This window comes from Kribbella sp. NPDC049174 (assembly GCF_043197365.1).
In the GTDB taxonomy this organism is placed as follows: Bacteria; Actinomycetota; Actinomycetes; order Propionibacteriales; family Kribbellaceae; genus Kribbella.
The window spans coordinates 448,341-503,874 of record NZ_JBICSZ010000005.1; the positions used below are offsets into that span (position 1 = coordinate 448,341).

The following is a 55,534-nucleotide window of genomic DNA, read 5'->3' on the forward strand; positions in this document are numbered from 1 at the left end:
ATCGTCGCAAGTTGCCGTGCGCAACGATGAATGGACACCTCCATCGAGCGCCGCGCGCGTGGCGTCGCGACGACCGGAACCAGCGCGAGCGCTGACAGAAGCACGAACAACAGCTCGACGACAGCCGTGAGCGCGCCGGACATCAGACCCGCCAGGGTCGCGATGCTCCGTCGCAGGAGGCTGTGTCGTGGCTGCATGCCCGCAAGAGTAGTGGGCACAGGACGAGAAGAAACTGGGGCTTTCCGCAGTTATGTACTGTGGAAAATCCTCTCGCAAGACGGCGGTTGGCCTCAATGTGCGGACACCTTCGCGGGCCTAGCGTCGTCGACATGTTCACGACGAATCAGGTGATGATGACCGCGCTGCAGGCGACGCAGGAACCGACCGGAGGTGTGGCCGGATGGGCGATCGGCCTGATGGAGAAGCTCGGTGCGCCGGGTGCCGGGCTCGCGGTGGCGCTGGAGAACCTGTTTCCACCGTTGCCCAGCGAGGTGATCCTGCCGCTGGCCGGGTTCGCCGCCAGCCGCGGTGATCTTGGGCTGGTCAGTGCGATCCTGTTCACCACGATCGGCTCGATCGTCGGTGCGCTCGCACTGTATGGCGTGGGTGCGGGGCTGGGCCGTGATCGGACCAGGGCGCTGGCCGGGAAGCTGCCGCTGGTCAAGGTCGAGGACGTCGACAAGGCCGAGGACTGGTTCAACCGGCATGGGCTGAAGGCGGTGCTCATCGGGCGCCTGGTGCCGGTGGTGCGAAGTCTGATCTCAGTGCCGGCAGGTGTGGAGCGGATGTCGGTGCCGCTGTTCATGACGCTGACCGCGATGGGCAGCCTGCTCTGGAACTCGTTGCTGATCGTCGCCGGGTATCAGCTCGGTGAGCGGTGGCACGTGGTGGAGTCGTCGGTGGGCGTCTTCCAATGGGTCGTGCTCGCGGGTGCGGTGGCGGCTGTCACGTGGTTCGTGGTGGTCAAGGTTCGGGCCGGGCGTTCAGAATCTGAGAAAGTCAAGTAGCAAGCTCGACTTTGGCTAGTCTCGATCCATCACTTGCCGAGCTCAGGAGATGGGTCAGATGCCCTCAGTCGCGTTCGAACCGCAGGTTGTGCCGGATCCGCCGGTGTGGCCGCAGTCTGTCGTCACCGTGGTCGGCAACCCCAGGGCTGGTTCGCGGACGGCGGTGGCTGCCGCATCCGTTGCCGAACTGCTTGCGTCCGAGCTCGGTACGCCGTACCGGATCGATGAACTGGTCGACTTGGTGACGTTCGCGCCGGCGATCTTCCAGGGGGAGAACGCGGGGCAGGAGGAGCGGGCGGCGCTGGAGCACGCGATCGATCTGGTGTCGTCGGCGTCTGTGATCGTGGTCGCGACTCCCGTGTACAAGGGAAGCTATACCGGGTTGCTGAAGAGCTTCCTGGATGTGTTGCGGCCGCAGGCGTTGGCGGGGGCGGTAGTGGTGCCGGTCACAGTGTCCGCGGCGCCCAGCCATAAGTTGCTGGCGGATCAGCACCTGCGTCCGGTGCTGGCGGAGTTGGGGGCGAGTGTGCCGGTGCCTGGGGTGATCCTGGAGGAGCGGGATCTCGAGGATCTGCAGGTGGTGCTGTCCGGCTGGATCCGCGACAACGCAGGCATCGTCCAGGCCACCACGATCGCGTTGCAGCCGGTGGCGGAGCCGACGCCGGCGAAGTAGGTCAGTTCGCACACGCCGGGTGGGTGAATGGTGCCTGATCGGGCCGGGTGGGCCCGGGTGGTGCGGGCTCGGGTGCGGGTGCGGGTGCGGGTGCGACCGCCGCCGGGGGGCTCGCAGCAGGACCCCGAGAACGCGCGTGCTGCGGTCGGCTGGCGTGGGAGTTGGGGGCCGGAGGGCTGGGAGGCAGTGCCTGTTCTTCGTGGCCGAGTTCCATTCGCTGCAGGGGCGGGGCGAGGGGGTGCGGATCAGTACGTCGTAGTTCCGGGCCGGGGTGCTGATCGGGGAGTGAGTCGGAGCTACGTGGGGCAGGAGTTGCCGACTTATGTGCAGAGCACATGCCAAGTGCGCTGCAGCCTGCCGTGGACGGTCGATGGATGGTGACCGTGCTGGCCGGTGCGGGAATGCGGATCGAGCGGCTGGAGGAGTTGCCGGTCGTCCTGCGGCGGCGAAGCATGGCGATGGTGTAAGGCCTCCTCATGCGCGGCCCGGCGATCGTCGGCAGGCGATCATCGGCAGGCGGCAGGCGGCAGGCGGCAGGCGGCAGGCGGCAGGCGGCAGGCGGCAGGCGGCAGGCGGCAGGCGGCAGGCGGCAGGCGGCAGGCGGGAGGCGGCAGGCGGCGGGTTGTGGCGCGTGCCCGGGGGGCCGGTCCGTTCCTCGTCACGTGTTGGCGGGGGAGAGGTGAAGGGGGTCGGTGGCTAGAATCGTCGGGATGTCGGGGTTGATCGCTGGAAGGGCTGGTGCCTGTGGGTAGGGCGCGGACGCTCGCGCAGGTGTACCGGCAGTTTGGTGAGGTCGACGCCGTCGGCACATCGCCGCTGTATGAGCGTGTTGCTGTCGCCCTGAGTGAGTCCGACGAGGCGCTGCGCGCTATCGAGGCGGCGCCGGCGCGCAAGCGGCAGCCCACGGTGATCCTCGCCGCGCTGCATGATCTCGCCCTTGCCGGACGGGCCCCGGAGCTCGCCGCGGCCTATGGCGCTGGGGATGGCGATGCTGCCGCGGGCGCGGCGATCGACACGCTGCTGCGAATGACTGACTTGGTCGTGGCTACCGCCGTGCGCCGGCCGACGCGGACGATCGAGACTGGGCGCTGCGCTGTGCTGTATCCGGCTATTGCCGAGGCGGCTCGCCGGGTGGGCGCGGATTCGGTGGGGCTGGTTGACGTGGGGTGTTCGGCTGGGCTCAATCTCCAGGTTGATCGCGTTGGCATCGCGTATAGCAACGGACAATCGTTGGGCGACCCGTCGTCTCCTGTGCAGGTGTCGACTTCGATCGTGGGAGACCGGGCCATTCCGACGCGGGCGATGCCCGAGGTTGTCGCCCGGGTTGGCATCGACCTCGATCCGGTCGACGTGACGGACGCGGATGAGGCCCGGTGGTTGCACGCCTGCGTGTGGCCGGATCAGCCGGAGCGGGTCGCGAGGCTCGAGGCGGAGTTGGCGTTGGCGGCGATGGCCCCTCCGGTGCTGCTGCGGGGTGACGCCGTCGATGTGTTGCCTGACGCCGTCGCTCGGGTGCCTGCGGACGCGTTGCCTGTCGTCACTACGACGTGGGCGCTGTCGCGGTTCTCGCTCGAGAGTCGGCTGCGCTTCCTGCACCGTCTTGACGAAGTGGCGGCCGGGCGGGCGGTGGCGTGGGTGTCAGCGGAGGGGGTCGGAGTTGCGCCGACGATCCCGACATTTGGCGATCGCCGCGCGTCTGGGCACAGCATCATCGGGCTGGCGGTGTTTGACGGGTCGGTGATGCATGCCGAGGCCGTTGGCCGCTGCTGGTCGCGCGGGCGCCTGATGGCGTGGTTGGCAGACTCCTAGCGGCCGGCTGGCGGCTGTCTGGCGATCCGGATCCGTTCCTGCTCGCGTGTTTGGCGGGCAGGGCTAGGTGGGTGCCCTCGGAGGAGGACACCCACCTGGCTGCGGGAGTTAGTCGGCGTGGGTGGGTTGGGTGGGGGAGTGGCGGAGGGTTGTGGTGGCGGGGAGGAGGGTTGAGGTGAAGGTGAGGGCGCCTGCGGCTCCTACGATCACCAGGTAGATCCACAGCGGGCCGGTCGGGATGGCCGAGTCCGAGACCTTGGCGGAGTACGGGAGTAGGCAGGCCAGGGCTACCAGGGTGCCTAGGGTGATGCCGCTCAGCCAGATCAAGGTGCTTTCGGTGGTCAGCATGCGGAGGACCTGGGCGCGGGTGGAGCCGGTCAGGCGTTGGAGGGCGAACTCACGGCGCCGGCGCAGGGTGGTCGAGACCAGGGTGTTGATGACCGAGACCGCGGTGTACGCGATCAGCATGCCGACGAGCATGTAGTTGATCCAGGCCTGCGTCTGCAGGTCTTCGGCGTTCGAGGCGACCAGATTGTCGCGGTCCGCGACCTGTACACCGGGGTGCTTGGCGGCGAGCGCAACCAAGGCCGGACGTACGTCGCTCCCAGGCTCGGAGCGGATCAGGATCTGCTTGGTCAGACCGTCCGTCGTGTGAGCGGCGACAAGGGAAGCCGGCAGCACGATGGATTCGTAGCCGCGCTCGGCCGCGAACAACGCGACCACCCGCAGCGTCACTGATGCTCCGTCGCCCATGGTCATAGTGATCTCCGAGCCGACCCCGCGATCGAGCTTGGCTGCCACGTACTCCGGCAGTGCCACGGTCGACCCGACAAGGCCCGACAGCGATCCGGCCGTCAATCGGACCGGCGCCGTACCGTCCTGACCTTGGGCGTCCACCCCGAGCAGGGGAGCGCCCTCCTCGTCGAAGGGAGCGTTGCGCGGTTCGTCGATGACGCCCGTACTGCGGACGAAAGCCGATGCGCTCGCCACACCGGCCACCTCGCGCACCTGGTTCAGCAGCGCTGGTGAGAGGCCCGCTTCGGAGACCAGTACGGCGTCCGCGCGCAGATCCCGGGTGAAGGATTCGGAGGCAGCCTGGACCTGTGTGGTCTGCATGTACAGGTTGGCGGTCGAGATGCCGACGGCAAGCATCACCGGCATCACCGCGGCTGACATCGCCACCGAGCGGGCCGAGACGTTGAGGATCGCGAGCCGTCCGTTGACCCGGGTCAGCGCCTGCACCGGCCAGCGCCACAGCAGGAGAACCGCCTTGGTCCAGAACGGGCCGAGCAGTGCGACACCGATCGCCCAGCAGAGGATCGACGGCCCGGCGGTCGCACCCGCGAGCGGACCGGTCATCACTGTCGCGGTGACGATCAGCAGAGCCAGACCGCCACCGAGGAACAGCAGACCGAAGAGCAGACGCACCCAGCTGAACCACTTCCGCTGCAGCGACGCCTCCATCAGCGCTTCGACCGGGCGGATCTTGGCCGACTTGCGGGCCGCGATCAGAGCGGCGCCGATGGTCGCGAGTACGGCGGCTCCCGCGCCGGCGGCGAACGGGATCAAGCCCTGGGAGAACTCGACGACCGGAGAGGCGACACCGTGCGAGCCGAGTTGCTCGAAGAGGAAGCGGCCGAGGAAGACACCGGGTACGGCGCCGAGCAGCACGGCCGGGATCGACACGAGCAGGGCCTCGCCGAGGATCATCCGTCGTACCTGGCCTGGCGTCGTACCGATGCCGCGGAGCAGGGCGAACTCGCGTTCGCGGTGCTGGGCGGAGAGAGCCAGCGCGGACGCGACCACGAACATCATCGTCATCGTGGCGATACCGCCGAACGAGCCGGCGATCGAGATCAGCGCGACCCGCTGCGACTCCCCGCCGATGTGCTCGGCCAGGCCGCGGTCGATCCCGGTGCGGACGGTGATCCCGGCGTCGAGCGCCTCGATCCGGTCCCTCACCGCGTCGACATCGGTGCCGGGGGCAACCAGTACGCCGACGTCAGCGAAGCTGGTCGGATTGTCGACAAAGCGCGCGGCCTCGCGGTCGGAGAAGAAGCTGTGACCCGTCGGACCCGCGGCCAGACCGCTGACGGTGAAGGTCGCAGGCTCGCCTTTGATCAGGAAGGTGACGCGATCGCCAACCTTCACATCGGACCCCGTGGCAACGACCTGACCGGCCCGAGGAGCGCGGCCCGAGGTCAGTCGGTACGGCGCCAACGCCGCACTCGACCAGTTGTGACCCTCGGTAGCACCCGCCCCGACGGCAGCGAACGTGTAGTCGCCGATCGCGGCCGAAACGCCTTCTACAGAAGAAATCTTGGCCACCACCGAAGCCGGGACACCGACGCGTTCGGGCAACACCGTCGCGTCCTCGGCGCCGGGCCGAAGGTGAGACTGCTTGCCGGTGACAACGATCGGGGCGGCAGCGAGGCGTTCCGGTTCGACGTTGGAGCGGATGCCGGTCTCCATCAGACCACCGCAGGCCATCACGATCGCCGTACCGAAGACGACCGCGACGAACGTGGCGACGAAGCCGCCCTTGCGGAATCGCAGAGTGCGGACAGCCAGCCGCATCATCGGGCCACCGCCATGGACAGCCTGGAACGGGCGCCGAGGTGGGTCATCCGGTCGGCGACCTGCTCGGCGGTCGGGGCGGTCAGGCTGCCGGCCAGTACGCCGTCGGCCAGGAAGACGACCTGGTCGGCGTACGAGGCGGCGACCGGATCGTGGGTGACCATCACAACGGTCTGCCCTTGGGTGCGCACCGGCTCGCGGAGCAACTCGAGGACATCGGCCGCGGTCTGGGTGTCGAGGGCGCCGGTCGGTTCGTCGGCGAAGATCACGGCGGGGCGCGCGACCAGGGCACGGGCGATCGCGACGCGCTGCTGCTGACCGCCGGAGAGTTCGCCCGGACGGTTCTTGTGGCGATCGCCGAGTCCGACGCGGTCGAGCACCTCGCGGACCGCGGTGCGGTTGGCGCGGCGGCCGTCGAGTTCCTGCGGCAGGCAGACGTTCTGCCAGACCGTCAGCGCGGGCAGCAGGTTGAACGACTGGAAGACGAAGCCGATGCGCTCGCGGCGGAGCTCGGTGAGCCTGCGTTCGTTGAGGCTGGCAAGGGGTTGGTCGTCGATGTGGACGGTGCCCGAGGTCGGATGGTCGAGGCCGGCGGCACAGTGCAGGAACGTGCTCTTGCCGGATCCGGACGGACCCATCACCGCGGTGAACGTGCCGCGGGCGAAGCTGATGGAGATGCCGTCGAGGGCGGTGACGGCGTTGCCCCCGCGGCCGTAGACCCGTCGTACGTCGTGCAGGACGACCGAGTGCTCGCTCCTGCTCACAACTTGCTGCTTGCGCCTCATGCGCCGGCTCCTTGCGTCTTCAGGTGGACGCCACTGACGCTACGGAGCGCGAGCCGCGGTCCCCAGGGTGCTGGACCGCCGTCGATGGTGGGTGAAACTCCCCCTACGGCTGGAGCAAAGCGCGCAGTCCGGCGGTGTAGGTGTCGGGGGAGACGTCGCCGATGAGGAGGCGTTGCAGGATGAAGCCGGGGAGGAAGCCGAAGAGCACCTGGGCGATGTAGCGGGGGTCGACGGAGGCGTCCACGGTGCCGTCGGCCTGGGCACGACGGGCCACGGCCTCGAAGTGACCGCGGAGCTGGGTGTACTTGCCCTGGGCGGTCGCCATGATCACCGGATTGCGCAGCGCCTCCGCCCAGGCCTGGATCGCGACCCGGGTCACGTCGCCCCCGGGGCGCTCGGCGACCGCGACGATGTGGTTGAGCGCGGCCTCCAGGGCGGCCAGCGGGCTCAGCGGCTCCTCGGTCGCGAGGATCTTCTCGAAGAGCTCGTCGACCGTGCTGAGTGCTTCCTCGGCGATGGCCGCGACGATCTCCTCCTTGCTCTTGAAGTACCCGTACACCGCCCCCGCGGACAGCCCGGACGCCCGGATCACGTCGGCCATCGTCGTCTTGTGGAAACCCTGCTCGACCACGCACAGGCGGGCCGCCGCCACGATCTGCTGACGGCGGGCCAGGCGATGTTCCTCGGTGACCTTCGGCATGTCCGGAACATAAAACGAATGTCCGTTCTTGACAAGTCGCCACCTCGCGGTCCACTCTCGAACTAATAAAGAACGGTCATTCGGTTTTATGGAACAAGGAGTCCCCCATGTCCGCTCAGCTGACCGGGCACCACCCCGACCAGGCGCCCGAACACGCCCCGGAACACGCCGCCGACAACCGGCAGCGGCCACCGCTGTTCGCTGTCATCACGCTGCTGACCGCGCTGCTCACCGTGCTGCTGATCGCCTTCGCCTGGCCGGCCGCGCACTCCGAACCGCGCGACGTCCCGCTCGCGGTCGTCGGTCCTGAGCCGGCGGTCGCCCAGGTCGCGAAGGGGCTCGAGCAGGCGATGCCCGGTGGTTTCGAGCTCAGCGCAGTACCGGATCGGGCTGCTGCGGTGCAGAAGATCGAGGACCGGGATGTGTACGGCGCCATCGTGCTCGACCCGCAGTCGCCGGAGGTGCTGACCGCGTCGGCCGGTAGTCCCGCGGTCGCGCAGATCCTCACCCAGTTGTCGTCGCGGATGTCTCCCGAGACGCCGGCCAAGGTGACGGATGTCGTACCGCTGCCGGCGGACGACCCGCGTGGTGCGGGGCTCGCCGCGGGCGCGCTGCCGCTGGTGCTCGGCGGGATCATCGCCGCGGGAGCTCTGACCCAACTGGTGAAGTCCGGCTCCCGGCGGATGGCGGGTGCGATCGGGTTCGCGATCACCGGTGGACTCGCGCTGGCCGCCGTACTGCAGTACTGGCTGGGCTCGTTCGAGGGCAGCTACTGGGGGAACGCAGGCGTGATCGCGATGTCGATCGCCGCGATCAGTCTCACTTTGCTCGGGCTGGAATGGTTGCTCGGTACGGCGGGCCTCGCGCTCGGCGCGGCCGTGATGATGCTGCTCGGCAATCCGCTATCCGGACTGACGAGTGCGCCCGAGATGTTGCCGAGCGGCTGGGGTGCGCTGGGGCAACTGCTGCCGCCGGGAGCCGCGAGTACGGCGCTACGTTCGGTGAGCTTCTTCGACGGCGCCGGAGCGGCCGGGCCCCTCGTCGTACTGGGCTGCTGGCTGCTCGCCGGCCTCACGCTCTGTGGCCTCGGCGCTCTGCGGTCCCAGCGCGTCGTACAACCCCGTCACGAGGCGAAGCCCGTTACTGTCTGAGCCGATGACATTGCGGTGACCGGATCGTTACGTGCCGGTCACCGCGTCAGCGCCTGCAGACCGGGACAACGTTGTCTGTCAAGCATTGACTTCGGCGCCTCGGGCCTCCTACGGTCGCGAGAAAGCCCAGCGCGTTTGGGTCGTGGTAGCGGGATGACAACGATTGCCCGAAGGTGGACCTGAGGGTGACAAGGAAACGTTTCAAAGCAGCCGCCGCGGTGAGTGCGTTGCTGCTGGCGGTCTCGGCCTGTAGCCAGGGGTCGACGACCAAGGAGCCGGAGGCGGGCGGCTCGCAGAGCGCCGGTCCGGCGAACATCAAGATCGCGTACCAGCAGTGGGGTCCGGGCACGGTGATGAAGAACTTCCTCACCGGTGTCAAGACCGAGTACGAGGCGGCCAACCCCGGGTCGAAGGTCGAGATCCTGCCCATCGTGGCCAGTGAGAACGACTACTACACCAAGCTGCAGCTGATGATGCGGTCGCCGAACACCGCGCCGGACGTGGTCTACGAGGACACCTTCCTGATCAACTCCGACATCACCGCCGGCTACCTGCGGCCGCTCGACGACTACATCAAGGGCTGGGACCAGTGGGGCCAGTTCGAGGACACGGCCAAGGGCGCGGCGAAGGCGCTCGACGGCAAGACGTACGGCGTCCCGGACGGCACCGACACGCGGGCGCTCTGGTACAACAAGCAGCTGTTCGCGAAGGCCGGCCTACCCGCCGACTGGCAGCCGAAGACCTGGGACGACGTGCTCTCCGCCGCGCGCACCATCAAGGAGAAGGTCCCCGGCGTCATCCCGCTGAACGTGTACTCGGGCAAGCCGATGGGTGAGGCCTCGGCCATGCAGGGCTTCGAGATGCTGCTCTACGGCACCAAGGACACCCTCTACAACAACGACCAGCAGAAGTGGGTCGTCGGCAGCCAGGGCTTCAAGGACTCGCTGAACTTCGTCAAGACCATCTACAGCGAGGGCCTCGCGCCGACACCGAAGCAGGCGCTCGACCCGAACATGGGCAGCAAGGTCGGTACCGAACTGCTTCCCGGCGGCAAGCTGGCGATCGCGCTGGACGGCTCCTGGATCTACGGGAACTGGCAGAAGACCGGTGCGAAGCCGTGGCCGCAGTGGAGTGAGGTGCTCGGCCAGACCGCGATGCCGACGCAGGACGGTGGCGGCAAGGGCAAGGTCAGCCTCTCCGGCGGCTGGACCTGGGCGATCCCGGCCAAGTCGAAGAACCCGGATGCGGCCTGGAACCTGATCAAGACGCTGCAGACGCAGAAGAACGCGGCCAAGTACGCCACCGAGGGCGCGCAGATCGCGGTCCGCAAGGACGTCGCCTCCGACGAGGCGTACAAGTCGTCCGCGAAGAGCACCCAGTTCTTCACCGACCTGGTCTCGGTCACCGTGTACCGGCCGGCGTACGCCGAGTACCCGAAGGTCTCCAACGAGATCATCACCGCGATGGAGGCGGTGATGACCGGGCAGTCGTCGCCGGACGAGGCCGCGAAGAACTACGACGAGGCGGTGGAAGGCATTGTCAGCAAGGACAAGACGACCACCGACAGCGGCGGCCAGTAGCGCCGGCCTGACGAAGGAATTGCCCCTGTGACGACGACAGTCGCCCCGGCCTCGGCCAAGCCCGCTCCGTCCGGCAGGAAGTCCGGACGGAACGGGCGGCCACGAGGCGCCAAGCTGGTCAAGATGTTGCCGCTGACACCGGCGATCGGGCTGATGCTGGTCTTCCTGGCCGGCCCGATCATCTACTGCCTGTACGCCGCGTTCACCAACATGGCGCTCACCGGCACCGGTGCCGCGAACGTGAGTTTCGTCGGGCTGGACAACTTCCGGAAGGCGTTCGGCAGCGGCGCGTTCACCAACGCGATCTGGCTGACCCTGGTGTTCACGCTGATCTCCGCGATCATCGGCCAGAACACCCTCGGGCTCGGCCTGGCCTTGCTGATGCGCCGGTCCACCAAGGTGATCCGCAACTTCGTCGGTACGGCGGTCATCGGTGCTTGGGTGCTGCCCGAGGTGGTGGCGGCGTACCTGCTCAGCGCGTTCTTCAACGACGAGGGCACGCTCAACGTGATGCTGCACGCGGTCGGCCTGCCCGGCCAGGACTGGTTGTACGCGGCACCGATCATCGCGGTCTCGCTGGCCAACATCTGGCGCGGTACGGCGTTCTCGATGCTGGTGTACTCCGCGGCCTTGAGCGAAGTACCGAAGGAGATCGAGGAGTCGGCCGAGATGGACGGCGCGTCCGGCGCACGGCGGCTGATCTTCGTCACGCTGCCGATGATCAGCCGGGCGATCATGACCAACCTGATGCTGATCACGCTGCAGACGCTGAGCGTGTTCGGTCTCATCTACGCGATGACCCGCGGCGGCCCCGGCACGAAGAGCCAGACGCTGCCGCTGTACATGTACGAGCAGGCGTTCAGCTTCTCCCAGATCGGCTACGGTACGGCGATCGCCCTGGTGATGCTGCTGATCGGCGCGGTGTTCTCGCTGATCTACCTGCGTGGACTCAACTCGGAGGCCGCATGATTGCCCGCGACCGGATCAGCAAGCTGTCCGCCAACCTTGTTCTGCTGGCGATCGGCGTGCTGTTCGTGCTGCCGCTGCTCTGGGTACTGTTCGCGTCGATCAACCGGACCGCCGGCCTGCGGGTCGAGTTCCCGACCAGCCCGACGCTGGGGAACTTCAAGGCGGTGCTGAACACCGACACGACGTACCGGCCCGTTCTCAACGGCGTGATCCTGTGTGGTGGTGCCGCACTGCTCACGATGATCTGTGCGGTGCTGGCGGCGTACCCGCTGTCCCGCTTCAAGTCGAAGTTCAACCGGCCGTTCCTGCTGACCGTGCTGTTCTGCACCGGGCTGCCGATCACCGCGGTCATGGTGCCGGTGTACGGCCTGTTCGTGCAGCTCAACCTGGTCGACACACTCGGCGGCACGATCATGTTCATGGCGACCAGTTCACTGCCGTTCGCGATCTGGCTGACCAAGACGTTCATGGACGGCGTACCGATCTCACTCGAGGAAGCCGCCTGGGTGGACGGCGCCGGCAGCATGCAGGCGCTGCGGTCGATCGTGCTGCCGTTGATGTGGCCGGGGATCGCGGTGGTGCTGATCTTCACCTTCATCGGCATGTGGGGCAACTTCTTCGTCCCCTTCATGCTGCTGCTCTCCCCTGAGCGACTGCCGGCGTCGGTCAGCATCTTCACGTTCTTCGGCCAGTACGGCGAACCGAACTACGGCCAGTTGGCGGCGTACTCGCTCATCTACACCACGCCGGTCCTGCTGCTGTACCTGCTGCTCAGCAGGAAGCTCGGCGGTGCTTTCGCGCTGGGTGGCGCGATCAAGGGGTAGTAGGGGCCGGAAGCAAAGGACACCGCTTCGCGGCGGCTGTTTCATTGGCCGCCGCCGGCGGCGTCCGCGCAGTGTGGTGACGCCGGTGCGTCGATCAGCTGTTGGGCCGTACCGCCAGTGTCTTGTGGGTTTCCTGCCAGAACTCGAGTTTCTGTTGGAAGGTCCAGTCCCACTGGGCGTCCGGCATGGCGTTGGCGTAGCGGTCCAGGGCGATCGGGGCCAAGGCGCCGGTTGCTTCCGGGACGCGGTCGATGACCAGGGCCAGTCGGACGACGAAGGTGACCATTCGGGTGAGCCGGGAGTGGTCGTGTGAGGTCTCGAGTTCCTTCAGTTGGGCGCGGAGTTGCTTGATCGTGCGCAGCGCCGTACGACGTTCGGCCCGGCCTGGTGCGGGCGTAAGTTCGCCGGACGGGATGCCGAGGAGCTCTGCCACATCGTCCAGCGGGACCTCGCTGGCGGCAGCGGTGGGCTTGCGCAGCAGGCGCGGTTTGTCGGCCTGGAGTCCTTCGGCGACCTGGTCGAGCAGCTCGTCCAGGCCGCGGGCGACCGCGGGCAGAGCATGATCGGCGGTCCTCCGCCGGTTGCTCACCAATGCGGCGACGCGGTCGTGGTCAGCCTCGACCACGGCCCGCACGGTCGGCGGCCAGTCGTCGAGTCCGACCAGCTGTTCCTGCTGCGGCGCGGACGGATTGAGGTCACCCGCGTTGAGCGGCTTGGCGCCGGAGCGCGCCGCGGTGATCTCCTCTTCGATCTTCTTCTGAGGACCCGGAACGATTGAGCTCACCCACCCACCCTACGCAGGTCCCAGCCCAACGGGCGCCCGAGCGCGATCCCGGTGAAAGGACGCCGCTACGCGGCGGCTGTCCAGTCGGCCGCCTTCGGCGGCGTGCGCGAAGTGTGGTGACAGGCCGGCGCGGTTGGCGCGGGTGCTGTGGACCGGGAGGTAACGGGTACCACTGCGCGACTGTCGTCTGGGTGCCGCGGCCCTCGGGGCCGTGTGGCTAGCCGCGTCCCCGTCGCCGTCGACGGTGATGAAACAGTCCTTCAGAAGAGGGTTTCGGCCTCGGACACCCTTTCCGGCTTCGTGTCCAGCAACTCGTCAAGAGTTAGCGGCTCGGCACCGTTCGGCGTCGCCAATCGTTTCAGCAGCCGCGCGCAGACGATCGCGTCGTACGTCGCGCGGTGCGGAGCGAGGCCGGCTGGCAGATCCTGAGCCAGGTGCAGCGACTCGACGAGTGCGCCCAGTCGGTACGACGCCAGCCCCGGGAGAAGGCGCCGGGCCAGTCTCAGGGTGTCGAGGGTTAGCTCGGGTTGGTAACCAGGCACTGATCGACTGACGACGCCGAGGTCGACTCCTGCGTTGTGCGCCACGAACACCCGACCGTCAAGGAACCTACGCAGCTCGTCGGCAACATCGGCGACTGTGGGCGCATCGGCGACCTGGGCGTCAGTGATTCGGTGGATTCGTCGGGCGATCGATGTGATCGGCCGTGGCGGCCGCACCAGCCAGGTCTTCGGATCGCCGATCGTCCCGCGCCGGATGGGGACGATCGAGATCTCCACCAGGTCGGGTGGTTGCTGACCGTTGCCCTCGACATCGACCACGGCGAACTCGAACGCGGTCCAGGGCGTTCGTGGGTCGGCCATGCGATGTCTCCCATCCGATGTTGGCTCGGCCTTGCCGATCGTCATCACCCGAGGGGCGCTGTCGATCACGAGAGACCTTTTGGGACGGTACTCGCGATCAGGTGCACGCGACGATCCAGGTCCCCGCCTGGCTTCTGCTAAGCAGGCGACGATAGGAGCCCGCGCCTCAGGGTGGGTGGGAGCGGTGGCGGCGAGCGATAGCGAGCGTAGCGGCGCGTGGGAAGGATCCAGGCGTGTGACGGTCGTGATCGGTCACTGAGTGTTACGTAGATACGCAGGGACTCATCACAAGCTGTGATCGGCGAGGGCTGCCGCTTCGGGGCGGATTTCGCTACCTTTGGGTATTGGTCCCTCGATCTGCAGGAGGCTCCGTGAAGATCAACGACGTACTGCGCGGCAAGGGCAACCAGGTCGTCACCATCTCCCCAGAAGCCACCGTCACCGAGCTGCTCAGCCTGCTGGCCGATCACAACATCGGCGCCGTCGTGGTGAGCCCGGACGGGTCCTCCGTGGCCGGCATCGTCTCCGAGCGTGACGTCGTCCGGCTCTGGAACGCCACCCCGGACGCGGGAGACGTCCGGGTCAGCTCGATCATGACTGCCGAGGTCGCGACCTGCGGCCCGGACGAGCACATCGACAACCTGATGCGGCTGATGACGGATCGCCGGATCCGGCACGTCCCGGTCGTCGTCGACGGTGCGCTGACCGGTCTGGTCAGCATCGGCGACGTGGTCAAGTCCAGGATCGGAGAGCTCGAGTTCGAGCGCGAGCAACTCTCGAACTACATCAGTCGCTAATTCACGGCGGAGACGCCGTCCCGGGGTCTACAGTCCGTCCATGGAATCGACGCCTCCCTCGGACGGAGACCCCGGTACGCCCTCCTCCGGACAACCTCCGTACGCCGGCCCACCCCAGCACCCCGGGCAGCAGTACGCCGGACAGCAGCAGTACCCCGGACAACAGCAGCACCCAGGGCAGTACGCCGGACCCCCGCAATACCCCGGACAGCAGCCGTACTCCGGGATGCCGCCGGTGCAGGGGATGCCGCACGGGCCGCAGTACCCAGGTCAGCCGCAGAAGACCAGCACCCCAGCGATCCTGTCGTTGGTCTTCGGGATCGTCGGCGCGATTCTGATCAGCGTCATCCTCGGGATCGTCGCGCTGAGCAAGATCAGCCACAACGGCCAGAAGGGAAAGGGGCTGGCCATTGCCGGGCTGGTGATCTCCGGTGTGTGGGCGGTCGGCCTCGTCGGGCTCGCTGTGGTCTTCGGCGACGGTGAGCCGGATCGGGACGCCTCGGGGCAGGTCACCACCACGCAGAACGCCCGGGCGGACAAGCTCCGCGTCGGCGATTGCGTCAGCACGATCGCCGAGGCCGCGGAGGTCCGCGACCTCGAGCTGGTGCCCTGCGATCAGCCGAACGGTGGGAAGGTGTTCGCCGTGTTCGACCTGCCCGCGGGCAAGTGGCCAGGGCTGACGGCCGTCCAGACGGCCGCGGAGAAGGGCTGCGTGGACCGGTGGGCGGCGACGGGTGAGCAGCTCGATGACGCGTCCGACATCATCTACCTGCACCCGATCGAGACCGGCTGGAGCCTCGGCGACCGCGGCACGACCTGCCTGGTCACGCCGAAGTAGCGAACAGCAGCACCATCATCCCGACCAGGAACAACAGGCCGAGGCCGAGCAGGGCGGTGCCGATCAGACCGCAGATCTGCCCGGCCTGAGCCATCCCCCGGTTGTTGTAGACGCCGGGCGACGCGTCGATCTCGGCGAGGGCCTGGCTGCCGAGCCACCAGGCCACCGGCGAGACGATCAGCAGGCCGGTGCACAGCGCGAGCGCGCCGAGCACGAGGGAGACGGTGGCCTGCGAATGGTCGCGCAGGATGCCGTACGCCGGCTGGTTCGGGAAGCCGGGCTGGAGCGGGTACGCCGGCGACCAGAAGGTGTGGGTGCGGTCGGTCGCGTCGGTCGGTCGCTCGGTGAACGACATCAGGCTGCTCCTCTGCTCAGGCTGAGCAGAGGAGCAGTTCCTCAGCTCAGTTCGATCAGGTCGCCCAACGCCAGCTCGGTGAGCTGCGGCCGGACGTCCTTCGCTTCCCCTACGACGACGACCAGCAGGCCGTCGGTTCCGACGTACCGGCGGTAGGCCTCGGTGGCCTGGTCGGCGGTGGTGGCGGCGATCTGGGTCAGGTAGGTGTCGGCGAAGCCGATCGGTACGCCGTTCGCGATGTTGCTGCCGACCTGCTGGGCGACCGAGTCGGCCTGCTCGTACCGCAGCGGGGCGGTCCGGATCAGGCTGTCCTTCGCCTCCTGGACCTCCTGCTCGGTCAGCCCGTCACGCGCCTCCCGCAGGATCCGGAGCGCGTCGCTGATCGCGGCGCCGGTCACCTCGGTGCGGACCGCGCCGCCCAGGCTGAACGTCCCGCCCTTGCGCGGCGCGGCGAAGCTGGTCCGCGTGCCGTAGGTGTAGCCCTTCTCCTCGCGCAGCACGGTGTCGACGCGCGATGTGATCGTGCCGCCGACCACGTGGTTCGCGACCGCGGCCGCACCCCAGGCGGGATCACGGCGGTCCGGACCGGCGCAGCCGATCAGGAGCTGGCTCTGCACCGACCCCGGCCGGTCGACCAGCACGACGCGGTCGCCCGGGATGAAGAGCGGCTCGGGCGTCTCCACCGCGGGCCCGGCCACCGAGGTCCAGCCGCCGAACGCCTCGTCGATGATCCCGGCCACGTCCACGCCGGTCGCGTCGCCCGCGAACAGGATCTGCGCCCGGCCCGGGCCGATGTTGTCCCGGTAGAACTCGGCCACCTGCACATTGGTCAGCGGCCGGATCGTGTCCGGCGTACCTGCGGTCGGACGGGAGCGCCGGGTCGACTGGTCGAACAGGTGCGCCGCGAACGCCTCGCGGGCGCGGTAACCGGCGTTGGCCCGCTCCTGGTTGATCTCACCGAGCCGGATCGTCACGTGCCGGCCGACGTCGGCCTGGTTGAACGCGGGCCGGGTGACCGCCTCGGCGAGCAGCTTCACCGCCGGGGCCAGGTGGGACACCGGCACCGAGATCTCCACGTGCAGGGCGTCCGAGCTGACATCGACGCCGTACGCCGCGCCGTGCCGCTCGAGGGCAGCCGCGAAGTCGTTGGCCGACCGCAGTTCGGTGCCCTCGTCGAGCGTCCGGGACATGATCGTCGCGACGCCCTCGAGCTCACGCGGCTCGGCGATCAGCGGCATCGCGATCGTCACCCGGACGGTGGCGACGTACTGGCCGGGGCGATCGAAGACGTGCACCGGGGTCCCGGCGGCGGTCGTCGTGGTGACCGACTCCGGGAACTTCCACGGGCGCGGAGCGCCGACGGCAGGTGGGGTGGTCAGAACCTGGTTCATGCCTGCTCTCCTGCCGTTCCTTCGGCTGTCTCGGTACGGCGGTAGGTCACCTGGGCGCGGCCGGACGCGCGGAGCCACTTGGCAGCGGCGGCCTGCACCTGCTCGACGGTGACCGCGCGGACCTGGTCGATCCGGGTGTTGATTCGGTTCGCGTCGCCGAACAGCAGTGCGTGGTGGGAGATCTCGTCGGCCCGGCCGGCGCAGGTGGCCAGCTGCTCCAGCCAGTCCCGCTCGGCCTGCGCCTGAACCGTCGCCAGCTCGTCCTCGGTGACGCCGCCCTCGGCCAGCTTCTCGAGCTCCTCGAGCAGCGCGTCCTCGACCTTCTGCAGGTCGACGCCGTCGGAGGCGATCCCGGTCAGCGTGCCGAACGAGACCCCGCCGATCAGCGGCAGCGCGCCACCGGACACCGACTGCGCGATCTGCTCGTCGCGGACCAGTCGGCGGTTCAGCCGGCCGCTCTGGCCGGCGGCGAGGATGTCGAGGGCGAGACCGGCCGCGTCCAGCTCCGGCGTCCCGTCGACCGGCAGCCGGAACATCATCGTGACCAGGTCGGACGGTACGTCGGAGACGACGTCGTCACGCAGCACCTCGGTCAGCGGGCCGATCGTGCCGTCCGGGGCGGCCGGCGGCTTCGGGATGGCCGGCAGGTGGCCGAAGTACCGCTTGGCCGCGTCGAAGGCGTCCTCTTCGGAGACGTCGCCGACGATCGTCAGGACGGCGTTGTTCGGGCCGTAGTACTTGCGGAAGAACGCGTGCACGTCCTCCACCGAGGCGGCGTCGAGGTCAGCCATCGAGCCGATCGTCATGTGCGCGTACGGGTGGTCGGACGGGAAGGTGAGCTTGACCAGCCGCTCGTAGGAGTCACCGTACGGGCGGTTGTCGTAGCTCTGCCGCTTCTCCTCCTTGACCACGTCGCGCTGGTTGTCCAGGTTCTCCTGGTTCACCGCGTCGAGCAGGTAGCCCATCCGGTCGGCCTCGAGCCACAGGGCCAGGTCGAGTCCGCCACTGGGCAGCGACTCGAAGTAGTTGGTCCGGTCGAAGAAGGTGCTCGCGTTCAGGCTGGCACCGGCCGTCTCCAGCAGGCTGAAGTGCTGGCCGGACGCGACGTTGCGCGATCCCTGGAACATCAGGTGCTCGAACAGGTGCGCAAAACCGGTCAGTCCCGGCGGCTCGTGGCGTGATCCGACGTCGTACCACAGGTTCACGGCGACGATCGGTACGGCGCGGTCCGAGCTGACGACGACACGTAAGCCGTTGTCCAGCGTCTGCTCCGCGATGGGGTAGGTCAAGGACATGCCAGCCACCCTACGTGGTCCCCGAATTCTCCGCGTGGGATGTCGATCTGGCGCAGGCTCACGCATCGGAGTGGTAGATGCTGGATCCGGGAAGCGGGTCCGGTCCTTCCAAGGAGAGGTGATACCAGTGGGCAAGTACCTGGTGATGATCTACGACGACGAGTCGGCGTGGGCCGGGGCGGACCCCTCGGTGGCCGAGCTCAACCACAAGCGCCACCAGGCCTTCGCGGAGGCCAACGGGCCGGCGCTGCGGGGCGGTGCGCAGCTGGGGGAGAGCAACACGGCGACGTCGATCCGCTCGGACGGCAACGGTGGGTTCGTGGTCACCGACGGGACGTTCACCGAGACCAAGGAGGTGATCGGCGGCTACTACGTGATCGAGGCGGCGGACCTGGACGAGGCGCTGGCGATCGCCAAGCAGGTGCCGTCCCCGATGGGCGGGGTCGAAGTGCGGCCCATCATCGGCATGTGATGAACAGCCTCGGCATGTGAACACCATCAGTACGGGCGCGGTCGCCAGGGCGGTCCAGGAGGCTCACGAGAGCGAGTGGGCCTTCGTCCTGGCGGCCACCGCCCGGGTGGCGGCCGACCTGGACCTGGCCGAGGACTGCGTCCAGGACGCGTACGCACAGGCGTTGGTGCACTGGCAGAACCAGGGCATCCCACGTCGGCCGGGTGCCTGGCTGACGACCGTGGCCACCCGCCGGGCGCTCGAGCATCGGCGGCGGGCCGCGGTGTCGGAGCGCAAGCTTCCGCTGCTGATGCCGGATCCGGTCGACGACGCCGACGTCGCGGCCGGTGTGTTCCCGGACGACCGGCTGCGGCTCGTGTTCACCTGCTGCCATCCGGCGCTGGCGCAGGAGGCCCAGATCGCCCTGACGCTGCGGCTCGTCTGCGGGTTGTCGTCGACCGAGATCGCCAAGGCGTTCCTGGTGAAGGAGACCGCGATGCAGGCCCGGATCACCCGGGCGAAGCACAAGATCTCCCAGTCGGGGATCGCCTACCGGATCCCGCGGCTGACCGATCTGCCGGAGCGCATCGACGTCGTGCTGGACGTCGTACACCTGGTGTACACCGCGGGGCACACGGCGGCGGATGGCGATGGGCTGACGCGGCCGGATCTGGCGCGGCGTGGGCTTGATCTCGCCCGGATGGTGCGACTGCTGCTGCCGGACAGCGGTGAGGCGGCGGCGCTGCTCGCGTTGCTGTTGCTGACCCAGGCGCGGCAGGCGGCCCGGGTCGACGATGCCGGGCGGTTGGTGTTGATGGAGGACCAGGATCGGGCGTTGTGGGATCGGTCGCTGATCGCCGAGGGGCTCGAACTTGTGCACGAGGCGCTGGCGCGGCCGGCTGGGCGATTCGGGTTGATGGCCGCGATCGCCGCCGTACACGCCGAGGCGGAGCGGTGGGAGGACACCGATTGGACCGAGATCCTCGGGTTGTACGACCTGCTGCTGGCCCGGTGGCCATCACCGGTGGTCGCGCTCAATCGCGTGGTGGCGTTGAGTTATGTCGACGGTCCGGAGGCGGGGTTGGTCGCATTGCAGCCGTTGGCTGACAATCCCGCGCTGTCCACGTATCCGTACCTCGCGTCCACGCGGGCTGAGCTGCTTCGCCGTACCGGCCGGGATGCTGAGGCGCGCGCGGCGTACGAGGAGGCCTTGGCGTTCACGAGCAACGCCGTGGAGGCTGAGTTCCTGGCCCGGCGGATCAGTCGAGACGCTTGAGAACCTCGTCGTGCAGGCGGCCGTTGGTGGCGACCGCGTTCGGGCCGTTCGGGCCGGGGACGCCGTCGACCGAGGTGAACTTGCCGCCGGCCTCGTCGACGATGATGGCCAGCGCGGCCATGTCGTACAGGTTCAGCTCGGGCTCGGCGGCGATGTCGACAGCGCCCTCCGCGACCAGCATGTACGACCAGAAGTCGCCGTACGCGCGGGTCCGCCAGCAGGAGTCCATCAGGTCGGCCCACTGGTTCTTCTTGCCGAGCTTCTCCCAGCCCTTGAGTGAGGCGTAGGACAGCGACGCGTCCTCGATCTTGCTCACATCGCTGACCCGGCACGGCTGGGAGGAGTGCAGTGCGCGACCGGTCCAGGCGCCGTCGCCGTACGACGCCCACCAGCGCTTCCCGAGGGCCGGGGCGGAGACCACGCCGACGACCACCTGGTCCTCGATCATCAGGCTGATCAGCGTCGCCCAGACCGGGACGCCCCGGATGTAGTTCTTGGTGCCGTCGATCGGGTCGACCACCCAGCGGCGCACCCCCCAGCCCGACGTGCCGTCCTCCTCGCCCACGAACGCGTCCCGCGGGCGGGCCCGGGCGAGCGTCTTGCGCATCACGTCCTCGACCTTCTTGTCCGACTCGCTCACCGGGGTCAGGTCCGGCTTGGTGGCCACGTGCAGGTCGAGCGCCTTGTAGCGGTCCATCGTGGTCGAGTCCGCGTCGTCGGCCAGGATGTGGGCGAGCCGCAGGTCATCCGTGTGCGAAGGCATGCCGGAAGGCTAGCCTGACCGGCCGCTCAGCGGGGTAGTGCCTCCTCAAGAAACGTTCGGCACGCCTGGCGGCGCCCCAGTCGCCCGCTGGCGGCGTTGTCGTCGTCGCGCAATGCTCCGCATTGCTCTCCTCCTCCGCCTTGCCAGCGAACGACTGGACCACCGCCAGTCGCACCAACGTCTCTTGAGGAGGCACAGGTGTCGGCAAAGGTTGCGGAACGGTTGCGGCGCGGATTGAACCGAACGTGGTCGTTGAACGTGCAGTTAGTGTCTGATCACGTCGACGACTGCCCTGGAGGCGTCAATGTTCGAGCGCTTCGGTGACCTGCCACTGCACGTGCTGGTAATCCATGCCGCGGTGGTCGTGCTGCCGGTGGCCGCCCTCACCGCGATCGCCTTCGCGGTGCTGCCGCGCTGGCGCTGGCTGCTCCGCTGGCCGGCTCTGCTGCTCGCGCTCGGTTCGCTGGTCCTCGCGTACGTCGCGAAGGAGAGCGGGCAGGCGTTCGTCGCCGCGGTCCCGACCCTGGAGCAGGCGGTGCGGGTGCATGAGGAGCGGGGCGACCTGCTGTTCTGGTTCTGCCTGATCTTCGCGGTGGTTGCGGTCGCCGCGTTCCTGTTGCTCGGCGGGACGTCCGCGCTGGCCAGCGGAAAGGGTGCGAAGGCAACGAAGAGCAAGCCCCTGGAGCTCGTCACCAGCGCTGCCGTCGTGGTGATCGGCGTACTGGTCATCTGGCAGACCATCCGCACGGGTGACGCGGGCGCCAAGGCCGTGTGGGACGGGCAGTTGCCGCCTAAGTAGCTTCCGGCTGGGTGGAGGGACTGTCGCGGCCCTCGCGGCTTGCCAGGAGGCGGCGGAAGGACGCGACGCGTTCGCGGTCGACGCCTTCGGCTTCGTCCAGGGCGCAGTCGGGTGCGGTCTCGGTGTGGGTGCAGCCGCGGGGGCAGTCCTCGGCGACCTCGGCCAGGTCGGGGAAGGCGTGGATCAGCTTGTCCGGGTCGATGTGCGCCAGGCCGAACGAGCGGATGCCCGGGGTGTCGATGATCCAGCCGCCTTCGGGCAACCGCAGGACCAGCGCACTGACCGACGTATGACGCCCACGACCGGTCACCTCGTTGACCACGCCGATCGCCCGGTCGGTACCGGGGATGAGGCCGTTGACCAGCGTGGACTTGCCGACGCCGGAGTGACCGACCAGGACGCTGGTGCGGTTGTCCAGTTGCTCGTGGAGTCCGCTGAGGTCGCCGCCTTCGTGAGTTGCCACTGACTCCACACCGAGTGGGCGGTAGATCGAGAGCAGCGGATCCGGGTCGGCGAGGTCGGTCTTGGTCAAGCAGAGCAGTGGGCGCATCCCGGCGTCGTACGCGGCGACGAGGAAGCGGTCGATCAGGCCGGTCCGCGGTTCGGGGTTGGCGACGGCGACGACGATGACGAGTTGGTCCGCGTTCGCCACCAGGGGGCGCTCGACCGGGTCGTCGTCATCGGCCGAGCGGCGCAGCAGCGTCGTCCGGGGGAGTACTTCGACGATCCGGGCCAGGCTGCCTTCGGTGCCGCTCGCGTCGCCGTCGAGTTTGACCCGGTCGCCGACGATGACGCCCTTGCGGCCGAGCTGCCGGGCCTTCATCGCGGTGACGACCCGGTCGCCGGGCTCGACCCAGCAGGTGTAGCGGCCGCGGTCGCGGGTGATGACGAAGCCGGTGGCGGCGTCGTCGTACGAGGGGCGGTCCTTCGTCCGCGGCCGGGTCCGGCGCTTCGGCCGGTCGTACCGGGCCTCCTCGTCGTACCGCGACATCAGCCGGCGAGCCCCGACCAGAGCTCGGGGAACTCGGGCAGCGTCTTCGCCGTGGTCCCGATGTTCTCGATCCGCAGGTCGTCGACGAGCAGCCCGAGTACGGCGGCCGCGTGCGCCATCCGGTGGTCGTGGTACGTGCCGAAAAGCCCACCCCGCAAGGGCTTCGGCCGGATCTCCAGCCCGTCGGCCGTCTGCGTCACGTCGCCGCCGAGCGCGTTGAACTCCTGCTCGAGCGCCGCCAGCCGGTCCGTCTCGTGGTTGCGCAGATGAGCGATCCCCCGCAGGTACGACGGCCCGTCCGCGAACGCAGCCACCGCCGCGATGACCGGCGTCAGCTCACCGACCTGACTCAGATCCAGATCGACGCCCTGGACCCGGCCGGTACCGTGCACGGTCAGACCGTCGTCGGTGCGGGTCACCTCGGCGCCAAAGTGGCTGAAGATGTCGCGCAGTTGATCGCCCGGCTGGGTCGTCGGCGCCGGCCAGCCGGTCACGGTCACCTCGCCGCCGGTGAGGACGGCCGCGGCCAGGAACGGCGCGGCGTTGGACAGGTCCGGCTCGATCTTGGTGTCCAGCGCCCGAATAGGGCCGGGGGCAACGACCCACCGGTTCGGCTCGCTGTCGTCCACCTGAACGCCGCGTTCGCGCAGCATCCCCACCGACATGTCCAGGTGCGGCTGCGACGGCACCGGCTTCCCGTCGTGGCGGATGTCGACGCCCTCGTCGTACCGGGCGCCGGCGAGCAGCAGCGCGGAGACGAACTGGCTGGAACCGGACGCGTCCAACGTGACGTTGCCGCCGCGGACCGAGCCCGCGCCCGAGACGGCGTACGGCATCCGGCCGGTGCCGTGGTCGTCGATCCGCACGCCGAGGGTGCGCAGGGCGCCGAGGATGACGTTCATCGGGCGCTCGCGGGCGTACGGGTCGCCGTCGAACTCGATCACGCCGTCGGCGAGCGCGGCCACCGGCGGGACGAATCGCATGACGGTGCCGGCCAGGCCGCAGTCGACGCTCGCCGGGCCCTTGAGCGAGCCGGGGGTGACGGTGACCTGGGCGCCGCTGTCCGCGATGCCGACGCCGAGGGAGACCAGGGCGGACCGCATCAGCGAGGTGTCGCGGGCCGCGAGCAGGCCGGTCAGGTGGGACGGGCCGTCCGCGATCGCGGCGAGGATGAGCGCGCGGTTACTGATCGACTTCGATCCGGGTACCGTGATCCGGCCGCTGACCGGTCCTGTCGCCCGCGGTGCCGCCCAGCCCTGCTCCGTGCTCATCCCACTCCTTCGGCTCGATTCTCAGCACTGAGCCTAGCGTTCCCGGACCTTCCAGCCGTCCGGGAGCGCGCGAGTGAGAGCGTTTCAGCCCAGGTGGAGCTCGGCCTTCGCGATCCGGGCCGCCTGCTTCGCCTCGTGGGCGAGCTGCTTGGCCTCCCGCTTGGCTGCCTTGGCGCCGCGCTTGGTCTCGCGTTTCGCCGCCCGGGCGCCGTGCGTGGCCCGCCAGGCGAGACCCGGCTGGCCCTCGGTGTCGACCGCTGCCAGCAGCAGTCCGCCGAGCAGGCCGAGGTTCTTCATGAACTGGACGCGCTGGACGGCCCGGGACTCCTTGTCCTTCACCTGCCAGAACGGGTGCCCGGCCACGGTCACCGGGACCAGCGTGGCGGCCAGCGTCGCGGCACCCAGCCGACGTCCCTTGCCGCTCGCCAGCGCGAGGCCGCCGAGCACCTGGACGACACCGTTCAGGCGGACCAGGTTCACCGTGGTCTCCGGGATGCGGTCGCTGACCTGCGGCGGCGCGACCCGCTTCACCATCGGCACCAAACGGTCCGTCACCGGCTGGGCCTTCGGCACCAGCGGCTCCGGGTTGCGGATCGAATTCGCACCCTGCACGACGAAGATCATGGACAGCAACGGCCTGGCCAGTGCGCGCACGACAGTCATGCCTCCTTCATACACCACGTTTCTGATGACTCCCGGTACCCACGGCTCAGCCGTTCAGACTCAGATCGGGCAGCCGTCCGGTCCGCAGGCGGCGTCGTCGGTCGCGCCGGGGCTGGTGATCAGGGTGACCGGCTTGCGGTCCGCGTTCGCCCGGCGGAGCGCCTCGCGGAACACCTCCACCGGCTGCGCGCCGCTCACGCCGTACTTCTCGTCGATCACGAAGAACGGCACCCCGTTCGCGCCGTACGCCAGCGCCTGGGCCTGATCCGCGGCCACTTCTTCGGTGTACGTCGTACTCGCGAGGACCTCGGCGACGCGGTCGGACGGGAGGCCGGTCTCCTCGGCCAGGCCGGCCAGGGTTGCGTGGTCGCCGACCGGGAGACCGTCGGTGAAGTACGCCTTGAGCAGGCGCTCCTTCAGCCGGTCCTGGGTGTCGGCGGGGACCTGGCCGGCGTCGACCAGCTCGCGGGCCAGGTGGAGCAGGCGGTGTGCGTCGACGGTGTTGGCGGACTTGGCCTGGTCGAGGTGGTAGTCCAGCCCGAGCTCAGCGGCGATCTCGGTCACGTGCGCGTTGGCCTGCACGCCCCACTCGCGGCCGCGACCGTACTTCTCGCCGAGCCGGGTCGGCAGGTCCCTGGGGTCGTCGTTCGTGGCGGACGGGTCCAGCTGGAAGCTGTGCCAGACGATCTCGGCCTGGTCGTCGTTTTCCGCCAGCGCCTGCTCGAGCCGCCGCTTCCCGATGTAGCACCACGGACAGACCACGTCGGACCACACATCAATACGCATGCTGGTGGCAACCTCACCCAATCCGGTCGCATTCCCAACCAGGCGCCGGTGTGATGCGTCTGACGCCCTGTGGACGAACAACTGGTGCGCGGACTCTTACAGGAGCAACATCCAGATCTGGCCGACCTGCCACTGCGGCAGGTGGTCGGCGGTTGGGACAACCAGCAATGGCGGCTCGGAGACGACCTGGCGGTGCGGTTGCCCCGGACGCCTCGTGGCCCGGAGTTGCTGCAGAAGGAGTATCGCTGGGTGCCTGAGCTCGCGCCGCGGCTGCCGTTGCCGGTGCCGGTTCCACAGCGGATCGGGGAACCGACCGAGCAGTTCCCGCACACCTGGCTCGTCACCACCTGGGTAGCCGGAGAACCGGCCGACCGTACGCCGATCAGCGACGAGCGGGCCGCGGACACCTTGGCGGCGTTCCTCCGGGCGCTGCACGAGGAAGCACCTGCGGGCGCGCCGGTCAGCCCCGGCCGGGGTGTTCCGCTCCGGACTCTGGAGCTCGGCTTCGAGGAAACCCTCGCGAGCATCGAGGTGGACGACGCGGTCCGCAAGATCTGGGCGGAGGCGGTCGCCGCGCCGGAGTGGACCGGTCCGCCGGTGTGGCTGCACGGAGACCTGCATCCCGCGAACGTCGTCGTCGCGGACGGCACGCTCGCTGGGGTGATCGACTTCGGCGACCTGAGCCATGGCGATCCCGCCACCGATCTGGCCGCCGCCTGGATCCTGCTTCCCGACGGCGCGGCGGAACGCTTCTTCGACGCCTACGCGGTGGCGGACGAGGCCACGATCACCCGTGCCCGCGGCTGCGCGGTCGGCAAGGCCCTCGCCCTCATCTCGATCGGCGATGCCGGCGACAAGGGCCTTCCCGGTGGGAAGCCGATCTGGGGTCCCGCGGGGCGGCGGACTCTGGACCGGCTCTTGTAAGACCCAGCCGGCCGACCCCGCGCGGGGGTCGGCCGGCTGGGTTGCGTCAGCGGACGGCCTGCTCGATCAGGTCCGCGACGGCCTTCGGCTGCGAGACCGAGACGGCGTGCGAGGCGTCGACCTCGATCGTGGTGGCGTTGGCGCGGGCCGCCATCGTGCGCTGGCCCTCAGGGTGGATCGCCTGGTCGCCGGTGGCCACCAGGTAGTGGTTGGGGAGACGCTTCCAGCTCGCCGGGCCGGACTTCTCCTCGAAGGCCGCGGCCGCGATCGGCCGCTGGAACCGGCCCAGGATCTCGGCGTCCGCTACGTCGGCGGCGAACAGTGCCGGGAACTTGTCGACCGCGAGGCTGAGGAACGTCTCCTCGCCGCCGTCGCCGGTCGGCAGGGTGTGCGGGACGAGCCCGGAGGCGAAGTCGTTCGCGGGGAAGCTGCCGATCAGGCCCTGCAGGCTCTCGCCCTCGTCCGGGGCGAACGCGGCGACGAAGACGAGGCCGGTGACGTTGTCGGCCTGGTTCGCCGCGGTGGTGATCACCGCGCCGCCGTACGAGTGCCCGACCAGGACGACCGGGCCGTCGATCTCGCGCACCAGGGCGGCGACCCGGCTGCCGTCGATCCCGGCGCCGCGCAGCTCGTTCGCCGCGGCCAGGGCGGGAATGCCGCGGCTCGCCAGTTCCTCGATCACGCCGGACCAGCTCGAACCGTCCGCGAACGCGCCGTGGACCAGGACGACGGTGGGGGTCTTGTCAGTCATTGCTCTCGATCTCCTTCGGTTGATGGTGCTAGAAGGAAACCGCTTGGGGGCGATCCGCCGGATCGACCGAACAGCCGAACTCACGTGCGTCGAAACTCGCCTGTGACGACTCGCGTGCACCCAAATCTCATGCGTTCGGGGGAGGGGTGAACCTTTCGAGCACGAGTCGGGTCAGCTGGACCCGGGAGTTGACGCCGAGTTTGCCGAAGGCGGACCGGAGATGGGTGCCGACGGTGCTGGCGGAGAGGACGAGCTCCTCGGCAGCCGAGCGGTTGGTGTGCCCCTCGGCGACGAGCAGCGCGACCCGGCGCTCCATCGGCGTGAGAGCCTCCCAGCCCTCCTGGGCTCGCGGCGGTACGGCGGCCCAGCGACGCCGCCGTACGCCGGCCGCCTGGAGCACGGACTGGATCCTGGCGGCCGGTGCGGTCGCGCCGAGCCTGGTGAGGGTGTCGAGGGCGTGCTCCAGCGTTGCGATGCCGGTGGACCGGTCGCCGCTCTCGAGCTCGGCCCGGCCGTACTGTTCCTCGGCTCTGGCTAGGAGCACTGGTCTGTGGGCTTCGCGCAGGAGTTCGGTGGCCGCGGCCAACCTCTTCAGGTCGTTGCCAGCGGCCACCAGCTCCGCAGCTCCGCGGAAGGCTGTCGAAGGGGTGGCCGCGGTTTGCGCTTCCAGTTGGTCCTTGGCGTCGGCCAGGAGGAGTACGTCGGTGCGTTCGGGGAAGTCGAGTGGTACGTCGTACAGCCGGGTGGTGGCCTTGGTGTCGCCGTCGGCGAGGCCTAGCAATGCGTTGATGGTCGGATCGTGCCCCGCGAGTTCCCGGGCCTCGGTGAGGTGGCCGCGGAGGAGAGCGATCAGGGCGAGGACCTGCTGAGCGACTGGTGCGTGGGCTGCGTCGTGGAGGTCAGCCATCCAGCGGAGTCCGGTCTTGGCGGCCTCTTCTGCGTCTTGCAGGTTGCCGGCGGCGAGTTCGAGCCGTGCGCGGAGGACTGCCAGTTGCGGTGCTGACCACGAGTCGCCGGCGCGCAGTAGCTCGCGCACGCGCTCCAGCGCCGTTGGAAGCTCGTCAGCCTGTGCGCGGCAGTAGAGCTCGCCCACCTCGACCAGAGTGTCCGGCAGATCAGTAGCTGTCGCCCTGGCCTCGACGTACAGATCCCGGGCTTCCTCGTACCGGCCCTCGGCGCGCGCACGCTCTGCCGCGGCCACTTGCAGCACAGCCCGTGCCCCGGGTTCCTCGGCTGCGCTGGGAGCTTCTGCACCTGCCAGGACTCGGTACGCGGCGAGGCGCTCAGCCAGGTGGGGCGCTGCGCCGGGGACGGTGAGCTCTTGTGGGGCCAGGCGGCCAGTGGCCCACTGCTGTGGGGCCAACCGCAGGCGGAGCGACGCCCGGAGGTCAGGGGTGATGGGACCGCGGTAGAGCGCCGTACCGCTGAGCAGGTCCTCGGCGAAGGCCTTGGCGCGGTCGTACTGGCGGGCCGCGAGCAGGACGCTGACCACGTCCGCACCGACCTCGGCCCGGAGTGGTTCGTCGACCAGCGTCAGGTCGAACGCCTGCTGGATGACCTCGGCCGCAGTCGTCGACATCGTCGCGAGCAGGTCTTGAGCCGCCTCACGCAATGTGTGTATGGCGGAAGCGTCGCCGGGCTGTGCGACCGCGAGCACGTGTGGAGCCGCTGCAGCCGCTCCGCGTCCGGCTGAGATCAGTTGACCCGCGATGGCGCCGTGCAGCGCGCGCTGAGCAGACGGTGGTACGTCGGCCAGCGCGGCGGACCGCAGTAGCTCGTGGCGGAACCGCAGTACCGAACCGGCGTCGGTGAGCAGACCGGCCTGGATCGCCTCCTCCAACGGCACGGCCAGCTTGGCGACCGGCTCAGCCATCAGTACCGCGACGTCCTCCAGCCGGAACTCGCTACCGAACACTGCAGACGTCCGCACGAGGGTGCGGCTGAGCTCGGTCAGTCCGCTGGTACGACGCCGGACGCCTTCGACCAGACCGGTAGGGAGGGGACCGGTCGAGTCTGCGGGGTTGTCGAGGTAGAGGCCGGCGATGAGTTGCTCGGCGAGGAACGGGATGCCTTGGACGCCGGCCAACTGCACAGCGAGCGCAGGGTCGACCGGTGCGTTCAGCAGGTCGGCCGCGATGTCCTGGATGGCGTCGGGGGTGAGTGGGGTGAGGTTGAGGTGGTGGACAGGGACCTGTGGGCGGACTGCGTCGGCCAGTTGGTCGGTCACGCCGCCAGGGACCGGTCTGGTCGCCACGAGCCAGAGGAGCTTTGTGGCGGAGAGGCGGGCGATGACCACGCGCAGTACGAAGGCTGTGAGCGGGTCGGACCACTGGCCGTCGTCCAGGACGATCACGGCGGCGGTGTCGGCGAGGCGACGGCCGATGAGGTCGGCCAGGCGTTCGGCCAGCCAGAGGGGCTGGGTGTTGAGGCTTGCCAGCTCCAGGAAGTGCTCGGTGTCGATCAGGGGGTGTGGGCCGGCGCGGAGTGCAGGGGCGAGCGAGGCGAGCGGGCTGATGTTGTCGGTCTGGTGAGCCGCTGCGCTGGCTACCAGGAAGCCGCGGCGCTCCGCCTGCTCGACGGCTGCCTGCAGCAGTGCGGACTTGCCGATGCCTGGCTCACCCGTGACGACGGCAAGAGACGCCTGGCCGGTCTCAGCCGCCCGCAGAGCGTCCAGGAGCCGGCCGAGCTCCTCTGAACGCCCGCGCAACGGCTTCATGCGGGATTTCTACCAGCCGCAGCGGCGGAGGGCTAAGAGGGCGTAGGTGCGGGCAGTGTGCAGGACTTCGGTGAGGCGGACGTGCTCGTCGGTGGCGTGGGCGTAGCGGACGTCGCCGGGGCCGTACTGGAGGGTGGGGATACCGGCAGCGGCGTACTGGCGGAGGTCCGAGCCGTAGGGCGCGCCCCTGACCTCCGGCGTGGGGTCGCCCGCCGCTTCGAGGGTGTCAGCGAGGAACGGGTCGTCGGCGGGGAGCACACCGGAGGCGAAGGCGCCGCCGGGCCAGGTGACCTTGACCGGGTGGTCGCGGAGCCAGTCGTCCTTGGCGCAGGCTTCGGCGATCGCGGACTCGAAGGCTTCTCGGGCCGCGGTGACCGGTTCGCCGAGGCGTACGCCGTACCGGCCCTCGGCAACGAGTACGTCGGGCACGGTGCTGGCCCAGTCGCCGGAGTGGATCGTGCCGACGGACAGCGGGTTCGCCAGGTCGAGGTGCGCGAGCAGTGGATGCGGATCGCGGTTGCGCTCGGCCTCCAGCGCCTGCAACGCGGCCTGGATCACGACGAACTTCTCGATCGCGCTGACCCCGCGGGTCCGGGTCGAGCCGTGCGTCGCGAGGCCGGGCACCTCCAGCCGGAAGGTCAGCGAGCCCGCGTTGGCCGGGATGACGCAGCCCGCGGTCGGTTCGGCGATCAGGCACGCCTCGCCGGTGTGACCGCGCCGCAAGGTCGCGAACGCACCGGCGCCACCGTCCTCCTCGCCGATCACGGTGTGCACGGCCAGCGGCTTGCGCAACCGGATGCCCGAGGCAACGATCGCCGCGGTCGCACCGAGGATCGCCGCGACCCCGCCCTTCATGTCGCAGGTCCCGCGGCCCCACATGATCCCGTCCTCGATCCGCGCCGAGAACGGGTCCCCGTCCGGCCACAAGCCGAGCTCACCCGGCGGCACCACATCCACATGTCCATTGAGGATCAGCCCCGGTGTCCCGTCCCCGCCGAGGACGCCGACGCATCCCCACGCCTGGTCGCGCTCGACCTCCATCCCCGGAAACTCCGGGTCCGCCGTCACCGACGGCAGATCGATCCGCCAGTGGTCGACACTCAACCCGAGCTCGGTCAACCGCCGCGCACACCACGCCTGCACCTCCGCCTCGCCGGCCGTGCCGTCAACACTCGGAATCCGCACCAGCTCCCGCAGATCGTCGACAATCCGCTCGTCGTCAACCGCAGCCAACACCTGCCGCTCGACCTCACTCAGCATGTGCACATCATGCATCCAGCAGCTCCAGTAGGCGGCGTGCGCCGTGGTGGACGCGGTGCTGTGAGTACGTCGAGCGGTCGCGGACGAACTCCGCGACACTCGCGTATGCCGCCGCGGCGCAGACCGCGACCGTGGCGCGGCCGCCGGCCCGCAGTGCGGCCTGCAGGAACAGTTCGTCGACTCCGGCCGGTGCGCCGTCACGTGCCGCCGAGGTCGCCAGTGAGATCAGGTCGTACGCGCGGGACCCACCGCCGGCCGCCTCGATGTCGATGATGCCGGCGACCCGTCCATTGTCGACAATCACGTTGCCGACATTCAGATCTCCGTGGACGAGATCGTCGCTCGGGAGGTCCTGACCCCGGTACGGCCGGCACAGTTCGTCGTACCGCTCGATCAGGTCGGTGGTCTCACCGCCGTACCCGCGGACGCGGTCCCACACTCCGTCCCAGCCGTCGAAGACGACTCCGGCGGCCCACACCGACCAGTTCGAGTCGCGGTCCGGGACGAGCTCTCGCTGCGTCTCGCAGATCGCGATCAGCTCCCTGGCAAGGGACGGCCCGATCGTCGACGCGTCGTGGAGACCGACGCCCGTGACGAATTCCTGCAGTTGGTACGGCGATCCGGCCGCGGTGGTGCCGACGGCAAGCCAGTCCGGGGTCGGATAGCCGACGGCACGGGCCCGCCGGACGAGCTCGGCCGCGCGGCGGACGCGCGGTGCCCAGCCCGGGTCGTCGCTCCACTTGAGGACGACCCGGGTCCCGCCGGCGGTGAGCTCGTACGCGCTCGACTGGAGACCACCGGGCAGTTGCCGCACCAGCTGATAATCGGTGCCCAGGGCAACGTTTACCTCGGCGACAACCGACTCGGTGGTGTCCACTACGGCGTCAGCCGGTGCAGGTCGCGCGGGAACAGCGTGACCTCGCGGATGTTCTCCGCGCCGGTCAGCCGCGCCACGAACCGCTCGAGCCCGATCGCGAACCCGCCGTGCGGCGGCATCCCGTGCTTGAACGCCTGCAGGTACGAGCTGTACGCCGGCGCCTCCGCCGACTCACCCCGCGCCGCCAACGCCGCCACGTAGTCGCTGTAGCGGTGCAGTCGCTGGCCGCCCGTGACCAGTTCGAGGCCCCGGAACAGCAGGTCGAACGAGTTGGACCAGCGCGGGTCCGACGGCTGCGGATGCGTGTAGAACGGCCGCTTCACCATCGGGTAGCCCTCGACCGCGACGAACTCGCTGCCGTGCTCGCGCAACGCCCACTCGCCGATCGCCCGCTCGTCGGCCGGTGCCAGGTCCGGCTCGTCCGGGTCCGCACCGGCGATCTTGAGCGCCTCGCTGAAGTGCAGCAGCGGCACCTCGACCGGGATCTCCGGCAACGTCACCCCGAGCCGCTCCAACGCCGGAGCAGCCCGCTCACCCACCGCCGACAGCATGCCCGCGACCGTCGACCGCAGTACGGCGAGAACGTCGCGATGGTCCTGGATGAACCCGAACTCCGCGTCCAGCGACACGTACTCGGCCAGGTGCCGGACGGTGTCGTGTGGCTCGGCGCGGAACACCGGACCGACCTCGAAGACGCGCTCGAACACCCCGACCATCGTCTGCTTGTAGAACTGCGGCGACTGGGCCAGGTACGCCGGGCCGCCGAAGTAGTCCAGCGCGAACACGTTGGCCCCGGACTCGGTCGCCGTACCGACGATCTTCGGCGTCTGGATCTCGGTGAAGTCCTGGTGACCCATAGCCTCCCGGAACCCGTGCATCGCCGCCGCGGCGATCTCCCAGTACGCCCGTACGGCCGGATGCCGCAGCGCCACCGGTGCGTTGTCCAGTACGACGGGCAGGCCGGCACCGACCGTGGGTCGCCACAGCTCGATCGGCGGCGTCTGCGCCGGCTCGGTCAACGGCTCGATCACCGGGTCGACGATCTCCGCACCACCGGGTGCCTGCGGGTTGGCGGCGACCGTACCGGTCACCTGGACGACGGTCTCCTCACCGAGTTCGTCCAGCAGTGCCTGCGTTTCCTGGCCCTTGACCACGATCTGGCTCAGGCCGGACCGGTCGCGCAGGATCAGGAAACTGACGGCGGCGAGCCGTCGTCTTCGGTGCACCCAGCCGGCCACCGTGACGGTCTGGCCTACTGCTGAGGGGATCTCATGACTGAGAATGCGCATCGCTGTTTCACCTCCAGGTCGTTTCTCGTACCCCGGAGGTGTGGGCGAAGGGGATCTCGCGGTGCCACCACACCTTCACCGGATCCGACGGACCCGGCCTCTTGCCGTGCATTCGCTCAGGAGTGTCTTCGCCACCGCTCCATGTATCGCCTCACAGCAACCGGCGACTCTCTCGAACATGGCGTACGGCGCTACTTGGTTCCGTCAGCGCGAACAGATCCAGAGTAATGCAGCCGGCAACCCGGTTTCAGCGCCGCCCGGTGGTCGGCGGGATCTGGGCGGAGTCGGTGTCCTCCCGGCCGCCGACCCGGGCGTGCACGGTGATCTGGTTGGCCGCGCCGGTGCCGGGCAGCCAGGAGCTCCACTCGGAGTTGAACGGCTTGCGGTAGTTGTCGGTCCAGCAGGTCGCGCGCCGGACGTCGGTGGAGCGCGAGCAGGTCCAGCCCTGGTCGAGCGCGGACAGGAACGACAGGTTGCGTCCCCAGGAGATGTCCAGGGTGACCCGGCGGTTGGCGACACCGTTCACCTTCAGGAACCGGTTGTAGACGAACGGGTTCGGGTCGGTCTGCGGTGTCGGCGTGATGATCTGCAGCAGCGACTCGTCCTGCTGGATCACCGGCAGTGTCTGCGAGTCCGTGTCGCTCACCAGCCCGGCCGTCGCGGCCACGGTGAACGTCCGCGCGGCTGACGAGCCGTCCGTCGGTACGTCGAAGTCCGCCGGCAGCGGGGCCGGTCTGGCCGGGTTGAGCGCCGTACAGGTCTGGGACTTGACCGTGCACTTCCAGCCGGCCGGGCTCGCCGCGATCGGCCATTCGAGCGAGGAACCGTAGGTGATCTTCAGCGTCACGCTCGACCGGTCCGTGCCGGGAGCAACGGTCAGGATCCGGTGATGGACGTCCGGGTCGGGCTTGCCGGCGACGATCTTCAGCAGGTTCTCGTCGGTCCGCGGCGGGGCGGTCAGGGTCTCGGAGTCGTCGTCGTAGTACCGGCCGGTCTTCGCCGAGACGGTGAAGGTCCGCTGAGCCGCGGTCCCGCCGGTGGGGGAGTCGAAGCTGACCGGGAGCGGCGCCGGTGCGGCCGAGTTGGTCGCCGTGCAGGTGCCGGACGCGGGAGTGCAGGTCCAGCCGCTCGGGTTGCCGCTGAGCGGCCACTTGAGGGCGGAGCCGTACTTGATGCCGACGACCACCGGGTCCTGGCTCCCCGCCGGGGTCCTGATCGTGATGACGAACCTGACGGCCTCAGCCTGCGTCCCCACGGCGCGAGTGGTGGGACCGCCGCCGCCCGGCGGCATGCTGATCGTCAGCAGGCCCTCGTCCAGGATCGGCGTCGTCGGCACCGGCGGAGTGGGTGTGGCCGGCGGAGTCGCGGTCGTCGGTGCCGGCGGAGTCGGGGTGGGCGTCGGCTCGGGCGAGGGCTCGGTCGGTTCGGACGTCGGCGCGGTGGTCGGAGCCGTCGTGGGCTTCGCGGACGGCGGCTTGACCGTCGGCGGCTTCACCGGCGGAACCGTCGGCGGCTGGACCGGCGGCTGGGTCGGCTGCTGCGCCGGCGGGTTGTTGATCGCCGCCGGGGGAGTGTCGTTGCCGGTGAGTGCCATCGCGGCCAGTACGGCGGCGACCGCGACGACCACGACCGCTCCGGCGCCGACCGCCGTCCGGGTGCTGTTCTCCGTCGCCTTCTTCCAGCCGGTGACGACGAAACCGACCAGGCCGACCTTCGCGCCGGAGGCGGCGGCCAGGTAGCCGAGGCCCGCGGTGCCCAGCAGGGCCGGGGCGAGCAGGGCCGGCAGCGCACTGTTGACCTCGACGAGCTCGAGGTAGACCGCGGTGCACATCGCGCAGTCGTCCAGGTGCTCGCGGACGTTGCGGTTCTCCCTCTTGGTCAGGCCGCCACGGACGTACGCGCCGAGGCGCTCGGTGGTCCAGCGGCAGCGGTCACCGGCCACGTCGGCCAAGTGCTGCTGCAGGTAGGCCTGCCGCAGACCCTCGCGGGCGCGGTAGGCGAGCGCGGAGACGCCGTTGGCGGTCAGGCCGAGGAGCGGAGCGATGGCCGCGGGCTTCTCGCCCTCGACCTCGGTGTGCCAGAGCACGGCCTGCCACCGCTCGGGCAGGCTCGCGAACGCCTTCGCCGCCGCGCCGCTCTCGAAGCCGGTGACGGTCGGGTCGTCGAAGGTTTCCGGCTCCCGCTCGTACGACGCGATGTCGTCGGTGGCCTGGACCTTCCGGCCGGACCGGATCCGGTCCACATGCACCCGCCGTACCGTCGTCAGCAGGTAGGCCCGGAAGGAGATGTCCGGGCCGCCGCCGGAGCGCAGTGCGTCCAGCACCTTGGCGAACGCGTCACTGGCCAGGTCGTCGGCGTCGTTGGCCGGAACGAGCTGGCGGGCCATCCGCTCGGCGGCGTGGTGGTGCCGGCCGAACAGTTCGCCGTACGCCTCGAGATCGCCGTTGCGGACACGCGCGATCAGTTCGGCGTCGCTCGGTCCTTCCGGCGTCTCCATCTGTCTCCCCGAGGGTGTCACGACTGTCCGTGCAACGTTGTCACCGTCCGTCACATCGTTGCCGGGAACAAGGTTCCCACGTGGGACGGCTGCGCGCACGTTTCCTGACGCGGAACTGTGCTCCTTTCCTGACGAGAGCGGTAGTGGGGAAGTTACGCGAAAAAAGTTTGGCGAATCCGCGTCATGAAGCTCGCCGTGCTCTGTCTCACTCCCGGAACGACGCTTCCGGCCGACCGGTCGGGAGACTGACGGGGCTATTCGAGGAGGGCCATGTCGCTGTTCGCGGACATCCGCAGACGGTTCGACCTGCGTCCGGCCAAGTCCCTGAACCTGGCGGGGTCGCCCGCCCGGACCCGGCCGGAGGCGTCGTCCCCTGATGAGCAACCGTGCGAGTGGAGGGACTCGCACGGCACAGCTGGCACCGACCACAGCGCCTATCTCGCGATCGCCGAGGCGCTCCATGACGGTGCCGATGTCGTGCCTGCGAGCGACGAGGTCGGCCGGCAGTTGGCGGCCGACGGAGTCTCGTTGCTCGAGGCACTTGATGGGCTGAGTGCGTTGTACCGCTCGATCGCCGGGGGCGAGCCGGCTTTCGCCGCGGTACGCGCACTCAGTTCCAGCTGGGCCGAGGCCTCTTTGGTCTACCTCCACTCGCTGTCCTGCGAGGACCCGCTGACCGGGCTGTCCAGCCTGTCGCACCTGCGGTCCCGCCTCGGCGAGCTCTATCGAGAGGCAGAATTCCGTGGAACTTCCGTACCGCAGACCCACGCACTGGTGGTTGTCGAGCCGCTCAATCCTCCGGGGACGACGCCCTTCGACCGCGAGCTCCGGCTCGTCGACGTCGCGGAGTGCCTGCGGATCGTGTTCTACGGCGGTGACGTACTGGGCCGCGTCGGCTCACACCGCGCGGCGGCGCTCGTCGGCCGCGAGCCGAACCTGCCGGAGCAGGTCGAGACGGTACGAACCCTGATCACCCAGTGGCGGCTGGACACCGACGTACCCCAGCTGGCCCGGATCTGGATCGAAGGACTACCGAGCACCGACGCCATGGCCGGGCGGGTGCTCGACGAACTGGCCAGACCTTAGGACCTGCGTCCGGACGCCAACAGGGGGGCGCCCGGACGCATCAGGCCGGCGGCGGATTGCCCATCACGGGGTGGGCAATCCGCCGCCGCTTGTCCCTCGAGAACTGTCGGCGGTGCTGACTAGGCTGTGTCCCATGTGCGGTCGATACGCGTCCAGCCGGGACCCCAGCGATCTCGTCGTCGAGTTCGAGATCGAGGCGGGGAATGTGCGGGAGTCCGTGCAGGAGTTGCCGGACAACTACAACGTCGCGCCGACCGACTCGGTGATCGCGGTCGTCGAGCGGAAGAACCGTGAGGTGCCGGACGAGACGGTCCGCAAGCTGACGACGGTCAAGTGGGGGCTGGTGCCGTCGTGGGCCAAGGACACCTCGATCGGGAGCCGGCTGATCAACGCCCGGATGGAGACGGTCGCGGAGAAACCGGCCTTCAAGAAGGCGTTCGCGACCCGGCGCTGCATCCTGCCGGCCGACGGGTACTACGAGTGGTACAAGTCCGAGCAGAAGGTGAACGGCAAGCCGGTCAAGCAGCCGTACTTCATCCACCCGGCCGACGGTGGCGTCCTGGCGATGGCCGGGCTGTACGAGATCTGGCGGGACAAGTCGGTCGAGGACCCCGACTCCGACGAGGCCTGGCTGTGGACCTGCACGGTCCTCACCACCACGGCCACCGATGACCTGGGCCGCATCCACGACCGGATGCCGTTGCTGGTCGAGCGGGAGCGGTACGACGCCTGGCTCGACCCGCTCAGCTCCGACCCCGACGACCTCCTCGACCTGCTGGTGCCGGCCGCGCCCGGCCGGCTGGAGGCGTACGCCGTCTCGAGGGCGGTCAGCTCGGTCAAGAACAACGGACCCCACCTGATCGATCCGCTGCCGCCGGACGGTGCCGACCCCATCGACACCGAAACCACTCTCTTCTGACGCACCGCGCGCACAGCGCCGATCCGTCCCCCGGTGATGACAGGATGGGGCGGTGACCGACGAACGGATTGTGGGGACGCCGCACGGGGACGCCCGGATCGTGGCGCATCGGGCCCGGCGGCCGGTGGCGACGCTGGCCCTCGGTCATGGTGCCGGGGGCGGGATCGATTCGGGTGACCTGGCCGCGCTGGCCTCGAGGTTGCCGAAGCAGGACATCAACGTGTTCCTGATCGAGCAGCCGTGGCGCCATGCCGGGCGGAAACTCGCCCCGGGGCCGAAGATCCTCGACGAGGCCTGGATCGCGATCATCGGGCAGCTCCGGATCCGCACCCCGCTGGTGATCGGCGGCCGCAGCGCCGGCGCCCGGGTGGCCTGCCGGACGGCGAGCAGCCTGGGGGCGTCCGGCGTACTGGCGCTGGCCTTTCCGCTGCATGCACCGGGCAAGCCGGAGAAGTCCCGGGTCGACGAGTTACAGGGAGCGGGGCTGCCGACACTGGTCGTGCAGGGGGAGCGGGACCCGTTCGGGACGCCCGAGGAATTCCCGCCGCTCACCGAGATGGCCGTCGTGCCGGAGGCCGAGCACTCGTTCAAGGTGCCGAAGCGGGCGGAGCTGAGCCAGCAGGAGGCGTACGACGTGCTCGTCGAGGCCGTGTTCGAGTGGGTCAGCCGCGAAGTGTCCGGATAGTGGTCAGCGGCTGAAGGCCGTGGTCTGAGGCGGGAATGCCCCCGCGCCCGGGCGTGTTGTGGCAGGCATGATGGCGACGAGGGAGGCTCCGGCGCGGAGCTTGGGGAAGACCCCGGTATTCTCGATCACGATGCCCACTCCCACCACCACAGAGACACCCGAGCAGCGGACCGCGCGCTTCGAGCGCGAGGCGCTGCCTTTCCTCGACCAGATGTACGCCGCGGCGATGCGGATGACCCGTAATCCGTCGGACGCCGAGGACCTGGTCCAGGACACCTTCGCGAAGGCGTACAGCTCGTTCCACCAGTTCACGCCCGGCACCAACCTGAAGGCGTGGCTGTACCGGATCCTGACGAACACCTTCATCAACGGATACCGCAAGCGGCAGCGCCAGCCGACGCAGTCGCCGACCGAGGAGATCGAGGACTGGCAGCTGACCGCCGCCGAGTCGCACACTCCCGGCGGCCTGAAGTCGGCCGAGGCGGTCGCACTCGAGCATCTGCCCGACTCCGACGTCAAGGAAGCCCTGCAGGCGATCCCGGAGGACTTCCGGCTGGCCGTCTACCTGGCCGACGTCGAGGGCTTTGCCTACAAGGAGATCGCCGACATCATGGGGACGCCGGTCGGCACCGTGATGTCACGGTTGCACCGTGGCCGCCGCCAGCTGCGTGACCTGCTGGGCGACTACGCGCGCGACCGGGGCCTGATCCCGTCCGACGAGACCGGAACCGAGGAGGAGTCGTGAGCTGCGGCGAGCACCACGACGTCGACTGCAGCGAGATCCTGCAGCGTGTGTACGTCTTCATCGACAACGAACTCGAGGACGCCAGCACCGACGAGATCCGGCAGCACCTGGAAGAGTGCGCGCCGTGCCTGGACGAATACGACCTGGAACGCTGCGTGAAGAAACTGGTCCACCGCTCCTGCGGTTCCGATCACGCCCCCGACGCACTCCGGCAGAAAATCCTCCTCCGCCTGACCCAAATCCAGGTCGAAACCACCATCACCACCACCGACTGAACACGGCCGCCGCAGTTCCGGCCGTTCAGATCGAGTGGGTGGTAAAGGTGTAGGTGTACGGGGCACCGCGCTGTAACAGGGCCAATAGATCTTTGGCGTAGGTTTCATGGATCGGCGAAACTCCGGCGAGCACGGAGACCGCCGCGGTGGCATTGGCCGTGGCGGTGGAACGGTCACCGGCCGCGGCGTTGATCCGGGCCAATTCGAGGAGCAGACGGCCCTCCCGAATCGTATTCTTTACCCGCCGGGCGAACATCAGCCCGGCCTCGGCATGTTCCCTGGCGGTTTTGTAATCGCCCTGGGCCGCCAACGCTAGTGTCAGCGTTTGATGAGCCTCCGTCTGGCCGACGTCGTCGTGAGCTTGTTCCGCGAGCACGAGGCTGCGCTGCGCGCGGTCGATGGCGTCGGAGTGCCGGCCGACCAGGAGATGCGAGAAGCCCGCGTTGATGTAGCGCTTGAACTCCGAGCGGGAGTCACCGAACTTCTGCGCGAGCGCGATGCCGCGGTCGAAGGCCTCGTCGGCGCGAGCGTGCGCACCGGCGCGGTTGTAGAGACCCCCCACTGCGACGTAGGCGACGCCCTCGAGGGTCGCGTCCCCCAGTTCCTGGCTGAGGCGCAGTGACTGCTCGCCGAACGCCAACGCCTCGTCGATCCGGCCGAGGTGGCCAAGGACGTACGTCAGCGACGAGCAGCAGCGCGCCTGGCCCGCGAGGTCGGACTGCGCACGGAACATGTCCAGGGCCGTGAAGAGATAGGCGGCGGCCGATTCCAGGTCGCCGTTCTCGACCTCGGGGATCGCGCTGTCGTGCTGGAGCCAGGCCGCCATCCTCGGCAGGCCGTGCCGCTGAGCGATCTCTGCCACGCCACGACCGAGATCTCGCATCTCGACCCAGCGACGCCGGGGCTCGTTGTAGCCGAACAGCGCGAGCGCGAGCTCGGGGAACAAGGCCGATCCGGCCAGCGTCGAGGCCGACGCCTGGGCCACCCGGTCCATCAAGTTGCGCTGTTCGTCATCGAACCAGCGCAATGCCGAGGTCATGTCGGCCAACGCCGGGAACGGCGTGCTGCGAATCGTGGCCAGAGACAGCCGGGGGCTCGTTTCGTGGGTCAGCTCATGACAGGTCCAGGCGCAGCCGATGTAGAAGCGAAGGATGCGTTCCAGGCCGGCGTCGCGTTCGGCCGGGGTGAGGGATTGCTCTGCGAGCTCGCGGGCGTAGGTACGGATGAGGTCGTGGAAGCGGTAGCGCTCGGGGGCGACCGAGTCGAGCAGGTTGAGGTCGACAAGGCGTTCCAGGATGGCGTCGGTCTGCCGAACACCAATGTCGAGCAACTGTGCGGCGACAGCAGTCAGCAGGTCCGCTCCGTCCGGGACGCTCAGCATCGGCAGCGCCTGAGCGGCTTCCCGATCGAGGCTGCGGTCGCTGGTCTGCAAGAACTGGACGGAGCTGGCGATGCTCGCGCGGACGCCGGTCTCGTCGGAACCCAGGCCGTCCAGGCGCCCGCCCTCGTCCTCGAGCAGGTCGACCAGGTGCTGGATCGGCCAGTTCGGCCGAGCGGCCAGCCGGGCACCGATCAGCCGGACCGCCAAGGGCAGCCGGCCGGTCAGCAGGGTGAGACTCTCAGCGGCTCCCGGCTCGGCCGCGACCCGGTCCGGCCCGATGACGCCTGACAGCAGCTCGGCGGACTCCGACTCCGACAACGCGTCGAGCCGGATCTGCCGCGCGCCGGACAGGGCCGACATCGAACCCCTGCTGGTGATGATCGCGGCCGACCCCGGGCTGCCCGGCAGAAGGGGCATGACCTGCGGTACGTCGGTCGCGTTGTCCAGCAGCATGAGCACGCGGCGACCGGCCAGCTGTGACCGCAGCAGCGCAGCCGCCTCCTCGACACCTTCGGGGATCAGTTGCAGGTCCAGACCGAGGGAGCGAAGCAACTGCCGCAGAGCGTCTCCGATGCTCATCGGCTGGCCCGGCCCGTACCCGCGGAGATTGAGATAGAGGTGGCCGTCGGGGTAGCTGTGGACGAGCTTGTGCGCGGCCTGGACGGCCAGCGCGGTCTTGCCGATGCCGCCCATGCCGGTCACCGCGACCAGGCCGACCGCGCCGTTGCGTCCGGAGGGATCTCGCAGGGCCGCCAGGATTGCCTCGATCTGGGCCGCGCGGCCGGTGAAGTCTGGGATGGTCGGCGGTAGCTGCCATGGCATCGGCAGGGAGTCGATCGCGGCCGGGATCTCGGTGTCGGGCGCAGTGGGCCGGGCCTTGCGGCCCTTGCCTCGCGCAACGGCCAGGAACTGCGCGGCTTCCTCGGCGTTCAGACCGAGCGCTGCGGTCAGTGCCCGGACGGTGTCAATGCGTGGCCGGCTGCGGGTACCGCGTTCGAGGACGCTGATCGCCTGCTCGCTCAGGCCGGCCCGGTCGGCGAGGCCGGCCTGGGTCAGGCTCGCGCGAGTCCGGTACCTGCGCAGCAGTACGCCCAGGCTCTCCGTGGCCAAGTCACCCACCTCCCTCACTGATCGAATGCAGCCAGGTACGGCCTGTGTTGCATGCCGGAGCTAACTCTAGGAGGCCCGGCCGACCCGCGCTGGCGTTATCCACAGCCCGACTGGACCGGTTTGGCTGGTGCGGCAGATCACACCGAGGGAAAGCCAAACGATCGTTTGATGATTGCAATGGGTGTTCGGCCGCGGACGCTCCGATGACAAGACCTCTGAGAATGGTGGTCTGAACCGACCCGTAACCAAATTGCAAAGACCCCGGTTTTGGCCGGGGTCCTTGCTGTCTGTAGCCGCCTGGGTCAGGCGTTCGGGCGCTTACCGTGGTTAGCGCCCTTCTTCTTGCGTGCGCGGCGCTTGCGGCCGGTCTTGCCCATTAGTAAGCCTCCTTGTTACAACTGCAAAGAGTCACAGTCTCTCATATCACGGGAGAGTCTTCAGTCCGTGCGGCGGGTCACGGTCTGGCTTACAGTGTTTCGGCGCACGACGGATGAGCAAAATTCACAAGAGTCAGCGCCGCGCTGTCTGCCCCCCTGAAGCTCACCCCGCTGGGTTTCAAGACTACGCCGCTGATCGGAGGTGACTTACGATGGGCTCGGACAACTGGGACTGGTGACCAAACCCCTGAAGGCACTACATGACGTCAGCCTTACACCGAGCAGGGCTACGCCTGTTGGTCTCGGGAGTCGCCGTTGCGGCGATGGTCGTCTGTGTCATGTCTGCAATGACGCTGTCGAACTACCTGACGGTGTTCGGCCTCTGTGTGCTGGTCTTGATCGGCAGCGCGCTCAGGTCTCCGCATGGTCCGACGCAGGGCGCGTCCCTGGCGTCGATCGTGCTGATGTCCGTGTACGTGATCGCCGGACCCGCGGCAGCCGTGGTCGTGGCCGGTGTCGGCTCGCTGGTCCAGGCTCGGCGGGTTCCGATCATCAAGCGAGTGTTCAACAGCGGTCAGCGGATTCTTTCGGCGGCCGGGGGTGCCGTGGCCTATGTCGCTGTCGACGGTCCGATCGGCGACTCCGCCCTCCATGACGTCCCTCGGGCCATTGTTGCCGTCACCCTGACCGGCATCGTCCATCAGTGTGTCAACGCGCTGCTGATGTCCGGCGTCCTGTGGCTCGAGCGCGGCCGGACGGTCGTTCGCGCCTTCTTCCGCGAGGTCGTCGTCCCGACCGCCCTCCCGATGCTCGGTTACGGCTACCTCGGCCTGGTCATGGCGCTGATGTGGTTGAGCGGCCTCGGCGTGATTGCCGGTCTGCTCACCCTGGTCCCGTTGGTCGTCGCCCGCTGGGCTCTTTCGCAGGACGCGGTCGAGCGCGCGGCCCAGGCGGCCACGATGCGGGCGTTCATCCAGGTGATCGAGACCAAGGACTTGTACACCCGGGGTCATTCCGAGCGCGTCAGTGAGGGGGTCGGGATGCTCGGCCGGCACCTGCGCTTGCCCGGCGATCGGCAGCAAGCCCTGGAACATGCGGGACTGCTGCACGACGTCGGCAAGGTCGGCGTACCGACCAACATCATTCGCAAGCCCGGTCGACTGGACGACTCGGAGATGGACGCGATCCGCCTGCATCCCGCGCGTGGGGTGGAACTGATCGGCAACATCCCCTTTCTGGAAGAGGTCAAGTCGGCTGTCCTGCACCATCACGAGAAGTACGACGGGACCGGCTATCCGGCCGGCCTGAGCAAGGAGAAGATCCCGTATTTCGCGCGGATCATCGGAATCGTCGACGCGTTCGACTGCCTCACCTCCACCCGGTCGTACCGGCCGGCGCGCAGCGTCGAGGAGACGCTCGAGATCCTGCTCAAGGATCGCCACACCCATTTCGACCCGCAGTTGGTGGACGCGTTCGTCGAGGTCATCAAGCAGCAGGGCTGGGCGCCCGCGGCAGCGGAGCGGCCGGCGCCGAACGCCGAGGTCGAAGGGGCGATCGACCACGACGACCTGAGTCTGGGCAGTGCCGGCGGTGCCTCCGGATCGGCGGCCGGCCCGGAATGAGTACGCAGGGTGGGGCGGAAGGATCGGGGCTCCGAATCTGGGGCAGTGGCGTCGTGCTCGCTCTCGCCGGTGCTGTGCTGGGGCTCGCCGGGGTGGTGATCACCGCCGACAGAGGTGTGACGGAGTGGCCGTTCGTGGTGACTTTCGGAGTGCTCATCGCTGTCGGCGAGATGGTCCAGTTCCGGGTGGACCGGAGCAGGAACCGGGCGCCGATCGCGACCAGTGCCGCGCTGGGGTACTGCCTGCTCAGAGGACCGGAGGTCGCGACACCACCCGATGTGGCCCAGATCGTCGCTGTGACCGCCGTGGCAACCGCCATCGGCGTGATTCCACGGATCGTCGCAGGTCTGTGGTGGGACCCGGTCGTCTCGTGCCGGCGGCTGCTCTCGGTCGGTGCCGCAGCCGCAGTCTTCGCAGCGGTCACTCCGGACTGGTTGTACTGGGACGGTTCCAGTGCGCATGCACTCCCGTTGGTCGGCGCGATGCTCCTCGCAGTGCTGGCCGCCGCACTTCTCGACGCCATGGTCGGCGCCGGCCAGGCGACCGAACGCCACAACAGACCGTTCCCAGCCGCTCTGCGTGACGAGCTGGGAGTGACGGCGCGGATCGGAATGGCAATGGGCATCAGTGGGGTCCTGCTTGCCGCCGGGACCTCGATCGCAGGCCTGTGGGCTCCGCCGCTCGTCGTTGTTCCCTTGCTCCTCACCCAGTTCGCGTTCCGTAGGTATTCGTCGGCGCAGCGGACGTATCGGACCACGGTTCGGTCGATGGCTCGTAGTACGGAGATCGCGGGGTTCAGCAGTCCTGGGCAGAATGCGCGGACGGCTCAGTTGGCGGTTGCTCTGGGCCACGATCTGGGGTTGACGCCGGCGCGGATGGAGGCGTTGGAGTACGCCGCTTTGTTGTCGGGCGTCGGCCAGTTGGCGTTGGCGGATCCCAGTCCGGGTGGGGCTTCGCTGTTGCGGACACGGGAGGAGCGGCAGCGGGCGGCGGAGATCGGTGCCTCGGTCATCGAACGGTCCGGCGTGCTGGACCACGTCGCCGAGATCGTCCGGCACTCGAACGACCCGTACCGGCACGGCCGGGCCAGCAACGCCGACATCCCGGTAGAGAGTGGGATCGTCAACGTGGCGCTGGCTTACGAGCAGCTGGTCGGGGAAGGGACCGGGCAGTCGCCGGGCAAGGCGATGGAGTCGATCGGTCTGGGCATTGGCGCGGAGTACGACCCGGTCGTGGTCGAGTCACTCAGGAGGGTGATCGGCCGAGGCTTCCGCTTTTAGCCGAAGCAGTGCGGGCGTTCCCTCGCAGGGCTCCAGTTCGTCCCACACCGGCGCGGTTTCGGTCGGTATGCGGTGCGATCCGCCCATTCCGGCGTACAGCAGGAGGCCTGCGCCGGCGGCGATCAGGACGTCACCCGGGCTGACCGCCTGTCCGAGGCCGGGAAGAGCCACCGGTACGACGTCGCCGAGCCAAGGCAGTGTGGTCGTCGCGTCGGACAGTTCGTGGCGCGGATCGCTGACGAAGGGCCCTACACCGGCCCGGGCCAGGGCGTCGGCGGCGACCGGCATCGCGCCGTTCAGGGCGACCACCAAGGCGTTGCAGAAGAAGCCCAGCGCCAGCAGGCCGACCCCTGGGTGGCGGAGGTTCTGGCGGAGGAAGACCGCGATGCAGACCGCGGAGCCGATCAGGCCGACCGGGTACGCCGTACCTCCGGTGAGCGAGCCGAGGAACTGCCCGATCGCCGCGGCGGCCAGCCAGTGCACGCCGGTCAGGGAATTGTCGGCCAGCCGGGTGAGGCGTCCACCGGTCGCCCAGGCCGCACCCGCGGCGAGCACCATGACGAGGAGGACCAGCAACACCCTCGCGATTCTGCCGCGCCCGCACCGGAATCCCGGGCAAGCTGATCCCGCAGCGTGTCGACATAACAGCAAAGAGTGATGGCGGCCCCTCTCCGAGAGAAAAGGCCGCCATCAACCACCTAGGACTTGACCGGTGCCGCGCCGCCCTCGTCGAGGAGTTCGGGCAGGTCCTTCACCCCCGGGTCACCCTGGTCGGCCCGGTAGTCCGACGCGTGCGTGCTGTCCACACCGTCCGGAACCTTCAGCGCCCGGAACACCAGCGTCAGCACGACCACCACGATCAGGTTGAGCCCGAACGCGGTCAGCGCGATGTACGACTGGGTGTCGGTGAACGGGACGTTCGCCAGCGAGCCGCCGAAGTGTTTCCCGGTCGCCGGGTTGATCACGTTGTAGGCCTCGATGGTGCCGAACAACATCGCGATCGCCCAGCCGGCCAGCAGCGCCCACCGGTGGAACCACCGCGTGTACAGGCCGACCACGATCGCCGGGAACGTCTGCAGGATCCAGATCCCGCCGAGCAGCTGGAAGTTCAGCGCCAGCGTCTTGTCCAGCGTGAGGACGAACGCCAGCGCACCCAGCTTCACTGCCAGCGACGCGAGCTTGGAGACCTTCGCCTCCTGCGCTGGCGTGGCGTCGCGTTTGATGAAGTCGCGGTAGATGTTGCGGGTGAACAGGTTCGCCGCCGCGATCGACATGATTGCCGCCGGCACCAACGCGCCGACCGCGATCGCCGCGAACGCGATCCCGGCGAACCAGGACGGGAACTCCTGGTCGAACAGCCGCGGGATCGCCAGCTGCGGGTTCGCCAGCCCGTCCAGGCCCTTCACGTCCACGTTGGCCTTGATCGCCATGAAGCCGAGCAGCGCGAGCAGGCCGAGCAGCAGCGAGTACGCCGGCAGGATCGCGGCGTTCCGCCGGACGACGTTGCGGTTCTTGGTCGACAGCACCGCGGTCACCGAGTGCGGGTACATGAACAGCGCCATCGCGGAACCCAAGGCCAGCGTCCAATACGCCGAATAGCCCGACTCACCGGGGATGAACGCACCGACCGGCTTGCCGGTGTTCGGGTTGGTCGCGGTCAGCTTGGTCTCCGCGGCGTCGAAGATCGCACCCCAGCCGCCCAGCACGTGCGGCAGGTAGAAGATCGCCACCGCGATCACCAGGTAGATCAAGCCGTCCTTGACGAACGCGATCATTGCCGGCGCCCGCAGGCCGGAGGAGTAGGTGTACGCCGCCAGCACCGCGAACGCGATCAGCAGCGGCAGGTCCTTGGCCAGCAGGTTGTCGCCGCCGAGACCCATCGTCTCGAACACGGCCTGCATACCGACCAACTGGAGAGCGATGTACGGCATCGTCGCCAGGATGCCGGTCACCGCGATCGCCAGGGACAGCGCACGACTGCCGTACCGCCCGCCGACGAAGTCGGCCGGGGTCACGTAGCCGTTGCGGTGCGAGACCGACCACAGCCGGGACATGAAGATGAAGATGATCGGATAGACCACGATCGTGTACGGCACCGCGAAGAAGCCGCTGATCGCACCGGTGGCGTACATCGCGGCCGGCACGGCGATGAACGTGTACGCGGTGTAGAGGTCGCCACCGAGCAGGAACCAGGTGATGAACGTGCCGAACCCGCGGCCACCCAGACCCCATTCGTCCAGGCTCTCCATGCTGCCGGAACTGCGCCATCGGGCCGCCATGAATCCCATCACGGTGACGGCGCCGAAGATCACGATGACGATGATCAGCTGGACCCAGTCGACACTGTGATTCACTGGTCGCCCTCCTTGACCGTACCCGGATTGTCCGGGTTTCCGAGTCCTTCCGCCGCGCGCCGCTTACGCTCCTCGGTGCTCACCAGCCGGAAACAGATGCTGACCAGGATGGCGGAGAGGAAGACCCACAGGAACTGGTACCAGTAGAAGAACGGGAAGCCCCACAAGCGGGGCTCGTTCTTGGCGTAGGTGGACACCAGGAGCGGTACGACGACAGCGATCGCCAGCAGGACGCCGGAGATCCAGTACGCGGGTTTCACCGCGGACAATCGGGACACTGCAAACCTCCTCGGGACACAGGCGCAACGGAGCACGCTACCGTTCGTCCGGACAAGCGACCAGATCTTCAGGGTGGTTCATGGATAACGAACGCGCATGGCTGGTTCGGCGGGTCGTGCTGTCCGTTCTCTTCCTGCTGATCGTTGCCGTCCCGCTGTATCCGGAGCTGTTCGGCCTGGACGAGGTCACCCCGTTCGCGCAACTCGTGGCGTTTCGCCCGCAAGGATTGGCCGTCGTCCTGCTGCTGGGGCTGCTGATGCTGGTACGGCGGGGATGGCGGATCGCCGCCGTCCTGCTGATGGTGCTGGCGCTGACCGGGGCGGCGCTGACCGCTCCCCGGCAGTTCTCGGATCCGAAGCCGCCGTCGGCCGGGTCCCGGGTGCTGACGATCATGGTCGCGAACGTGCTCGGCGGTGGAGCCGACGCGGGTGCGGTGGCCAAGGTGATCCGGGAGCGCAGGCCCGATCTGGTTTCGTTGCCGGAGGCACAGGCCGACGTGCGCGAGGAGATCCGGGCGCAGCTGCAAGGCCTTGTCTACAACGGTTACACGCTGCAGCCGAGCGCGGCGGTGGAGAGTGCGACCAGTGTCCTGGTGTCGTCGTCACTCGGTGCGGTGCGGTTCGCCAAGGACCAGTCCGCGACGGCCTTCGGACACATCATCGTCACCGGAGGGAACCTGGGGGACGTGCGGCTGATCGCGTACCACGGGTTCCCGCCGTTACCGTCCGAGGTGACCACCTGGAAGCAGGATCTCGGGGTGCTGCGGCAGTGGTGCGCCCAGAATCCGCCGACGATCGTGGCGGGCGACTTCAACGCGACCACGGACCACGCGGACTTCCGGCACGCGCTCGGTTCGAATTGCCGCAGTGTGGCGTCGCTGACCGGCGCCGGGCTGGTCGGCACCTGGCCGTCGGACCAGCCGGCGGTCACGCGGACCCAGATCGACCACGTGCTGATCACCCGGCAGCTCGAGGCGGGCCGGTTCACGACGTACGCGATCGAGGGCAGCGATCACCGGGCTGTCGTGGCGACAGTCGCCGTACCTAGGACTGAGTAGAGGCCGGGCGGTAGATGTAGGGCTGTGAGGACTGCACGGCCTCGGTGAGCATCAGCAGCATGTCGGCACGGGCCTGGATCGGCCGGCCGAACAGCTCGTCGTCACCCGGGATCGGGAAGCCCTTCACCCCGATCGCCAGCTGGCTCAGCAGGACATGCAGTACGCCGCGGGCGTTGAAGACCGAGGGAGTCGGCCACTCCGGCAGCGTCTCGTGCATCAGCGGCTGCTGAGCCGCGGTCGCCGCGACCGGCTTCAGCCAGCGCTCCAGCTCGTCGCTGGTCAGCATGTTCCGGTGCAGGATCGTCATCACCGCGTGTGCGACCCGGTCGTGCTCCTCGTGCACCCAGCGGTACTGCGTGTCCTTGACGATCCGGTCGGCCAGTACGTCGAGCAGCGCCCGAAGCACTCCGGCGTCGCAGTGCCGTGACCGGGCCAGTGCACCGATCGCGTCCGCGCCGTGGGCCACCGCATGCGCCCAGCCGCAGTCCGGCACATACCCGCGCAGGTCGCGCTCCCGCAGCAGCCAGGTGGCCAGCCGGTCGCCCCAGCGCATCACCACCTCGTCGTGCACCAGGAACTCGGCGTTGTCGCGGTGGATCACCTCCGCCAGCGTCAGTGCGGTGAAGGACCGGCGGAAGACGGTGTCGGTGCCGTCCTCACCCAGCCCGTACGCCAGTCCGGCACACAGGCCGTCACCGAAGCCCGGCAGCAGGTCGTCGTACACCCCGCGCTCGAGCCAGGTCGCGAGCGTCGGGTACGCGAGCGCGTCGCGGATCTGCGGGTTGGTACTGGCGAGGCCGCGGACGAGCTCCTCGGTGAGGTCGGTCAGCGCACGGTCGCGCGGTACCGCGTAATCCGCGGCCATCACGTCCTGCCAGTACGTCGACTCCACCCGAGCATCCTTTCATCCGTGCCTGATCAATCAACACCTATCTACACCCATCTGTCGAGCGGACCACCGCAGGTACTGGTACAAGCCGTCGGTAGCATCGAGGCGTGCCGTCTCTGACCGACGTGGCCCGTAACCACACCACCCTGGACCAGGCCGACCTGGACCGCCTCCAGCTGCTCGTCTCCGACTGGCAGATGCTGGCCGACCTGTCGTTCGCCGACCTGGTGCTCTGGCTGCCGGACACCGAGGGCCTCGGCTTCTGGGCCGGGGCGCAGATGCGGCCCACCACCGGACCGACGGCGTACCTGGACGACATCGTCGGCAGTTTCATCCCGCGCGGCCGCCGGCACCTGCTGGACCAGGCCTACGACGGAGGCCGGATCTGCCGGGAGGGTGACCCGGAGTGGCGCGACGACGTCCCGGTCCGGGTCGAGACGATCCCGGTCCGCCGCGGCACCCGGGTGATCGCGGTGATCGCGCGGAACACCAACCTGCTCGGCGTCCGGACCCCGTCCCGGCTGGAGATCGCCTACCTGCAGAGCGCCACGGACCTGGCCCGGATGATCACCGACGGCATCTTCCCGTACGGCGGCGAGCGGCTGCTGTCCACCACGCCACGGGTCGGCGACGGCTGTATCCGGGTCGATCGGCACGGGATGGTGACGTTCGCCAGCCCGAACGCGTTGTCGGCGTACCGCCGGATGGGGCTCGTCACCGACCTGGTCGGGAGCCGGCTCAAGGACGTGACCGGCGAGCTGCTGCACAGCGGGCACAAGGTCGACGACGTACTGGCGTCGGTGCTGACCGGGCGGGCTGCCAAGGAACTCGAGATCGAGAACCCGGAGGCGACGCTGTTCCTGCGCGCGATCCCGTTGCGCGCCGACGGGCAGCACGTGGGGGCGCTGATCCTGCTCCGGGACGTGACGGAGCTGCGCAGCCGGGAGCGGGAGCTGGTCACCAAGGAGGCGACCATCCGGGAGATTCATCATCGCGTCAAGAACAACTTGCAGACGGTCGCCGCGTTACTCCGGATGCAGGGCCGGCGGATCACCGTGCCGGAAGCCCAGGCCGCGCTGGCCGAGGCGGTCCGGCGGGTCGGGTCGATCGCGATCGTCCACGAGACGCTGTCGGAGTCGTTCGACGAGCACGTGGACTTCGACGACGTCGCGGACCGGGTCGGGGCGATGGTGGCCGATGTGTCGACGGTCGCCACGTCCGTCGAGACCAAACGGTCCGGGAGCTTCGGCGTGCTGGACTCCGAGATCGCGACTCCACTGGCGATGGTGCTGACGGAGCTGATGCAGAACTCGGTGGAGCACGCTTTCCGGTCCCGCGACGGGGAAGAGGCCAGCGGCACCATCGAACTGTCCGCCGAGCGGTCGGTCGGCCGGCTGCGCGTCACCGTCGTCGACGACGGGCACGGTCTGCCGGCGAACTTCGACTCCGAACTGTCCGGCAATCTCGGCCTGTCCATCGTCCGCACCCTCGTCATCGGTGAGCTCGACGGCACCCTGGACTTCGGCCCACGCCATGACGGGAAGCACGGCGCCCAGGTCACCCTGGACATCCCGGTCAAGGACTAGCCCGAGGGGAAAGCGAAAGGCCCCGCGGGATGGTCCGCGGGGCCTCGAAAGTACTTGGTCAAGCGGTGCGGATGCGGGCGCGAGCGTTACGGCGCTTGAGGGCGCGGCGCTCGTCCTCACTCAGGCCGCCCCAGACACCGTGGTCCTGTCCGGCTTCCAGCGCCCAGGCGAGGCACTGCTCACGCACGTCGCAGCGACGGCACACCTGCTTGGCCTCCTCGATCTGCATGATCGCGGGCCCGGTGTTGCCGATGGGGAAGAACAGTTCCGGGTCCTCATCGAGGCAAACGGCCCGGTGGCGCCAATCCATGGCGGATCCCATCTCTCTCAGTAGTTGTCGTACGCTGTGAGCTTGGTCTGTGCCCAGGCAGCGCGGCTTTACTCGTGGTTCGTCTCGCACGGGGGGTTTGTGGTGCGAGGTGCTCGATCTAAGAACGTGTTGTGAACGTTTTCACGAACGAGACCATGTTCCCAATCTCAGGTGAGTGAAACAAGGGTTCTGGAGTTGTCGATCAGATCACAACACTTCCTTAACACTACGAACCGGTGCATAGCGGTTCGCCCCGTCCGTTAACCGGACAGAGACTCGTTCCCGCGATCACCCGTTCACTGCAAGTAACCGATCCAACGGCCTTCGGGTTACGCACAACCTCAAATCCCTGTGGGGCTGGGGTTCCTGCGGCCCGTGCGGGAACGCAGGAAGAGCAGGTGGTCGACCCGCGTGCCCGAAACACGTCCGGCACGGAGCGCCCAGGGAGTATCTCCTCACCCCGCGCAGATCACGCTGCACGGGCTCAGGAGACACGCCCTAAGCTGACGGACATGCCGACCGACCCCCCAGCTGCCGCCGTACCGAGACCGCTCAAGCTAGCCGCGGCTGTGGTCGCTGCGGAAGGGCTCGTGCTGGTCGTTCTCGGAATTGCCGAAGCATTTACGATCCAAAGCTCCCGGCTGGTCCTCGGACTGACCACCACCGCCTTCTTCATCCTGTACGGCGTGGGCCTTGGCGTCGTCGCCCGTGGGCTGTCCCGCGCGTCGACGTGGAGCCGGGGGCCGGCCGTGTTCGCCCAGCTGATCCAGATCCTGGTCGCCTACAGCTTCTGGGGCGGCTCGACCAAGGCGGTCGCGATCGCACTCGCCCTGGCGGCGGTCGGCGTACTGATCGGCATCTTCAACAAGGCGTCCACCGAAGCGCTGGCCGACGACCCCACCAAGGACCGTCCGGTCCTGTAGCTACTCCTTGAGCAGGCCGGCGCGGAGCTCGGTGAGGGTGCGGGCCAGCAGGCGGGAGACGTGCATCTGGGAGATGCCGATCTCCTCGGCGATCTGGGACTGCGTCATACCGCGGAAGAACCGCAGCGTCAGGATCCGCTTCTCCCGGGTGTCCAGCTGCGCCAGGAGCGGTTTCAGGGACTCGCGGTACTCCACGCTCTCCAGCGCCTCGTCCTCGCCGCCGAGGCCGTCCAGGACCGTGTTGGCGTCCGCCTCGTTCTGATCGGGGGCGTCCAGCGACAGCGTGTTGTAGGCGTTCGCGGACTCCAGGCCCTCGATCACCAGATCCGGCGACAGCCCCAGTCGCTCGGACAGCTCGGCGACCGTCGGTGCCCGGCCCTGCTCCTGGGTCAGCTCGGCCGTCGCCGCGGTCAGCGACAGCCGCAGCTCCTGCAGCCGCCGTGGCACCCGGATCGCCCAGCCCTTGTCCCGGAAGTACCGCTTGATCTCGCCGAGGATCGTCGGTGTCGCGTAGGTGGAGAACTCGACCCCGCGGTCGGAGTCGAACCGGTCGATCGCCTTGATCAGGCCGATGGTGGCCACCTGGACCAGGTCGTCGTACGGCTCGCCCCGGTTCCGGAACCGGCGGGCCAGGTGCTCCACCAGCGGCATGTGCAGTGCGACCAGGCCGTCCCGGGCCCCGATATGGGCCGGATCGCCCGGACCGGCGGCCGCCATCGCCCGGAACAGGTCGGCCGTCCGGGTGCGTAGATCGGGTGTTTCCTGGGGCTCGCCCAGGGTTCGTTCCTCAGTCACGCCTCCGCCTCGCTGGCGCTCGGCTCCGGCGTAACTGACAACAGTGCTCTCCCTATTGTTCGCTCGCTCACAGCTTCTCCGCGGCGGTGGCGGTTGCCGTCACGGTGATGGTGAGACGGCCGTCGATCGTCTCCGCGGCCGCGGACTCGACCAGTGCGGTCAGCACGGTCCAGCCGAACGAGGAGGTGTCGGGACGCCAGCCGTTCGGTACGACGGCGCTGGTCCGCACCGTCAGCTGTGGCGGGTCGATCTCGAAGACGCAGTCCAGCACGCCGTCGGACGCCTGCGGGAGGAGCAGCGCGCACGCCTCGTCGACGGCGATCCTCAGGTCGTCGATCGCGTCCACGGTGAAGTCGTTGCGAGCCGCCAGGTTGCCGACCACCGACCGCGGTACGGCGATGTACGCACTGTCCGCCGGAATGCTCAGACGGACCTCGGCGGATCGTCCGGTGCTTCCCACACTGCCTCCCTCGTGTCCGGCGGGTGATCGCCCCACCACGCCGTACATCTTCCACGCTGCACGCCCGCAATGCACGGCGAAGGGCCCGGCCTTGTGGACAAGGCCGGGCCCGGGCGGTGGAACTCAGCCGGTCGGCTCGACGTGGGTCGGGTCGAGGACGCGGCGCAGGAAGGTACGGGTGCGCTCGTGTGCGGGGTTGCCGATCAGCTCGGCCGGCGTGCCCTGCTCGACGATGACACCGGCGTCCATGAACACGACCCGGTCGGCCACCTCACGGGCGAACGCCATCTCGTGGGTGACCACGAGCATCGTCATCCCGTCCAGCGCCAGCTTGCGCATCACCGTGAGCACCTCACCGACGAGCTCCGGGTCGAGTGCCGACGTCGGCTCGTCGAACAGCATCAATGCCGGGTCCATCGACAGCGCCCGGGCGATCGCCACCCGCTGCTGCTGACCGCCGGACAGCTGGGCCGGATAGGCCGTCACCTTCTCGTTCAGGCCGACGCGTTCGAGGTTGGCCCGGGCGATCCGGTCCGCCTCCGCCTGTCTGCGCTTCAGGACCGTCGTCTGGGCGACCGTGCAGTTGGCCAGCACGGACAGATGCGGGAACAGGTTGAACTGCTGGAACACCATCCCGATCTGCTGCCGGGCGGCGTCCAGGTGGCAGTCGCGGTCGGTGATGTCCTCACCGCGGACGAACACCTGCCCTTCCTGCGGATACTCGAGCAGGTTGACGCAGCGCAGCAGTGTGGACTTGCCCGAGCCGGACGGGCCGATGACGCAGACGACCTCGCCCTCCTCGACGGCGAAGTCGATCCCACGCAGGACGTGGTTGCTTCCGAAGGACTTGTGCAGGTTCTTGATCTCGACCAGAGCCATCAGCGCGTCTTCGCCCCTCTCGCCTCGAGCCGGCGAACCAGGATGCCCAGCGGCAGGGTGATGATCAGATAGCAGAAGCCGGCGGTGACCAGCGGGGTCAGGTTCGAGTAGGTGTTGGCCAGATCCCGGCCGAAGCCGGTCAGCTCGTACCCGTCCGCGCTGACGCCGATGATGAACACCAGCGACGAGTCCTTCACCAGCAGGATCAGGTCGTTGGTCAACGGCGGCAGCACGATCCGGAACGCCTGCGGCAGCACGATCTTGCGGGTCGCCAGCCCGGGCGGCATGCCGAGCGAACGCGCCGCCTCGACCTGGCCCTTCGGGACGGCCTGGATGCCGGCCCGGATGACCTCGGCCATGTAGGCCGCGGCGACGATGCCCAGGGCCAGCCAGACCACGCCGTACGGATCCCAGGGGATCGTCAGGCCCTCGAAGGCCAGCGGCAGCAGGCTGAACGCGATGAAGACCACGATCGCCGGCAGGCCGCGGAAGAACTCGATGTAGGCGGTCGCGAGCCACCGGTACGGTCCGACGCTGCTCAGCCGCATCAGCGCCAGGATGGTGCCGCCGATCAGGCCGATCACGAACGCGCCGGCGGTGTACTCCAAGGTCTTGACCAGGGCTTGGAACAGGCCGTCCTCGACCGCCGCCTTGATGTACTCCGGTTTGAAGAAGACGTCGACGATCTGCTTCCAGTCCGCGGTGAACGCGGCGATCAGGATCAGCGCGATCAGGATCGCGTACTGGATCCAGCGGGAGCGCTGAGCCCGTTGCCGCGGGCTCAGCCCCTTCCGCTCAGCGGTGGCGGTG

Annotated in this window: 55 protein-coding genes (2 of these 55 only partly in view); 24 read left to right on the forward strand and 31 right to left on the reverse strand. The window is 68.8% G+C overall.

Annotation, left to right across the window (positions count from 1 at the left end):
* A protein-coding gene (locus ACGFIF_RS27165) for a sensor histidine kinase (protein ID WP_393158278.1) crosses the window boundary here: on the reverse strand, window positions 1-197 show its 5' portion. It extends 1,012 nt beyond the left edge of the window; the window shows 197 of its 1,209 coding nt (coding positions 1-197); it begins with the start codon at window positions 195-197; the stop codon falls past the left edge of the window.
* Window positions 198-329: 132 nt separating this feature from the next.
* Here ACGFIF_RS27165 and ACGFIF_RS27170 point away from each other — a divergent pair, with 132 nt between their 5' ends.
* The 4 genes from ACGFIF_RS27170 (at window position 330) to ACGFIF_RS27185 (ending at window position 3,489) form a co-directional block, all read left to right on the forward strand.
* Window positions 330-1,007 carry a DedA family protein gene (locus ACGFIF_RS27170; RefSeq protein WP_393158279.1) on the forward strand — a complete coding sequence of 226 codons (678 nt, stop codon included), beginning with the start codon at window positions 330-332 and terminating at the stop codon, window positions 1,005-1,007.
* A 58-nt stretch (window positions 1,008-1,065) separates the two neighbouring features.
* On the forward strand, window positions 1,066-1,680 hold the full coding sequence (locus ACGFIF_RS27175; protein WP_393158281.1) for an NADPH-dependent FMN reductase: 615 nt from the start codon (window positions 1,066-1,068) through the stop codon (window positions 1,678-1,680).
* Window positions 1,681-2,015: 335 nt separating this feature from the next.
* Window positions 2,016-2,147, forward strand: coding sequence for a hypothetical protein (locus tag ACGFIF_RS27180; protein ID WP_393158282.1), 132 nt, complete (start codon window positions 2,016-2,018; stop codon window positions 2,145-2,147).
* Window positions 2,148-2,451: 304 nt separating this feature from the next.
* Complete coding sequence (locus ACGFIF_RS27185; RefSeq protein ID WP_393158284.1) at window positions 2,452-3,489, forward strand: DUF2332 domain-containing protein; 1,038 nt, start codon at window positions 2,452-2,454, stop codon at window positions 3,487-3,489.
* A gap of 108 nt (window positions 3,490-3,597) precedes the next feature.
* Here ACGFIF_RS27185 and ACGFIF_RS27190 read toward each other — a convergent pair whose 3' ends face one another.
* The 3 genes from ACGFIF_RS27190 to ACGFIF_RS27200 form a co-directional block, all read right to left on the reverse strand.
* Complete coding sequence (locus tag ACGFIF_RS27190; RefSeq protein ID WP_393158285.1) at window positions 3,598-6,069, reverse strand: FtsX-like permease family protein; 2,472 nt, start codon at window positions 6,067-6,069, stop codon at window positions 3,598-3,600.
* Window positions 6,066-6,851, reverse strand: a complete 786-nt coding sequence (locus ACGFIF_RS27195) for an ABC transporter ATP-binding protein (RefSeq protein WP_393158286.1) — start codon at window positions 6,849-6,851, stop codon at window positions 6,066-6,068. Before ACGFIF_RS27195 ends, ACGFIF_RS27190 begins: the two co-directional genes overlap by 4 nt.
* Window positions 6,852-6,954: 103 nt before the next feature.
* On the reverse strand, window positions 6,955-7,551 hold the full coding sequence (locus ACGFIF_RS27200) for a TetR/AcrR family transcriptional regulator (protein WP_393158288.1): 597 nt from the start codon (window positions 7,549-7,551) through the stop codon (window positions 6,955-6,957).
* A gap of 107 nt (window positions 7,552-7,658) precedes the next feature.
* Here ACGFIF_RS27200 and ACGFIF_RS27205 point away from each other — a divergent pair, with 107 nt between their 5' ends.
* The 4 genes from ACGFIF_RS27205 (at window position 7,659) to ACGFIF_RS27220 (ending at window position 12,075) form a co-directional block, all read left to right on the forward strand.
* Window positions 7,659-8,702 (forward strand): hypothetical protein, encoded by a 1,044-nt coding sequence (locus ACGFIF_RS27205; protein ID WP_393158289.1) that lies wholly within the window; start codon window positions 7,659-7,661, stop codon window positions 8,700-8,702.
* 185 nt (window positions 8,703-8,887) lie between these two features.
* Window positions 8,888-10,282 (forward strand): extracellular solute-binding protein, encoded by a 1,395-nt coding sequence (locus ACGFIF_RS27210; protein ID WP_393158291.1) that lies wholly within the window; start codon window positions 8,888-8,890, stop codon window positions 10,280-10,282.
* 27 nt (window positions 10,283-10,309) lie between these two features.
* Window positions 10,310-11,251 (forward strand): carbohydrate ABC transporter permease, encoded by a 942-nt coding sequence (locus tag ACGFIF_RS27215; protein WP_393158292.1) that lies wholly within the window; start codon window positions 10,310-10,312, stop codon window positions 11,249-11,251.
* Window positions 11,248-12,075 (forward strand): carbohydrate ABC transporter permease, encoded by an 828-nt coding sequence (locus ACGFIF_RS27220; protein WP_393158294.1) that lies wholly within the window; start codon window positions 11,248-11,250, stop codon window positions 12,073-12,075. Before ACGFIF_RS27215 ends, ACGFIF_RS27220 begins: the two co-directional genes overlap by 4 nt.
* 94 nt (window positions 12,076-12,169) lie before the next feature.
* On the opposite strand, the gene ACGFIF_RS27225 is transcribed toward ACGFIF_RS27220, so the two are convergent.
* Both ACGFIF_RS27225 and ACGFIF_RS27230 read right to left on the reverse strand, forming a co-directional pair.
* Complete coding sequence (locus ACGFIF_RS27225) at window positions 12,170-12,859, reverse strand: hypothetical protein (protein WP_393158296.1); 690 nt, start codon at window positions 12,857-12,859, stop codon at window positions 12,170-12,172.
* A 260-nt stretch (window positions 12,860-13,119) separates the two neighbouring features.
* The gene (locus ACGFIF_RS27230) at window positions 13,120-13,722 is read right to left on the reverse strand and encodes an exonuclease domain-containing protein (protein WP_393158297.1); all 603 of its coding nucleotides are present in this window, start codon (window positions 13,720-13,722) and stop codon (window positions 13,120-13,122) included.
* Between the two features lie 371 nt (window positions 13,723-14,093).
* Between ACGFIF_RS27230 and ACGFIF_RS27235 the strand changes: the two genes are divergently transcribed.
* Both ACGFIF_RS27235 and ACGFIF_RS27240 read left to right on the forward strand, forming a co-directional pair.
* A complete protein-coding gene (locus ACGFIF_RS27235; protein ID WP_393158299.1) occupies window positions 14,094-14,519 on the forward strand; it encodes a CBS domain-containing protein in 426 nt (141 codons plus the stop codon).
* Window positions 14,520-14,559: 40 nt separating this feature from the next.
* Window positions 14,560-15,357, forward strand: a complete 798-nt coding sequence (locus ACGFIF_RS27240; protein WP_393158300.1) for a DUF4190 domain-containing protein — start codon at window positions 14,560-14,562, stop codon at window positions 15,355-15,357.
* On the opposite strand, the gene ACGFIF_RS27245 is transcribed toward ACGFIF_RS27240, so the two are convergent.
* Genes ACGFIF_RS27245 through ACGFIF_RS27255 form a run of 3 tightly spaced genes read right to left on the reverse strand, consistent with a single transcriptional unit; the run spans window position 15,344 to window position 18,398 of the window.
* The gene (locus ACGFIF_RS27245; RefSeq protein WP_393158302.1) at window positions 15,344-15,712 is read right to left on the reverse strand and encodes a DUF4190 domain-containing protein; all 369 of its coding nucleotides are present in this window, start codon (window positions 15,710-15,712) and stop codon (window positions 15,344-15,346) included. The two genes, ACGFIF_RS27240 and ACGFIF_RS27245, sit on opposite strands and share 14 nt — an antisense overlap.
* Window positions 15,713-15,753: 41 nt before the next feature.
* Window positions 15,754-17,103, reverse strand: coding sequence for a M16 family metallopeptidase (locus ACGFIF_RS27250; protein ID WP_393158304.1), 1,350 nt, complete (start codon window positions 17,101-17,103; stop codon window positions 15,754-15,756).
* Window positions 17,100-18,398: a M16 family metallopeptidase gene (locus tag ACGFIF_RS27255; RefSeq protein WP_393158306.1), complete on the reverse strand. Its 1,299-nt coding sequence runs from the start codon at window positions 18,396-18,398 to the stop codon at window positions 17,100-17,102. Before ACGFIF_RS27255 ends, ACGFIF_RS27250 begins: the two co-directional genes overlap by 4 nt.
* A gap of 127 nt (window positions 18,399-18,525) precedes the next feature.
* Between ACGFIF_RS27255 and ACGFIF_RS27260 the strand changes: the two genes are divergently transcribed.
* Together ACGFIF_RS27260 and ACGFIF_RS27265 are read left to right on the forward strand one after the other, a co-directional pair.
* Complete coding sequence (locus ACGFIF_RS27260) at window positions 18,526-18,870, forward strand: YciI family protein (RefSeq protein ID WP_393158307.1); 345 nt, start codon at window positions 18,526-18,528, stop codon at window positions 18,868-18,870.
* 16 nt (window positions 18,871-18,886) lie between these two features.
* Window positions 18,887-20,125 (forward strand): RNA polymerase sigma factor, encoded by a 1,239-nt coding sequence (locus tag ACGFIF_RS27265; protein WP_393158308.1) that lies wholly within the window; start codon window positions 18,887-18,889, stop codon window positions 20,123-20,125.
* On the opposite strand, the gene hisN is transcribed toward ACGFIF_RS27265, so the two are convergent.
* Window positions 20,109-20,888, reverse strand: coding sequence for a histidinol-phosphatase (gene hisN, locus ACGFIF_RS27270; protein ID WP_393158309.1), 780 nt, complete (start codon window positions 20,886-20,888; stop codon window positions 20,109-20,111). The genes ACGFIF_RS27265 and hisN overlap by 17 nt on opposite strands.
* Window positions 20,889-21,192: 304 nt before the next feature.
* On the opposite strand from hisN, the gene ACGFIF_RS27275 reads away from it, so the two are divergent.
* Complete coding sequence (locus ACGFIF_RS27275) at window positions 21,193-21,687, forward strand: DUF2231 domain-containing protein (protein ID WP_393158311.1); 495 nt, start codon at window positions 21,193-21,195, stop codon at window positions 21,685-21,687.
* On the opposite strand, the gene rsgA is transcribed toward ACGFIF_RS27275, so the two are convergent.
* The 4 genes from rsgA to ACGFIF_RS27295 all read right to left on the reverse strand — a co-directional run bounded on the left by rsgA (window position 21,680) and on the right by ACGFIF_RS27295 (window position 25,398).
* Window positions 21,680-22,678, reverse strand: a complete 999-nt coding sequence (gene rsgA, locus ACGFIF_RS27280) for a ribosome small subunit-dependent GTPase A (RefSeq protein WP_393158313.1) — start codon at window positions 22,676-22,678, stop codon at window positions 21,680-21,682. The genes ACGFIF_RS27275 and rsgA overlap by 8 nt on opposite strands.
* On the reverse strand, window positions 22,678-23,949 hold the full coding sequence (gene aroA / locus ACGFIF_RS27285) for a 3-phosphoshikimate 1-carboxyvinyltransferase (RefSeq protein WP_393158314.1): 1,272 nt from the start codon (window positions 23,947-23,949) through the stop codon (window positions 22,678-22,680). The genes rsgA and aroA overlap by 1 nt, the downstream gene beginning before the upstream one ends.
* 84 nt (window positions 23,950-24,033) lie before the next feature.
* On the reverse strand, window positions 24,034-24,612 hold the full coding sequence (locus tag ACGFIF_RS27290) for a DoxX family protein (protein ID WP_393158316.1): 579 nt from the start codon (window positions 24,610-24,612) through the stop codon (window positions 24,034-24,036).
* A gap of 60 nt (window positions 24,613-24,672) precedes the next feature.
* A complete protein-coding gene (locus ACGFIF_RS27295) occupies window positions 24,673-25,398 on the reverse strand; it encodes a DsbA family protein (protein ID WP_393158317.1) in 726 nt (241 codons plus the stop codon).
* An 84-nt stretch (window positions 25,399-25,482) separates the two neighbouring features.
* On the opposite strand from ACGFIF_RS27295, the gene ACGFIF_RS27300 reads away from it, so the two are divergent.
* Window positions 25,483-26,322, forward strand: a complete 840-nt coding sequence (locus tag ACGFIF_RS27300) for an aminoglycoside phosphotransferase family protein (protein ID WP_393158318.1) — start codon at window positions 25,483-25,485, stop codon at window positions 26,320-26,322.
* Window positions 26,323-26,368: 46 nt separating this feature from the next.
* Here ACGFIF_RS27300 and ACGFIF_RS27305 read toward each other — a convergent pair whose 3' ends face one another.
* The 6 genes from ACGFIF_RS27305 to ACGFIF_RS27330 form a co-directional block, all read right to left on the reverse strand.
* Complete coding sequence (locus ACGFIF_RS27305) at window positions 26,369-27,073, reverse strand: alpha/beta fold hydrolase (RefSeq protein ID WP_393158319.1); 705 nt, start codon at window positions 27,071-27,073, stop codon at window positions 26,369-26,371.
* A 127-nt stretch (window positions 27,074-27,200) separates the two neighbouring features.
* Complete coding sequence (locus tag ACGFIF_RS27310; protein WP_393158320.1) at window positions 27,201-29,789, reverse strand: ATP-binding protein; 2,589 nt, start codon at window positions 29,787-29,789, stop codon at window positions 27,201-27,203.
* A 9-nt stretch (window positions 29,790-29,798) separates the two neighbouring features.
* Window positions 29,799-31,064 carry an ArgE/DapE family deacylase gene (locus tag ACGFIF_RS27315; protein WP_393158321.1) on the reverse strand — a complete coding sequence of 422 codons (1,266 nt, stop codon included), beginning with the start codon at window positions 31,062-31,064 and terminating at the stop codon, window positions 29,799-29,801.
* Window positions 31,057-31,926, reverse strand: coding sequence for a phosphotransferase family protein (locus ACGFIF_RS27320; RefSeq protein ID WP_393158322.1), 870 nt, complete (start codon window positions 31,924-31,926; stop codon window positions 31,057-31,059). The genes ACGFIF_RS27315 and ACGFIF_RS27320 overlap by 8 nt, the downstream gene beginning before the upstream one ends.
* The gene (aspS, locus tag ACGFIF_RS27325; RefSeq protein ID WP_393158323.1) at window positions 31,926-33,215 is read right to left on the reverse strand and encodes an aspartate--tRNA(Asn) ligase; all 1,290 of its coding nucleotides are present in this window, start codon (window positions 33,213-33,215) and stop codon (window positions 31,926-31,928) included. Before aspS ends, ACGFIF_RS27320 begins: the two co-directional genes overlap by 1 nt.
* 247 nt (window positions 33,216-33,462) lie before the next feature.
* A complete protein-coding gene (locus ACGFIF_RS27330; protein WP_393158324.1) occupies window positions 33,463-35,712 on the reverse strand; it encodes a sigma-70 family RNA polymerase sigma factor in 2,250 nt (749 codons plus the stop codon).
* Window positions 35,713-35,982: 270 nt separating this feature from the next.
* Here ACGFIF_RS27330 and ACGFIF_RS27335 point away from each other — a divergent pair, with 270 nt between their 5' ends.
* The 5 genes from ACGFIF_RS27335 (at window position 35,983) to rsrA (ending at window position 39,422) form a co-directional block, all read left to right on the forward strand.
* Window positions 35,983-36,798 carry a hypothetical protein gene (locus ACGFIF_RS27335; protein ID WP_393158325.1) on the forward strand — a complete coding sequence of 272 codons (816 nt, stop codon included), beginning with the start codon at window positions 35,983-35,985 and terminating at the stop codon, window positions 36,796-36,798.
* A gap of 133 nt (window positions 36,799-36,931) precedes the next feature.
* Window positions 36,932-37,717 carry an SOS response-associated peptidase gene (locus ACGFIF_RS27340; RefSeq protein WP_393158326.1) on the forward strand — a complete coding sequence of 262 codons (786 nt, stop codon included), beginning with the start codon at window positions 36,932-36,934 and terminating at the stop codon, window positions 37,715-37,717.
* Window positions 37,718-37,769: 52 nt separating this feature from the next.
* The gene (locus ACGFIF_RS27345; RefSeq protein WP_393158327.1) at window positions 37,770-38,402 is read left to right on the forward strand and encodes an alpha/beta family hydrolase; all 633 of its coding nucleotides are present in this window, start codon (window positions 37,770-37,772) and stop codon (window positions 38,400-38,402) included.
* A gap of 130 nt (window positions 38,403-38,532) precedes the next feature.
* Entirely contained in the window at window positions 38,533-39,147 is a 615-nt protein-coding gene (locus ACGFIF_RS27350; RefSeq protein WP_132207908.1) for a sigma-70 family RNA polymerase sigma factor, read from the forward strand.
* Window positions 39,144-39,422, forward strand: a complete 279-nt coding sequence (gene rsrA / locus ACGFIF_RS27355) for a mycothiol system anti-sigma-R factor (RefSeq protein WP_328518789.1) — start codon at window positions 39,144-39,146, stop codon at window positions 39,420-39,422. Before ACGFIF_RS27350 ends, rsrA begins: the two co-directional genes overlap by 4 nt.
* A gap of 25 nt (window positions 39,423-39,447) precedes the next feature.
* Here rsrA and ACGFIF_RS27360 read toward each other — a convergent pair whose 3' ends face one another.
* Together ACGFIF_RS27360 and ACGFIF_RS27365 are read right to left on the reverse strand one after the other, a co-directional pair.
* Window positions 39,448-41,913: a helix-turn-helix domain-containing protein gene (locus ACGFIF_RS27360; protein WP_393158329.1), complete on the reverse strand. Its 2,466-nt coding sequence runs from the start codon at window positions 41,911-41,913 to the stop codon at window positions 39,448-39,450.
* 302 nt (window positions 41,914-42,215) lie between these two features.
* Complete coding sequence (locus ACGFIF_RS27365) at window positions 42,216-42,290, reverse strand: 50S ribosomal protein bL37 (RefSeq protein ID WP_369759046.1); 75 nt, start codon at window positions 42,288-42,290, stop codon at window positions 42,216-42,218.
* Window positions 42,291-42,628: 338 nt separating this feature from the next.
* On the opposite strand from ACGFIF_RS27365, the gene ACGFIF_RS27370 reads away from it, so the two are divergent.
* Window positions 42,629-43,912, forward strand: a complete 1,284-nt coding sequence (locus tag ACGFIF_RS27370; protein ID WP_393158331.1) for an HD-GYP domain-containing protein — start codon at window positions 42,629-42,631, stop codon at window positions 43,910-43,912.
* A 53-nt stretch (window positions 43,913-43,965) separates the two neighbouring features.
* On the forward strand, window positions 43,966-45,192 hold the full coding sequence (locus ACGFIF_RS27375; protein ID WP_393158332.1) for an HD-GYP domain-containing protein: 1,227 nt from the start codon (window positions 43,966-43,968) through the stop codon (window positions 45,190-45,192).
* On the opposite strand, the gene ACGFIF_RS27380 is transcribed toward ACGFIF_RS27375, so the two are convergent.
* From ACGFIF_RS27380 to ACGFIF_RS27390, 3 genes are all read right to left on the reverse strand, one after another.
* The gene (locus ACGFIF_RS27380) at window positions 45,154-45,771 is read right to left on the reverse strand and encodes a DUF5317 domain-containing protein (protein WP_393158334.1); all 618 of its coding nucleotides are present in this window, start codon (window positions 45,769-45,771) and stop codon (window positions 45,154-45,156) included. The genes ACGFIF_RS27375 and ACGFIF_RS27380 overlap by 39 nt on opposite strands.
* 119 nt (window positions 45,772-45,890) lie before the next feature.
* Window positions 45,891-47,480 carry a monocarboxylate uptake permease MctP gene (gene mctP / locus ACGFIF_RS27385; protein WP_393158380.1) on the reverse strand — a complete coding sequence of 530 codons (1,590 nt, stop codon included), beginning with the start codon at window positions 47,478-47,480 and terminating at the stop codon, window positions 45,891-45,893.
* Between the two features lie 62 nt (window positions 47,481-47,542).
* Window positions 47,543-47,824, reverse strand: coding sequence for a DUF3311 domain-containing protein (locus tag ACGFIF_RS27390; RefSeq protein ID WP_393158335.1), 282 nt, complete (start codon window positions 47,822-47,824; stop codon window positions 47,543-47,545).
* 80 nt (window positions 47,825-47,904) lie between these two features.
* On the opposite strand from ACGFIF_RS27390, the gene ACGFIF_RS27395 reads away from it, so the two are divergent.
* A complete protein-coding gene (locus ACGFIF_RS27395) occupies window positions 47,905-48,882 on the forward strand; it encodes an endonuclease/exonuclease/phosphatase family protein (protein ID WP_393158336.1) in 978 nt (325 codons plus the stop codon).
* Here the strand turns inward: ACGFIF_RS27395 and ACGFIF_RS27400 are convergent.
* On the reverse strand, window positions 48,869-49,774 hold the full coding sequence (locus ACGFIF_RS27400; RefSeq protein WP_393158337.1) for a DUF2785 domain-containing protein: 906 nt from the start codon (window positions 49,772-49,774) through the stop codon (window positions 48,869-48,871). The two genes, ACGFIF_RS27395 and ACGFIF_RS27400, sit on opposite strands and share 14 nt — an antisense overlap.
* 104 nt (window positions 49,775-49,878) lie before the next feature.
* On the opposite strand from ACGFIF_RS27400, the gene ACGFIF_RS27405 reads away from it, so the two are divergent.
* Window positions 49,879-51,357, forward strand: coding sequence for a sensor histidine kinase (locus ACGFIF_RS27405; protein ID WP_393158339.1), 1,479 nt, complete (start codon window positions 49,879-49,881; stop codon window positions 51,355-51,357).
* A 58-nt stretch (window positions 51,358-51,415) separates the two neighbouring features.
* On the opposite strand, the gene ACGFIF_RS27410 is transcribed toward ACGFIF_RS27405, so the two are convergent.
* Window positions 51,416-51,667 carry a WhiB family transcriptional regulator gene (locus ACGFIF_RS27410; RefSeq protein WP_012922773.1) on the reverse strand — a complete coding sequence of 84 codons (252 nt, stop codon included), beginning with the start codon at window positions 51,665-51,667 and terminating at the stop codon, window positions 51,416-51,418.
* 512 nt (window positions 51,668-52,179) lie between these two features.
* Here ACGFIF_RS27410 and ACGFIF_RS27415 point away from each other — a divergent pair.
* Complete coding sequence (locus ACGFIF_RS27415) at window positions 52,180-52,590, forward strand: hypothetical protein (RefSeq protein WP_393158341.1); 411 nt, start codon at window positions 52,180-52,182, stop codon at window positions 52,588-52,590.
* Here ACGFIF_RS27415 and ACGFIF_RS27420 read toward each other — a convergent pair whose 3' ends face one another.
* From ACGFIF_RS27420 to ACGFIF_RS27435, 4 genes are all read right to left on the reverse strand, one after another.
* Window positions 52,591-53,385, reverse strand: a complete 795-nt coding sequence (locus ACGFIF_RS27420) for an RNA polymerase sigma factor SigF (RefSeq protein WP_393158342.1) — start codon at window positions 53,383-53,385, stop codon at window positions 52,591-52,593.
* Window positions 53,386-53,452: 67 nt separating this feature from the next.
* Window positions 53,453-53,845 carry an ATP-binding protein gene (locus ACGFIF_RS27425; RefSeq protein ID WP_393158343.1) on the reverse strand — a complete coding sequence of 131 codons (393 nt, stop codon included), beginning with the start codon at window positions 53,843-53,845 and terminating at the stop codon, window positions 53,453-53,455.
* 123 nt (window positions 53,846-53,968) lie between these two features.
* On the reverse strand, window positions 53,969-54,724 hold the full coding sequence (locus ACGFIF_RS27430) for an amino acid ABC transporter ATP-binding protein (protein ID WP_393158345.1): 756 nt from the start codon (window positions 54,722-54,724) through the stop codon (window positions 53,969-53,971).
* Window positions 54,724-55,534 carry the 3' portion of an amino acid ABC transporter permease gene (locus ACGFIF_RS27435; RefSeq protein WP_393158347.1) on the reverse strand. Its footprint extends 11 nt past the window's final position, so the window shows 811 of its 822 coding nt (coding positions 12-822); the start codon falls outside the window, past its right edge; its stop codon occupies window positions 54,724-54,726. Before ACGFIF_RS27435 ends, ACGFIF_RS27430 begins: the two co-directional genes overlap by 1 nt.

Bases quoted from the DNA above. Each gene is read 5' to 3' on its own strand.
- ACGFIF_RS27310 (WP_393158320.1), bottom strand. From the start codon at position 29,789: ATGAAGCCGTTGCGCGGGCGTTCAGAGGAGCTCGGCCGGCTCCTGGAC.
- ACGFIF_RS27275 (WP_393158311.1), top strand. From the start codon at position 21,193: ATGTTCGAGCGCTTCGGTGACCTGCCACTGCACGTGCTGGTAATCCAT.
- ACGFIF_RS27395 (WP_393158336.1), top strand. From the start codon at position 47,905: ATGGATAACGAACGCGCATGGCTGGTTCGGCGGGTCGTGCTGTCCGTT.
- ACGFIF_RS27220 (WP_393158294.1), top strand. From the start codon at position 11,248: ATGATTGCCCGCGACCGGATCAGCAAGCTGTCCGCCAACCTTGTTCTG.
- ACGFIF_RS27230 (WP_393158297.1), bottom strand. From the start codon at position 13,722: ATGGCCGACCCACGAACGCCCTGGACCGCGTTCGAGTTCGCCGTGGTC.
- ACGFIF_RS27245 (WP_393158302.1), bottom strand. From the start codon at position 15,712: ATGTCGTTCACCGAGCGACCGACCGACGCGACCGACCGCACCCACACC.
- ACGFIF_RS27295 (WP_393158317.1), bottom strand. From the start codon at position 25,398: ATGCGTATTGATGTGTGGTCCGACGTGGTCTGTCCGTGGTGCTACATC.
- ACGFIF_RS27350 (WP_132207908.1), top strand. From the start codon at position 38,533: ATGCCCACTCCCACCACCACAGAGACACCCGAGCAGCGGACCGCGCGC.
- ACGFIF_RS27180 (WP_393158282.1), top strand. From the start codon at position 2,016: ATGCCAAGTGCGCTGCAGCCTGCCGTGGACGGTCGATGGATGGTGACC.
- ACGFIF_RS27340 (WP_393158326.1), top strand. From the start codon at position 36,932: ATGTGCGGTCGATACGCGTCCAGCCGGGACCCCAGCGATCTCGTCGTC.
- ACGFIF_RS27255 (WP_393158306.1), bottom strand. From the start codon at position 18,398: ATGTCCTTGACCTACCCCATCGCGGAGCAGACGCTGGACAACGGCTTA.
- ACGFIF_RS27205 (WP_393158289.1), top strand. From the start codon at position 7,659: ATGTCCGCTCAGCTGACCGGGCACCACCCCGACCAGGCGCCCGAACAC.
- ACGFIF_RS27250 (WP_393158304.1), bottom strand. From the start codon at position 17,103: ATGAACCAGGTTCTGACCACCCCACCTGCCGTCGGCGCTCCGCGCCCG.
- ACGFIF_RS27190 (WP_393158285.1), bottom strand. From the start codon at position 6,069: ATGATGCGGCTGGCTGTCCGCACTCTGCGATTCCGCAAGGGCGGCTTC.
- aspS (WP_393158323.1), bottom strand. From the start codon at position 33,215: ATGCGCATTCTCAGTCATGAGATCCCCTCAGCAGTAGGCCAGACCGTC.
- ACGFIF_RS27240 (WP_393158300.1), top strand. From the start codon at position 14,560: ATGGAATCGACGCCTCCCTCGGACGGAGACCCCGGTACGCCCTCCTCC.
- ACGFIF_RS27290 (WP_393158316.1), bottom strand. From the start codon at position 24,612: ATGACTGTCGTGCGCGCACTGGCCAGGCCGTTGCTGTCCATGATCTTC.
- rsgA (WP_393158313.1), bottom strand. From the start codon at position 22,678: ATGTCGCGGTACGACGAGGAGGCCCGGTACGACCGGCCGAAGCGCCGG.
- ACGFIF_RS27315 (WP_393158321.1), bottom strand. From the start codon at position 31,064: ATGCATGATGTGCACATGCTGAGTGAGGTCGAGCGGCAGGTGTTGGCT.
- ACGFIF_RS27415 (WP_393158341.1), top strand. From the start codon at position 52,180: ATGCCGACCGACCCCCCAGCTGCCGCCGTACCGAGACCGCTCAAGCTA.
- ACGFIF_RS27305 (WP_393158319.1), bottom strand. From the start codon at position 27,073: ATGACTGACAAGACCCCCACCGTCGTCCTGGTCCACGGCGCGTTCGCG.
- aroA (WP_393158314.1), bottom strand. From the start codon at position 23,949: ATGAGCACGGAGCAGGGCTGGGCGGCACCGCGGGCGACAGGACCGGTC.
- ACGFIF_RS27195 (WP_393158286.1), bottom strand. From the start codon at position 6,851: ATGAGGCGCAAGCAGCAAGTTGTGAGCAGGAGCGAGCACTCGGTCGTC.
- ACGFIF_RS27200 (WP_393158288.1), bottom strand. From the start codon at position 7,551: ATGCCGAAGGTCACCGAGGAACATCGCCTGGCCCGCCGTCAGCAGATC.
- ACGFIF_RS27170 (WP_393158279.1), top strand. From the start codon at position 330: ATGTTCACGACGAATCAGGTGATGATGACCGCGCTGCAGGCGACGCAG.
- ACGFIF_RS27410 (WP_012922773.1), bottom strand. From the start codon at position 51,667: ATGGATTGGCGCCACCGGGCCGTTTGCCTCGATGAGGACCCGGAACTG.
- ACGFIF_RS27335 (WP_393158325.1), top strand. From the start codon at position 35,983: ATGTCGCTGTTCGCGGACATCCGCAGACGGTTCGACCTGCGTCCGGCC.
- mctP (WP_393158380.1), bottom strand. From the start codon at position 47,480: ATGGGATTCATGGCGGCCCGATGGCGCAGTTCCGGCAGCATGGAGAGC.
- ACGFIF_RS27330 (WP_393158324.1), bottom strand. From the start codon at position 35,712: ATGGAGACGCCGGAAGGACCGAGCGACGCCGAACTGATCGCGCGTGTC.
- hisN (WP_393158309.1), bottom strand. From the start codon at position 20,888: ATGCCTTCGCACACGGATGACCTGCGGCTCGCCCACATCCTGGCCGAC.
- ACGFIF_RS27430 (WP_393158345.1), bottom strand. From the start codon at position 54,724: ATGGCTCTGGTCGAGATCAAGAACCTGCACAAGTCCTTCGGAAGCAAC.
- ACGFIF_RS27175 (WP_393158281.1), top strand. From the start codon at position 1,066: ATGCCCTCAGTCGCGTTCGAACCGCAGGTTGTGCCGGATCCGCCGGTG.
- ACGFIF_RS27370 (WP_393158331.1), top strand. From the start codon at position 42,629: ATGTCTGCAATGACGCTGTCGAACTACCTGACGGTGTTCGGCCTCTGT.